This window comes from Micrococcus sp. H39-S4 (assembly GCF_027158145.1).
GTDB classification, from domain to species: domain Bacteria; phylum Actinomycetota; class Actinomycetes; order Actinomycetales; family Micrococcaceae; genus Micrococcus; species Micrococcus luteus.
This window is the reverse complement of sequence record NZ_JAPVLT010000001.1, coordinates 1-56,162: the sequence shown is the minus strand read 5'-3', so window position 1 is coordinate 56,162 and position 56,162 is coordinate 1. Positions and strand designations below refer to the sequence as shown.

At 70.6% G+C, this 56,162-nt stretch carries 54 protein-coding genes, 1 tRNA gene and 3 pseudogenes (1 of these 58 running past the window's edge); 16 read left to right on the top strand and 42 right to left on the bottom strand.

Annotation, left to right across the window (positions count from 1 at the left end):
• The 9 genes from O3T09_RS00290 to O3T09_RS00250 all read right to left on the bottom strand — a co-directional run.
• Nucleotides 1-1,351: the 5' portion of a M50 family metallopeptidase gene (locus tag O3T09_RS00290; protein ID WP_269295255.1), read on the bottom strand. 17 nt of this gene lie to the left of the window's left edge; only the first 1,351 of its 1,368 coding nucleotides appear in the window; it begins with the start codon at nt 1,349-1,351; its stop codon lies beyond the left edge, outside the window.
• The gene (gene dxr / locus O3T09_RS00285) at nt 1,348-2,583 is read right to left on the bottom strand and encodes a 1-deoxy-D-xylulose-5-phosphate reductoisomerase (protein ID WP_044658617.1); all 1,236 of its coding nucleotides are present in this window, start codon (nt 2,581-2,583) and stop codon (nt 1,348-1,350) included. Before dxr ends, O3T09_RS00290 begins: the two co-directional genes overlap by 4 nt.
• A gap of 139 nt (nt 2,584-2,722) precedes the next feature.
• Entirely contained in the window at nt 2,723-4,345 is a 1,623-nt protein-coding gene (locus O3T09_RS00280) for a solute symporter family protein (protein WP_049147680.1), read from the bottom strand.
• Complete coding sequence (locus O3T09_RS00275; protein ID WP_036314063.1) at nt 4,342-4,716, bottom strand: DUF485 domain-containing protein; 375 nt, start codon at nt 4,714-4,716, stop codon at nt 4,342-4,344. Before O3T09_RS00275 ends, O3T09_RS00280 begins: the two co-directional genes overlap by 4 nt.
• 185 nt (nt 4,717-4,901) lie before the next feature.
• Entirely contained in the window at nt 4,902-5,780 is an 879-nt protein-coding gene (locus O3T09_RS00270) for an HpcH/HpaI aldolase/citrate lyase family protein (protein ID WP_036314062.1), read from the bottom strand.
• Entirely contained in the window at nt 5,777-6,307 is a 531-nt protein-coding gene (locus O3T09_RS00265) for a MaoC family dehydratase (protein ID WP_036314061.1), read from the bottom strand. Before O3T09_RS00265 ends, O3T09_RS00270 begins: the two co-directional genes overlap by 4 nt.
• Before the next feature lies 1 nt (nt 6,308).
• On the bottom strand, nt 6,309-7,496 hold the full coding sequence (locus O3T09_RS00260; protein WP_036314059.1) for an acyl-CoA dehydrogenase family protein: 1,188 nt from the start codon (nt 7,494-7,496) through the stop codon (nt 6,309-6,311).
• 15 nt (nt 7,497-7,511) lie between these two features.
• A complete protein-coding gene (locus O3T09_RS00255; protein WP_269295254.1) occupies nt 7,512-9,653 on the bottom strand; it encodes an acetyl/propionyl/methylcrotonyl-CoA carboxylase subunit alpha in 2,142 nt (713 codons plus the stop codon).
• Between the two features lie 7 nt (nt 9,654-9,660).
• Nucleotides 9,661-11,277, bottom strand: coding sequence for a carboxyl transferase domain-containing protein (locus tag O3T09_RS00250; protein WP_098093290.1), 1,617 nt, complete (start codon nt 11,275-11,277; stop codon nt 9,661-9,663).
• A 113-nt stretch (nt 11,278-11,390) separates the two neighbouring features.
• Here O3T09_RS00250 and O3T09_RS00245 point away from each other — a divergent pair, with 113 nt between their 5' ends.
• The gene (locus tag O3T09_RS00245) at nt 11,391-12,038 is read left to right on the top strand and encodes a TetR/AcrR family transcriptional regulator (protein WP_144825494.1); all 648 of its coding nucleotides are present in this window, start codon (nt 11,391-11,393) and stop codon (nt 12,036-12,038) included.
• Nucleotides 12,039-12,142: 104 nt separating this feature from the next.
• A complete protein-coding gene (locus O3T09_RS00240; RefSeq protein WP_051995227.1) occupies nt 12,143-12,616 on the top strand; it encodes a GNAT family N-acetyltransferase in 474 nt (157 codons plus the stop codon).
• A gap of 98 nt (nt 12,617-12,714) precedes the next feature.
• Here the strand turns inward: O3T09_RS00240 and O3T09_RS00235 are convergent, their stop codons facing one another.
• The 9 genes from O3T09_RS00235 to rpsB all read right to left on the bottom strand — a co-directional run bounded on the left by O3T09_RS00235 (nt 12,715) and on the right by rpsB (nt 21,444).
• Nucleotides 12,715-14,142 (bottom strand): dihydrolipoamide acetyltransferase family protein, encoded by a 1,428-nt coding sequence (locus tag O3T09_RS00235; protein ID WP_230277834.1) that lies wholly within the window; start codon nt 14,140-14,142, stop codon nt 12,715-12,717.
• Nucleotides 14,139-15,194 carry an alpha-ketoacid dehydrogenase subunit beta gene (locus O3T09_RS00230; RefSeq protein WP_052520122.1) on the bottom strand — a complete coding sequence of 352 codons (1,056 nt, stop codon included), beginning with the start codon at nt 15,192-15,194 and terminating at the stop codon, nt 14,139-14,141. The genes O3T09_RS00235 and O3T09_RS00230 overlap by 4 nt, the downstream gene beginning before the upstream one ends.
• An 8-nt stretch (nt 15,195-15,202) precedes the next feature.
• Nucleotides 15,203-16,357, bottom strand: a complete 1,155-nt coding sequence (pdhA, locus tag O3T09_RS00225; protein WP_069941735.1) for a pyruvate dehydrogenase (acetyl-transferring) E1 component subunit alpha — start codon at nt 16,355-16,357, stop codon at nt 15,203-15,205.
• Nucleotides 16,358-16,512: 155 nt separating this feature from the next.
• The gene (locus tag O3T09_RS00220) at nt 16,513-17,112 is read right to left on the bottom strand and encodes a DivIVA domain-containing protein (RefSeq protein ID WP_049147668.1); all 600 of its coding nucleotides are present in this window, start codon (nt 17,110-17,112) and stop codon (nt 16,513-16,515) included.
• Nucleotides 17,113-17,161: 49 nt separating this feature from the next.
• Nucleotides 17,162-17,998 (bottom strand): phosphatidate cytidylyltransferase, encoded by an 837-nt coding sequence (locus tag O3T09_RS00215; RefSeq protein WP_049147666.1) that lies wholly within the window; start codon nt 17,996-17,998, stop codon nt 17,162-17,164.
• A gap of 25 nt (nt 17,999-18,023) precedes the next feature.
• Complete coding sequence (gene frr / locus O3T09_RS00210) at nt 18,024-18,581, bottom strand: ribosome recycling factor (protein ID WP_036314042.1); 558 nt, start codon at nt 18,579-18,581, stop codon at nt 18,024-18,026.
• Nucleotides 18,582-18,634: 53 nt separating this feature from the next.
• Complete coding sequence (gene pyrH, locus O3T09_RS00205) at nt 18,635-19,402, bottom strand: UMP kinase (RefSeq protein ID WP_002857706.1); 768 nt, start codon at nt 19,400-19,402, stop codon at nt 18,635-18,637.
• Between the two features lie 208 nt (nt 19,403-19,610).
• Complete coding sequence (gene tsf, locus O3T09_RS00200; RefSeq protein ID WP_078026174.1) at nt 19,611-20,447, bottom strand: translation elongation factor Ts; 837 nt, start codon at nt 20,445-20,447, stop codon at nt 19,611-19,613.
• A 103-nt stretch (nt 20,448-20,550) separates the two neighbouring features.
• On the bottom strand, nt 20,551-21,444 hold the full coding sequence (rpsB, locus tag O3T09_RS00195; RefSeq protein ID WP_036339469.1) for a 30S ribosomal protein S2: 894 nt from the start codon (nt 21,442-21,444) through the stop codon (nt 20,551-20,553).
• Nucleotides 21,445-21,848: 404 nt separating this feature from the next.
• Here rpsB and O3T09_RS00190 point away from each other — a divergent pair, with 404 nt between their 5' ends.
• On the top strand, nt 21,849-22,523 hold the full coding sequence (locus tag O3T09_RS00190) for a M23 family metallopeptidase (RefSeq protein ID WP_041105090.1): 675 nt from the start codon (nt 21,849-21,851) through the stop codon (nt 22,521-22,523).
• On the opposite strand, the gene O3T09_RS00185 is transcribed toward O3T09_RS00190, so the two are convergent.
• Entirely contained in the window at nt 22,459-23,655 is a 1,197-nt protein-coding gene (locus O3T09_RS00185; RefSeq protein ID WP_070708481.1) for a glycosyltransferase, read from the bottom strand. The two genes, O3T09_RS00190 and O3T09_RS00185, sit on opposite strands and share 65 nt — an antisense overlap.
• A 312-nt stretch (nt 23,656-23,967) precedes the next feature.
• Between O3T09_RS00185 and O3T09_RS00180 the strand changes: the two genes are divergently transcribed.
• Entirely contained in the window at nt 23,968-24,846 is an 879-nt protein-coding gene (locus tag O3T09_RS00180) for a C40 family peptidase (protein WP_041105089.1), read from the top strand.
• 61 nt (nt 24,847-24,907) lie between these two features.
• Here the strand turns inward: O3T09_RS00180 and O3T09_RS00175 are convergent.
• From O3T09_RS00175 to O3T09_RS00135, 9 genes are all read right to left on the bottom strand, one after another.
• Nucleotides 24,908-24,981: transfer RNA gene (locus O3T09_RS00175), tRNA-Ile, on the bottom strand.
• Nucleotides 24,982-25,026: 45 nt separating this feature from the next.
• Nucleotides 25,027-26,247, bottom strand: coding sequence for a glycosyltransferase (locus O3T09_RS00170; protein ID WP_020624489.1), 1,221 nt, complete (start codon nt 26,245-26,247; stop codon nt 25,027-25,029).
• Between the two features lie 126 nt (nt 26,248-26,373).
• Nucleotides 26,374-27,015, bottom strand: a complete 642-nt coding sequence (locus tag O3T09_RS00165; RefSeq protein WP_020624488.1) for a CDP-alcohol phosphatidyltransferase family protein — start codon at nt 27,013-27,015, stop codon at nt 26,374-26,376.
• 154 nt (nt 27,016-27,169) lie between these two features.
• A complete protein-coding gene (locus O3T09_RS00160; protein WP_078026177.1) occupies nt 27,170-28,093 on the bottom strand; it encodes a phage holin family protein in 924 nt (307 codons plus the stop codon).
• A 131-nt stretch (nt 28,094-28,224) separates the two neighbouring features.
• Nucleotides 28,225-29,058, bottom strand: a complete 834-nt coding sequence (locus O3T09_RS00155) for an aldo/keto reductase (protein ID WP_044659469.1) — start codon at nt 29,056-29,058, stop codon at nt 28,225-28,227.
• Nucleotides 29,059-29,138: 80 nt separating this feature from the next.
• Nucleotides 29,139-30,209, bottom strand: coding sequence for a nucleoside hydrolase (locus tag O3T09_RS00150; protein WP_144818278.1), 1,071 nt, complete (start codon nt 30,207-30,209; stop codon nt 29,139-29,141).
• Entirely contained in the window at nt 30,206-31,144 is a 939-nt protein-coding gene (locus O3T09_RS00145) for an SDR family oxidoreductase (RefSeq protein WP_144818276.1), read from the bottom strand. The genes O3T09_RS00150 and O3T09_RS00145 overlap by 4 nt, the downstream gene beginning before the upstream one ends.
• A gap of 99 nt (nt 31,145-31,243) precedes the next feature.
• Nucleotides 31,244-32,194 carry a glutaminase A gene (gene glsA, locus O3T09_RS00140; RefSeq protein ID WP_186319455.1) on the bottom strand — a complete coding sequence of 317 codons (951 nt, stop codon included), beginning with the start codon at nt 32,192-32,194 and terminating at the stop codon, nt 31,244-31,246.
• A 67-nt stretch (nt 32,195-32,261) separates the two neighbouring features.
• Complete coding sequence (locus O3T09_RS00135) at nt 32,262-32,420, bottom strand: AbgT family transporter (protein ID WP_260840401.1); 159 nt, start codon at nt 32,418-32,420, stop codon at nt 32,262-32,264.
• Between the two features lie 82 nt (nt 32,421-32,502).
• Between O3T09_RS00135 and O3T09_RS00130 the strand changes: the two genes are divergently transcribed.
• Nucleotides 32,503-33,264, top strand: a complete 762-nt coding sequence (locus O3T09_RS00130) for a DUF72 domain-containing protein (protein ID WP_080695855.1) — start codon at nt 32,503-32,505, stop codon at nt 33,262-33,264.
• A gap of 87 nt (nt 33,265-33,351) precedes the next feature.
• On the top strand, nt 33,352-34,197 hold the full coding sequence (locus O3T09_RS00125) for an alpha/beta fold hydrolase (protein WP_036314027.1): 846 nt from the start codon (nt 33,352-33,354) through the stop codon (nt 34,195-34,197).
• A 17-nt stretch (nt 34,198-34,214) separates the two neighbouring features.
• On the opposite strand, the gene O3T09_RS00120 is transcribed toward O3T09_RS00125, so the two are convergent.
• A complete protein-coding gene (locus O3T09_RS00120; RefSeq protein ID WP_161664781.1) occupies nt 34,215-34,379 on the bottom strand; it encodes a hypothetical protein in 165 nt (54 codons plus the stop codon).
• A 149-nt stretch (nt 34,380-34,528) separates the two neighbouring features.
• The gene (locus O3T09_RS00115; RefSeq protein WP_129867145.1) at nt 34,529-34,747 is read right to left on the bottom strand and encodes a hypothetical protein; all 219 of its coding nucleotides are present in this window, start codon (nt 34,745-34,747) and stop codon (nt 34,529-34,531) included.
• A 279-nt stretch (nt 34,748-35,026) separates the two neighbouring features.
• On the opposite strand from O3T09_RS00115, the gene O3T09_RS11870 reads away from it, so the two are divergent.
• Nucleotides 35,027-35,131, top strand: a complete 105-nt coding sequence (locus O3T09_RS11870; protein ID WP_371441086.1) for a hypothetical protein — start codon at nt 35,027-35,029, stop codon at nt 35,129-35,131.
• A 91-nt stretch (nt 35,132-35,222) separates the two neighbouring features.
• The gene (locus tag O3T09_RS00105) at nt 35,223-35,525 is read left to right on the top strand and encodes a putative quinol monooxygenase (protein ID WP_036314025.1); all 303 of its coding nucleotides are present in this window, start codon (nt 35,223-35,225) and stop codon (nt 35,523-35,525) included.
• A gap of 60 nt (nt 35,526-35,585) precedes the next feature.
• Here O3T09_RS00105 and O3T09_RS00100 read toward each other — a convergent pair whose 3' ends face one another.
• The gene (locus tag O3T09_RS00100) at nt 35,586-38,174 is read right to left on the bottom strand and encodes an excinuclease ABC subunit UvrA (protein WP_036314023.1); all 2,589 of its coding nucleotides are present in this window, start codon (nt 38,172-38,174) and stop codon (nt 35,586-35,588) included.
• A 122-nt stretch (nt 38,175-38,296) separates the two neighbouring features.
• Here O3T09_RS00100 and O3T09_RS00095 point away from each other — a divergent pair.
• Nucleotides 38,297-39,474 (top strand): annotated as a pseudogene (locus O3T09_RS00095) (IS3 family transposase).
• A gap of 499 nt (nt 39,475-39,973) precedes the next feature.
• Here O3T09_RS00095 and O3T09_RS11865 read toward each other — a convergent pair.
• Nucleotides 39,974-40,070: pseudogene (locus O3T09_RS11865) on the bottom strand (IS5/IS1182 family transposase); the annotation flags it as partial.
• Nucleotides 40,071-40,129: 59 nt separating this feature from the next.
• Here O3T09_RS11865 and O3T09_RS00085 point away from each other — a divergent pair.
• Nucleotides 40,130-40,912 (top strand): abortive infection family protein, encoded by a 783-nt coding sequence (locus tag O3T09_RS00085; RefSeq protein ID WP_036314019.1) that lies wholly within the window; start codon nt 40,130-40,132, stop codon nt 40,910-40,912.
• A gap of 57 nt (nt 40,913-40,969) precedes the next feature.
• Nucleotides 40,970-43,789 (top strand): DNA methyltransferase, encoded by a 2,820-nt coding sequence (locus O3T09_RS00080; protein ID WP_269295253.1) that lies wholly within the window; start codon nt 40,970-40,972, stop codon nt 43,787-43,789.
• A 60-nt stretch (nt 43,790-43,849) separates the two neighbouring features.
• Here O3T09_RS00080 and O3T09_RS00075 read toward each other — a convergent pair whose 3' ends face one another.
• From O3T09_RS00075 to O3T09_RS00050, 6 genes are all read right to left on the bottom strand, one after another.
• Nucleotides 43,850-44,953 carry an XRE family transcriptional regulator gene (locus O3T09_RS00075; RefSeq protein ID WP_051995340.1) on the bottom strand — a complete coding sequence of 368 codons (1,104 nt, stop codon included), beginning with the start codon at nt 44,951-44,953 and terminating at the stop codon, nt 43,850-43,852.
• Nucleotides 44,950-45,693, bottom strand: coding sequence for a hypothetical protein (locus tag O3T09_RS00070; protein ID WP_129867028.1), 744 nt, complete (start codon nt 45,691-45,693; stop codon nt 44,950-44,952). The genes O3T09_RS00075 and O3T09_RS00070 overlap by 4 nt, the downstream gene beginning before the upstream one ends.
• A 214-nt stretch (nt 45,694-45,907) precedes the next feature.
• A complete protein-coding gene (locus tag O3T09_RS00065; protein WP_020628419.1) occupies nt 45,908-46,195 on the bottom strand; it encodes a hypothetical protein in 288 nt (95 codons plus the stop codon).
• Nucleotides 46,196-46,249: 54 nt separating this feature from the next.
• On the bottom strand, nt 46,250-46,480 hold the full coding sequence (locus O3T09_RS00060) for a PIN domain-containing protein (RefSeq protein ID WP_222427465.1): 231 nt from the start codon (nt 46,478-46,480) through the stop codon (nt 46,250-46,252).
• Nucleotides 46,480-46,992, bottom strand: coding sequence for a helix-turn-helix domain-containing protein (locus O3T09_RS00055; RefSeq protein ID WP_036313340.1), 513 nt, complete (start codon nt 46,990-46,992; stop codon nt 46,480-46,482). The genes O3T09_RS00060 and O3T09_RS00055 overlap by 1 nt, the downstream gene beginning before the upstream one ends.
• A gap of 52 nt (nt 46,993-47,044) precedes the next feature.
• Entirely contained in the window at nt 47,045-47,623 is a 579-nt protein-coding gene (locus O3T09_RS00050) for a recombinase family protein (RefSeq protein WP_036313342.1), read from the bottom strand.
• Nucleotides 47,624-47,902: 279 nt separating this feature from the next.
• On the opposite strand from O3T09_RS00050, the gene O3T09_RS00045 reads away from it, so the two are divergent.
• Both O3T09_RS00045 and O3T09_RS00040 read left to right on the top strand, forming a co-directional pair.
• On the top strand, nt 47,903-49,369 hold the full coding sequence (locus O3T09_RS00045; RefSeq protein WP_269295252.1) for an MFS transporter: 1,467 nt from the start codon (nt 47,903-47,905) through the stop codon (nt 49,367-49,369).
• Nucleotides 49,370-49,386: 17 nt separating this feature from the next.
• Nucleotides 49,387-49,956, top strand: a complete 570-nt coding sequence (locus O3T09_RS00040; protein ID WP_083325249.1) for a TetR/AcrR family transcriptional regulator — start codon at nt 49,387-49,389, stop codon at nt 49,954-49,956.
• A gap of 205 nt (nt 49,957-50,161) precedes the next feature.
• Here O3T09_RS00040 and O3T09_RS00035 read toward each other — a convergent pair whose 3' ends face one another.
• Both O3T09_RS00035 and O3T09_RS00030 read right to left on the bottom strand, forming a co-directional pair.
• Complete coding sequence (locus O3T09_RS00035; protein WP_036317499.1) at nt 50,162-50,833, bottom strand: metal-dependent transcriptional regulator; 672 nt, start codon at nt 50,831-50,833, stop codon at nt 50,162-50,164.
• A 25-nt stretch (nt 50,834-50,858) separates the two neighbouring features.
• Nucleotides 50,859-52,133 (bottom strand): Nramp family divalent metal transporter, encoded by a 1,275-nt coding sequence (locus tag O3T09_RS00030; protein WP_080694935.1) that lies wholly within the window; start codon nt 52,131-52,133, stop codon nt 50,859-50,861.
• Nucleotides 52,134-52,323: 190 nt separating this feature from the next.
• On the opposite strand from O3T09_RS00030, the gene O3T09_RS00025 reads away from it, so the two are divergent.
• On the top strand, nt 52,324-52,920 hold the full coding sequence (locus O3T09_RS00025; protein WP_036317467.1) for a hypothetical protein: 597 nt from the start codon (nt 52,324-52,326) through the stop codon (nt 52,918-52,920).
• A 298-nt stretch (nt 52,921-53,218) separates the two neighbouring features.
• Here O3T09_RS00025 and O3T09_RS00020 read toward each other — a convergent pair whose 3' ends face one another.
• Nucleotides 53,219-54,094, bottom strand: coding sequence for an Abi family protein (locus tag O3T09_RS00020; protein ID WP_223247520.1), 876 nt, complete (start codon nt 54,092-54,094; stop codon nt 53,219-53,221).
• Between the two features lie 173 nt (nt 54,095-54,267).
• Between O3T09_RS00020 and O3T09_RS00015 the strand changes: the two genes are divergently transcribed.
• Together O3T09_RS00015 and O3T09_RS00010 are read left to right on the top strand one after the other, a co-directional pair.
• Nucleotides 54,268-55,275 (top strand): IS481 family transposase, encoded by a 1,008-nt coding sequence (locus O3T09_RS00015; protein WP_101966231.1) that lies wholly within the window; start codon nt 54,268-54,270, stop codon nt 55,273-55,275.
• Nucleotides 55,276-55,478: 203 nt separating this feature from the next.
• Entirely contained in the window at nt 55,479-55,799 is a 321-nt protein-coding gene (locus tag O3T09_RS00010) for a MerR family transcriptional regulator (RefSeq protein ID WP_081339293.1), read from the top strand.
• A gap of 51 nt (nt 55,800-55,850) precedes the next feature.
• On the opposite strand, the pseudogene O3T09_RS00005 reads toward O3T09_RS00010, so the two are convergent.
• Nucleotides 55,851-55,982: pseudogene (locus tag O3T09_RS00005) on the bottom strand (ArsR family transcriptional regulator); the annotation flags it as partial.
• Nucleotides 55,983-56,162: the final 180 nt, after the last annotated feature.

The window sequence follows — 56,162 nt, the reverse complement described above, 5'->3', positions numbered from 1 at the left end:
GCTCCACGATGTCCGCCACGATCAGGATGACGCCCATGAGCAGCATCGCCGCGCCCACCGCGTAGGTCAGCGGCAGCATGCGGGCCAGGTCGAACGGCCCCGGGTCCGGGCGGCCCGTGATCCGGGCCCAACCGCGGCGCACCGCCTCCCACAGGGCGCCGGCCACGTGGCCGCCGTCGAGCGGGAGCAGCGGGATGAGGTTGAACACCATGAGCGCCACGTTCACGCCCGCCAGCAGGGACAGCAGCAGGGCGGCCTTGTCCGTCAGCGTGGCCTCCTCGAGCGCCGCCGCCTCCCCGGCGATCCGGCCGACTCCCACCACGGACATCGGGCCGTCCGGGTCGCGCTCGGCCGGGGTCACCACGGCGACGGCGGTGTCCCACAGCCGCTGCGGCAGCACGAGGACGACGTCGACGACGCCCCGCACCTGCTGGGCCACGAGCGGGCCGGCGTCGAGCGGGGTGCCGCGGACCGTCTCGAGCTGCGCGCCCATGCCGATGAACCCGACCTCGTGGGTCGCCACGGTCCCGTCCGGGGCCCGCTCGGGCCGGCCCAGCGCGTCCGTCACGGGCCGTTCCGTCAGGCGCGGGGTCAGGGTGGCGCTCATCCGCTCGCCGTCGCGCTCCCACTCGATCCGGGTGGGCTGTCCGGCGCGGTCCCGGATCGCGGCGGAGAGGGCGTCCCAGTCGGAGACCGGCCGCCCGTCGAAGGCGAGCACGGTGTCGCCGGGGCGCAGTCCCGCCTCGTGGGCGGGCGCGGCGGGATCGCCCGGGCGGCAGTCCTCTGTCCCGCCGGAGGCGGCGCGGGCCTGCTGCTCCTGCATCGTGACCACGCACCGGTAGACCTCGGCGACGGTGGTGCTGGGCTGCGAGGTGCCCACCGTGGTGACCAGCAGGGCGGTGGCGCCCAGCGCGATGAGCAGGTTCATGAACGGCCCGCCGAGCATGATCACCACCCGCTTCCACACCGGCAGGGCGAGGAAGCGGCGGCGCTCGTCGCCGGGGCGGACCTCCTCGGCGGCCTGGGCCCGCGCGTCGTCGGCCATGCGGCCCAGCTGCTGGACGAAGCCCGTGGACGCCGCGCGGGGCGTCTGCCCGGGCCGCGGCGGGGGCAGCATCCCGATCATCGCGACGTAGCCGCCCAGCGGCACGGCCTTGAACCCGTACTCCGTCTCGCCGCGGCGCCACGAGACGAGCGTCGGGCCGAAGCCGATCATGTACTGCGTGACGCGCACGCCGAAGAGCTTGGCCGGGACGAGGTGGCCGATCTCGTGCAGGGCGATCGAGACCGCCAGGCCCAGCGCGACCGCGAGGACGCCCGCGACGTACCAGAGGATCTCCACGACGGTCACCAGCGGGCCCGCGCCGCACGGCGCGCCCAGGCCTCGGCGGCGAGCACGGCATCCACGGTGAGCCCCGTCGGCGCGGGGTCGTGGCCGGCCGCGGCGAGCACGTGCTCGGGGGCATAGTCGGCGACGACGGCGCGGACCGTGTCCACGATCCCGTCGAAGGGCAGGGCGCCGGCGTGGAAGGCGTCCACGGACTCCTCGTTGGCGGCGTTGAACACGGCCATGTGGGTGGGCGAGGCGGCCGCCGCCTCCTTCGCGGCCCGTACCGCGGGGAAGGCCTCCTCGTCGAGGGGCTCGAACGTCCAGGTGGCCGCCCGCGTCCAGTCGCAGGCCGGGGCCGCGCCCGGGAGACGGCGCGGCCAGCACAGCCCCAGGGCGATGGGCAGGCGCATGTCCGGCGGGGAGGCCTGGGCGAGCGTGGACCCGTCGACGAACTCGACCATCGAGTGGACCACGGACTGCGGGTGGACCACGACGTCGATCCGGTCCAGGGGCACGTCGAACAGCAGGTGGGCCTCGATCACCTCGAGGGCCTTGTTCACGAGGGAGGCGGAGTTGGTGGTGACGACGCGGCCCATGTCCCACGTGGGGTGGGCGAGGGCCTGGGCGGGCGTGACGGCGTGCAGGGCGGCGCGGTCCAGGCCGCGGAACGGCCCGCCCGAGGCCGTGAGCACGAGGCGGCGGACCTCGTCCGCCGTGCCCCCGCGCAGCGCCTGCGCGAGCGCGGAGTGCTCGGAGTCCACCGGCACGAGCTGGCCCGGCGCCGCGGCCGCCTTCACGAGGGCCCCGCCGACGATGAGCGACTCCTTGTTGGCCAGGGCCAGGCGGTGGCCGGCGTGCAGGGCGGCGAGGGTGGGCCGCAGGCCGATCGAGCCCGTGATCCCGTTGAGCACGGTGTCGGCGCCGGGCCACGCGGCGATCTGCTCGGCGGCGCACGGGCCGGTGAACAGCACGGGTCGGGGGGACGGGCGCCCGAGGCGGGCGGCGGCGTCGGCGAGGGCGGCGCGCAGCTCCTCCTCCCCCGCCGCGGCGGAGCCCACCGCCTCGACCTCGAAGCGCACGGCCTGCTCGGCCAGCAGGGTCGTGTTCGCCCCGCCCGCGAGCGCGACGGCCCGGAGCCGGGTGGGGTCCTGGGCGATCACGTCGAGGCCCTGGGTGCCGATCGAGCCCGTGGAGCCGATCAGGGCGACGGCGCGCGGGGCGCCGTCGTCGTCCGCCGGGGCGGGGGCGGGCAGCGTGTAGTCGGTGAGGGATCCGTGCGTCACCCCGCCATGATGTCAGTCGGGCCTGGACACGGACGGGGGGCCGGCCGGACGGACGCCGCACCCCGACGTCCCGCCCCGCCGGCCCCCGTGGGACCGGGTCAGCCGCGGATCAGTGCTGCACCGGCTTCTCGGCGCCGATGCCGGTGAGGGAGCGGACCTCCATCTCGGCCTGCTTGTCGGGGTCCTCGGCGCGCGACGAGGTCACCGAGCCGAGCCAGCCGAGGAAGAAGGCCAGCGGGATGGAGACGATGCCCGGGTTCTTCAGCGGGAACACCGCGAAGTCCGCGCCCGGGATCATCGAGGTCGGCGTCCCGGACATCACCGGGGACAGGACGATCAGGATGATCGCGGAGAGCAGTCCGCCGTACATCGACCACACCGCGCCGCGGGTGGTGAAGCGCCGCCAGAACAGGGAGTAGAGGATGGTCGGCAGGTTCGCCGAGGCCGCCACCGCGAAGGCGAGCGCCACGAGGAACGCCACGTTCTGGCCCTGGGCGGCGATGCCGCCGACGATCGCCAGAACGCCGATCACCACCACGGTGATCTTGCCGATCCGCACCTCCTCCTGCGGGGTGAGCGGGTGCTTGGCGATCACGGAGCCGTACACGTCGTGGGCGAAGGACGCCGCCGCCGTGATGGCCAGGCCCGCGACCACCGCGAGGATGGTGGCGAACGCGACCGCCGAGATCAGGCCCAGCAGGATGGAGCCGCCGAGCTCGAACGCCAGGAGCGGGGCCGCGGAGTTCTGCCCGCCGGGCGCGGCCAGGATGCGCTCGGGGCCGATCAGCGCGCCGGCGCCGTAGCCCAGCACGAGGGTGAACAGGTAGAACGCGCCGATGAGGACGATGGCCCACACCACGGACTTGCGCGCCTCCTTGGCGGTGGGCACCGTGTAGAACCGCATGAGCACGTGCGGCAGGCCGGCGGTGCCGAGCACGAGCGCGATGCCCAGGGACACGAAGTCGAGGCGGGTCAGCGCGCTGGCGCCGTACTGCAGGCCCGGCTCGAGGATCGCCTCGCCCTTCGGGTGCATCTCGACGGCGGCCCCCAGCATGGCGTTGAAGTCGAAGCCGAACAGGGCCAGTGACCACACGGTCATGATCCCCGCGCCGGCGATCAGCAGGATCGCCTTGATGATCTGCACGTAGGTGGTGCCCTTCATGCCGCCGATCAGCACGTAGACGATCATCAGCACGCCCACGATCACGATCACGAGGGCCTGGCCGGCCCGGTCGTTGATGTTCAGCAGCAGGGACACCAGGCCGCCGGCGCCGGCCATCTGGGCCAGGAGGTAGAAGAGGCAGACGGCCATGGTGCCGAAGGCGGCGGCGATGCGCACGGGACGCTGCTGCAGGCGGAAGGACAGCACGTCCGCCATGGTGAACTTGCCGGTGTTGCGCAGCAGCTCGGCCACCAGCAGCAGGGCCACGAGCCACGCCACGAGGAAGCCGATCGAGTAGAGGAAGCCGTCGTAGCCGTAGAGGGCGATCGCGCCCACGATGCCCAGGAACGAGGCCGCGGAGAGGTAGTCACCCGCGATGGCCGTGCCGTTCTGGGTGCCGGAGAAGCCGCGGCCGCCGGCGTAGTAGTCGGCCGAGGACGCGTTCGTCTTGGACGCGCGGATCACGATCACGAGGGTGACCACCACGAAGGCGACGAAGATGCCGATGTTCACGGCGGGGTTGCCGACCGTCTGCGGGGCGGCCTGGAGCAGGGGGGTGAGCGCGCTCATCGCGTGGCCTCCGGGTTCTCGTGGGCGCCGGCGGCCTCGCGCTCGAGGCGCTCACGCAGCGCGGTGGCGCGGGGGTCCAGGGTCCGGTTGGAGAAACGGACGTAGGCGAAGGTGATCAGGAACGTGGTGACGAACTGGAGCAGGCCGAGGATCAGGCCGAGGGTGATGTTGCCGCCGAGGCGGATCGCCATGAACTCGGGGAAGAACGCGCCGACGATCACGAACACCAGGTACCAGACGAAGAACGCCACGGTCATGGGGAAGGCGAAGGATCGGTGGGTGCGCCGGAGTTCGGTGAACTCCTCGGACTGCTGCGCGGCGCGGAACTGCGCGGCCGTGGGGACCGGCGCCGTGGGCTCGCTGGATGACATGGGCCCTCCGGGGTGCGTAGGACGAATCAGTGTGAGACAGATCACTGTGATGACAACCACACTCTGTCGGGCCCAGGGGTGCGTCGTCAAGCGCACCCCTGGGCCGTGCGCCCCTGTGACAGCCCCGGTGCGCAGCCGTGCGGACACGGCCGCGCCCCGACGGCACGGAGCCGCCCGGGAGCCGGTCAGGCGCCCGCGGGCCGGGCCGCGTCCGCGCGGCGCAGGACCGCGCGGGCCTGGGCGAGGACCACCTCGTCGACCATCGTCCCGTCCAGCTCGAAGGCCCCGTGTCGGCCCTCGGCCGCGGCGAGGACGCGCCGGGCGCGCTCGACGGCCTCCGGGGCGGGCGTGTAGGCGGAGCGCACGACGGGCACCTGGCGCGGGTGCAGGCACACGGTCGCGATGCAGCCCAGGGCGACGGCGTCCTCGGCCTCGGCGGCCAGCCCGGCCTCGTCGCCGAGGTCCAGGTGGACGGCGTCCCATGCGGCCGCGCCGTGGGCGGCCGCCGCCAGCAGCACCGTCGCGCGGGCGTGCTGGACCACGGAGCGGTAGGCGCCCTCGGGGGTGCGGGAGGAGCTGCCGCCCATCGACGCCACGAGGTCCTCGGCGCCCCACATCAGCGCACCCACGTGCGGGTGGGCGGCCAGTTCGGCGGCGGCGAGGATCCCGGCCGCGGTCTCGCACAGGGCGACGACGCGGGTCTGCGGTCCGAGGGCGGCGACGACCCCGTCCACCTGCGCGGCGGACTCGGCCTTGGCGAGCATGAGCGTGCGCCAGCCCGTCCCGGCGAGCATGGCCAGGTCGGCGTCGTGGTCCGCGGTGCCCGCGGGGTTCACGCGCACCACCACGCGGTCCTCGTCCAGCGGGCCGCCGTCGACCCCGCCCGTCGCCCGCCCCGCCCAGGCCGCCGCGACGGCGTCCCGCGCGGCGGGCCGGGCCTCCGGGATGACGGCGTCCTCGAGGTCGAGGATCACCGCGTCCGCGCGCTCGAGCGCCGTGGCGTACCGCTCGGGGCGGTCCGCCGGAGTGAACATGACGGCCGGCCCGAGGGTCAGCGCGCTCATGCCCGCTCCCCCGTGCCTGCGGCGTCGGCGGCCTTCGCCTTGGCCTCCGCGTGTGCCCGCGCGGTCCACATCAGGCACGTGCGCTGGGCGCGGACGACGACGTCGCCGTGCTGGTTCTCCCCCGTCATCGCGAACGTGACGACCCGCTGCCCCGGTCGCGAGGAGGACTCGCGGATCGCGGTGACCTCGGAGCGCCCGTAGAGCGTGTCCCCGTGGAAGACCGGCTTCGGGAACGCGATCTCCCCCAGGCCGAGCTGGGCCACGAGCGTGCCCTGCGTGGTCTGACCGACGGCGAGGCCCACCAGGGTGGACAGCGTCAGCATCGAGTTGACCAGCGGCCGGCCGAACGGCTGGGCCGCCGCGTACGCGTGGTCCAGGTGCAGGGCCTGCGGGTTCATGGTGAGGGTGGTGAACAGGACGTTGTCCGCCTCGGTGAGCGTGCGGCCGGGCCGGTGCAGGTAGACCTGGCCGACCGCCAGCTCGTCCGCGTAGCGGCCCCGCTGCTCGATCTCGACGCGCTCCGTCACGTCAGAGGCCCAGCTCGCGGGCGATCAGCATGAGCTGCACCTCGGTGGTGCCCTCGCCGATCTCGAGGATCTTGGAGTCGCGGTAGTGACGGGCCACGAGGGTCTCGTTCATGAAGCCGTAGCCGCCGAACACCTGGGTGGCGTCCCGGGCGTTGTCCATGGCGGCCTCGCCGGCGATCAGCTTGGCCATGGCGGCCTCGGTCTTGAACGGCTTGCCGGCCAGCATCTTCTGGGCGGCCTCGTAGTAGGCCAGGCGGGCGGCGTGCGCGCGGGCCTGCATGCGGGCGATCTTGAAGGACACGGCCTGGAACTGCCCGATCTTCTGGCCGAACGAGGTCCGCTGCGTGGCGTAGGCGACCGACTCGTCCACGCAGCCCTGGGCCGCTCCGGTGGCCAGGGCCGCGATGGCGATGCGGCCCTCGTCGAGGATCTCGAGGAAGTGGGCGAAGCCGCGGCCGCGGGCGCCCAGCAGGTTCTCCTCCGGCACGCGCGCGTCCGTGAAGTGCAGGGCGTGGGTGTCCGAGGAGTTCCAGCCGACCTTGTCGTAGGCCTTGGCCACGGAGAAGCCCTCGGTGCCGGCGGGCACGAGGATCGTGGAGATCTCCTTGGCGGGGCGGCCGTCGTGGCCGGTCCTGCCCTCCACGGTGCCGGTCACGGCGGTGACGGTGACGAGCGAGGTGATGTCCGTGCCGGAGTTGGTGATGAACTCCTTGGCGCCGTTGATGCGCCACTGGCCGTCCTCGAGCGCGGCGGTGGTCTGGGTGCCGCCGGCGTCGGAGCCCGCGCCCGGCTCGGTGAGGCCGAAGCCGGCCAGGTGCGTGCCGGCCACGAGGTCCGGCAGCCAGCGCTGCTTCTGCTCCTCGGTGCCGAACTTCAGCAGCGGCATGGCGCCCAGGGAGACGCCGGCCTCGAGGGTGATGGCCACGGACTGGTTGACGCGGCCGAGCTGCTCGAGGGCCAGGGCCAGGGCGAAGTAGTCGCCGCCCATGCCGCCGTACTCCTCGGGGAACGGCAGGCCGAACAGGCCCATCTCGCCCATCTGGGCCACGATCTCATACGGGAACTCGTGCTTGGCGTCCAGCTCGGCGGAGACCGGGGCCACGACCTCGTCGGCGAACTCGCGGACGGTGTCGGAGAGGACCTGGTAGTCCTCCTCGAGGGCGGGCAGGGTGCGGTGCTTGGTGCTCATGGTCCTCTCCTGTTCTCAGGCGTTCTCTTCGGGTGCTGCGTGCTCGGCGGGCTCGACGACGGCGATCAACGCCTGCGCGGCCACGGGGTCGCCCTCGGCGACGTGGACGGTCACGACGCCGGCGACGGCGGCCGTGACGGGGTGCTCCATCTTCATGGCCTCGACCACCGCCAGCTCCTGGCCCGCGGCCACGGTGTCCCCGGTGGCCACGGACACGGCGACGACGGTGCCCGGCATGGGCGTGCGGGCCTCGGGGGACGCTGCGCCGGCCGGGGCACGGCGCGCGGCCGCGGCCGCGCGGGCGGCCTCGACCACCTCGGCCCGGGTGAGGCGGCGGACCTGCCACGCGGCGCCGTCGCGGTGCAGCCACGCCGAGCGCGGGTCCCGCGGGTCACCGGCCAGGAGGTTGACGCCCGCCAGGGCTCCGGCGTCCTCGTCCACCTCGGCGTCGGCGGCGGGGGCGGTGAGGATGCGGTCCTCGTCCCCGACCCGCACGCGCATCCCGGGCTGCGGGGCGCCCGCGCCGCGCCAGCCGTCCGCCCGGGCCCACGCGGTGCCGGCCGCGCGCTGCTCGGCGGCGGCCGCGTCCTCGGACACGTCGGCCAGGGCCTCGGCCGCGAGGGCGGCGAGGTCCTCGGGCAGCGCGGGGGCGGTCCACGCCTCGAGGCCGTCGATCAGCTCGGTGGTGAGCCGGCCGGTCCGCACATCCGTGCGGGCGGCGAGCTCGCGCAGCCAGCCCAGGTTGGAGCGGACGCCGAACAGCACGGTGTCCGCGAGCGCGGCGTCGAGCCGCTCGAGGGCCTCGGCGCGGTCGGCGCCACGGGTGATGAGCTTGGCGATCATCGGGTCGTAGAAGCCGGTGATCTCGGGCTGTGCGCCGTCGACGTCCACGGGGTCCACGGCGCCGACGGCGGTGGCGGGCCGCGCCTGCGGCCCGGAGCCGAACGCGCGCTCCTCGGACGGCCGGGAGGGCAGCAGGAGCGTGTCGACGCGGACGCCCTCGCCGGCGGGCTCGCGCCAGCGCAGCACCGGCCCGGTGGAGGGCAGGAAGCCGTTCGCGGGGTCCTCCGCGTAGACGCGGGCCTCGACGGCGGCGCCGTCGAGGCTCACGTCCGCCTGGGCGAAGCCGAGCGGCTCCCCCGCCGCGATGCGCAGCTGCAGCTCCACGAAGTCCAGGCGTTGTCCGCGCACCCGGACGACCTCCTCGGAGACCGGGTGCTCCACCTGCAGGCGGGTGTTCATCTCCATGAAGTAGAACTCGTCCGGGTTCTCGTCCGAGACGAGGAACTCGACGGTGCCGGCGCCGCGGTAGCCCACGGACACGGCCGCGTCCACGGCGGCCCGGCCCAGGCGCTCGCGGAGCTCGGCCCCGTGCGCCAGCCCGGTCAGCAGGGGCGCGGGGGCCTCCTCGATCACCTTCTGGTGGCGGCGCTGCAGGGAGCACTCGCGCTCACCCAGGTGCACGGTGGCGCCGTGGGCGTCCGCGAACACCTGCACCTCGATGTGCCGGGGCGCGGTGATGAGCCGCTCGAGCAGCAGGGTGTCGTCGCCGAACGCCGAGCGCGCCGTGCGCCGGGCCGAGGCGAGGGCGCCGGGCAGCTCCTCGGCGGCGCGCACGGCCACCATGCCCTTGCCGCCGCCTCCCGCGGAGGGCTTGATCAGCAGCGGGAAGCCGACGTGCTCGGCCTCGGTCGTGATCTGCTCGTCGGTGAGCGTGGGGTCCTGGATGCCGGGGACCACCGGCACGTCGTACGCGGCCACGGTCTCCTTCGCCCGGATCTTGTCCGCCATCGCGTCGAGCGAGCCCACGGGAGGGCCCACGAACACGATGCCGGCCGCCTCCAGCGCGCGGGCGAAGTCGGCGTTCTCGGACAGGAAGCCGTAGCCGGGGTGCACGGCCTGGGCGCCGGTGCGGCGCGCGGCGTCGACGACGGCGTCGATGTCCAGGTAGGACTCGCGGGCCGGAGCCGGGCCGAGGCGGACCGCCGTGTCCGCCTCCCGGACGTGCCGCGCGTCGGCGTCGGCGTCGGAGTGCACGGCCACCGAGCGGATGCCGAGGCGGCGCAGGGTGCGGATGACGCGCACGGCGATCTCGCCGCGGTTGGCCACCAGCACGGTGTCGAACAGGGGCGTCCCCTGGGCGTGGTTCTCGGTCACGGGTGCCTCACATGCGGAACAGGCCGAACCGGGAGTCCGGCAGCGGGGAACGGGAGATGACGTCGAGGGCCAGGGAGAGCACCCGGCGGGTCTGGCCGGGGGTGATCACTCCGTCGTCCCAGAGGCGGGCGGTGGAGTACAGGGGGCTGCCCTGGTCCTCGTACTGCCGGCGGACCGGCGCCTGGAAGGCCTCGACCTCCTCGGGGGACATCGGCTCCTCCCCCGCGGCGGCCCGCTGGTCCTGCTTGATCTGCGTGAGCACGGAGGAGGCCTGCGGGCCGCCCATCACGGAGATGCGCGCGTTCGGCCACATCCACAGGAAGCGGGGTGAGTAGGCGCGGCCGCACATCGCGTAGTTGCCGGCGCCGAACGAGCCGCCGATCACCACGGTCAGCTTGGGCACGCGGGCGGTCGCGACGGCGGTGACCATCTTGGCGCCGTCGCGCGCGATGCCGCCGGCCTCCGCGTCCCGACCCACCATGAAGCCGGAGATGTTCTGCAGGAACAGCAGCGGGATGCCGCGCTGGTCGCACAGTTCGATGAAGTGCGCGCCCTTGCGGGCGGAGTCTCCGAACAGGATGCCGTTGTTGGCGAGGACGCCCACGGGGTGGCCGTCGATCCGCGCGAACGCGGTGACCAGGGTGGTGCCGTGGAGGGGCTTGAACTCGTGGACGGAGCCGCCGTCCACGAGGCGGTCGATCACCTCGCGCACGTCGTAGGGGGTGTTCACGTCCACGGGCACGACGCTGGTCAGTTCGGCCGGGTCCTTGGCGGGCTCCGCGGCGGGGGCGACCTCCCAGGCCGGCGCCTCGGCCGGGGGCAGGGTGGCCACGATGTCCCGGAGGATCTGCATGGCGTGCAGGTCGTCGTCCGCCAGGTGGTCCGCGACGCCGGAGCGCTCGGCGTGCAGCCGGCCGCCGCCGAGGTCCTCGGGCGAGACGTCCTCCCCGATCGCGGCCTTCACGAGCGGGGGGCCGCCGAGGAAGATGGTGCCCTGCTCGCGCACGATCACGGTCTCGTCCGACATGGCCGGCACGTACGCGCCGCCCGCCGTGGAGGAGCCGCACACCGCGGCCAGCTGCGGGATGCGCTGCGAGGAGAGCAGCGCCTGGTTCCGGAAGATGCGGCCGAAGTGCTCGCGGTCCGGGAAGACCTCGTCCTGGCGGGGCAGGAACGCGCCGCCGGAGTCCACGAGGTAGATGCACGGCAGGCGGTTCTCCAGGGCGATCTCCTGGGCCCGCAGGTGCTTCTTCACCGTCATGGGGTAGTAGGTGCCGCCCTTCACGGTGGCGTCGTTGCCCACCACCATCACGAGGCGGCCGTGGACCAGGCCGATGCCCGCCACGACGCCGGCGGCGGGGCTGTCCCCGCCGTACAGGCCGTGCGCGGCCAGCGCGCCGACCTCGAGGAAGGGCGAGCCCTCGTCGAGCAGCGCGTCGATGCGGTCCCGCACCAGCAGCTTGCCGCGGCCGGTGTGGCGCTCGCGCGAGCGCTCGGGCCCGCCGAGCGACGTGCGGGCGACGAGGTCGGCGAGCTCCTGCTCGAGCCGAGCGTGGCCGGCCGCGTTGCGCTCGGCCACGGTGGGCGCGGACTGCGCGGCCGGGGCCGGGGTGCTGGCGGTCATGAGACCCCCTTCAGTGAATGACGACTAACTGAACCGAGCCTCAGTGTAGTGACGATCGTCACGGACGTCGACCGGGCGCCCGGCGCGCCTCGTCTCGTCCTACAGTGGAACCCATGCCCGCCGTCGATCCCGCGTCCCCCGCCGCCCCGGCGACCCCGCCGACCGCCCGGGAGGCCGCCAAGGCCCGACGCCGGGTGGACCTGCTCGCGGCCGCGGCGCGACTGTTCGCGGCCCGGGGCTTCGACGCGGTCCGCCTCGAGGACATCGGCGCCGCCGTCGGGATCAGCGGCCCCGCCATCTACCGCCACTTCGCCGGCAAGGCCGCCGTGCTCACGGCGATCCTCGACACGGCCTCACAGGACCTGCTGGACGGCGGGCTGGCCGCCGAGGCGCAGCACGCGCCGGGGGCGGAGACCCTGCGGGCCCTCATCGGCTTCCAGGCGGACTTCGCCCTCGCCCAGCGCGACGTGATCCGTGTGCAGGACCGCGACATGTCCGCCCTGCCCGACGGCGCGCGCACGGCCATCACGCGCACCCAGCGCGCCTACATCGACGTGTGGGCGCGCCAGCTGCAGGTCGTCCACCCCCACGAGGACCAGGCCACCGCCGTGTTCCGCGCCCAGGCCGTGCTGGGCCTGCTCAACTCCACCCCCCGCTCGGTGCGGCGCACCGCGGCCGACCGCGCGGCTCGCCGCGCGACCCTCGTGGCCATGGCCTGGGCCGCGGCCACGGCCCCCGGGCCGCTGCCCGGCGGGGACTGAGCGGGCGGCACCGGCCCGGCGGGCCGGCGTCGTGCCCGGTGATACGGTGGCCGGTACCCGCGACGGCGGACGCCGTCGAACCCCGCCCCGAGAGGTCCACCGCCGTGCTTCTTCGTGACGTCCGACCCGAGGATCTGGACGAGTTCTTCCTCCACCAGCAGGACGAGCAGGCCAACCTGATGTCCGCCTTCGCCCCCCGCAACCCCCGGGACCGCGGTGTCTTCGACTACCACTGGGCCCACCTGCTCGGGGACGAGGACACCGTCGTGCGGACCATCGAGCACGAGGGCCGCGCCGTGGGTGCGCTCGTGTGCACCCAGCAGGACGGCGTGGGCGAGCTGTCCTTCTGGACCGCGCAGGACTACTGGGGCCTGGGCCTGACGACCGCGGCCGTGGACCGGTTCCTGGAGGAGCACACCGCCCGCCCGCTGCGGGCGCACGTCCCCGAGGACAATGTGGGCTCCGTGAAGGTGCTCTCCCGCCGCGGCTTCGAGACCGTCGGCGAGGAGAAGGTCTTCTCCAACGCCCGTGCCGAGGTCATCACCGAGCTCGTGATGGAGCTGCCCGCCGCCGACTGAGCGCGGCCCACGCCGTGCCGGCGGCCGCACCGGCCTGCCACGACGACGGCCCCGCCTCCCGGTGCCCGGGTGGCGGGGCCGCGGCGCGTCCGGGGCCGTCAGACCATGGTCAGGGTCAGACCCGGGCGGCGCAGGATCGCGCCGACGTCCGCGAGGAAGCGCGAGCCCTGCTCGCCGTCCACGAAGCGGTGGTCGAACGAGAGGGACAGCGTCATGACGTCCCGCAGGGCGATCTCGCCGCGGTGCTCCCACGGCATCCTCCGGACCTGGCCGATCGCGATGATCGCCCCCTCACCCGGGTTGATGATCGGGGTGCCCGCGTCCACGCCGAACACCCCGACGTTCGTGAGCGTGAAGGTGCCGCCGGCCAGATCCGCCGGGGACAGCCGCCCCTCGCGGGCGAGGCCCGTGAGATCGCGGATGGCGTCGGCCAGCTCCCTCAGGCTCATCGCCTGGGCGTCCTTGACGTTCGGCACCATCAGCCCGCGGGGGGTGGCGGCGGCGAAACCGAGGTTCACGAAGTTCTGCTGGACGATCGTCCCGGCGGCCTCGTCCCACCGGGCGTTGACGTCCGGGGTGCGCTCCATCGCCACGAGGCACGCCTTGGCGGCGAGCGTCATGGGCGTGAGCTTGACGTCCCGGAACTCGCGGGAGGCCTTGAGCTCGGCGAGCAGCTCCATGGTCTCGGTGACGTCCACCTGCAGGAACTCGGTCACGTGCGGGGCGGTGAACGCGGACTGCACCATGGCCGCCGCGGTCGCCTTGCGCACGCCCTTGACCGGCACGGCCTCCGTGCGCGGGCGGCCGCCCAGGGTGCGGACGCCCCCGGTCGAGCCCGACTCGGCGCCGGACTGCGGCGGCGCCGCCGCGGCCGCGGGCTGCCCGCCCCCGGCCAGGAACGCCTCGACGTCCGCGCGGGTGATGACCCCGCCCACACCCGTGCCGGTGACCTGCTCCAGATCCACGCCCGCGCGGCGCGCGTACAGGCGCACGGGCGGAGTGCACCGGGGTCGCTCGCCCGGGGCCGGCTCGTGGGCCGCGTCCGCGCGGTCCGGCTCGGCGGCCTCGGGCTGCGGGCGCCCGGCGCCGGCGGGGGCCGCCTCCGACGTGGACGGCGCCTGTCCGCGGGCGGGCTCGCCCGCCGGGGCGGCCGACGTCGCCGGGGCCGCGGAGCCGCGCCGCGCACGGCGGCCGGGCTTGCCGGTGTCCGGCGCGGCGCCGTAGCCGACGAGGGTGGGCACGCGGCCGTCACCCTCGGCGGGCCCGCCGACGTCGGACTCGGCGCCCTCGAGGGTGAAGGTCACCAGGGGCGCACCGACCTCGAGGGTCTCACCCTCGGCGCCGTGCAGGGCCGCGACGACGCCCGCGAACGGGCTCGAGACCTCGACCACGGCCTTGGCCGTCTCGACATCGGCGAGCACCTGGTTCACGGTCACCGCATCGCCCTCGGCCACGCGCCACGTCACGATCTCGGACTCGGTCAGGCCCTCGCCGAGGTCGGGCAGGCGGAAGGTCTTCTGGCTCATCGGGTCTCCTCCCCGGCGTTCTGGGCGGCGAGGAACTGCTCGGCGGTCTCGGGGGCGGCGAACGCGTCCACGGAGTCCAGCGAATTCGGCCGGCCCAGAGCACGGTCCAGGCCGTCGAGGATGCGGTCGAGGTCCGGCAGGTGCAGATGCTCGAGCTTGGACGGCGGGTAGGGCACGTCCATGCCGGTGACGCGCACCGGCGGGGCCTCGAGCCAGTGGAACGCGCGCTCGGCCACCGTGGCCACGAGCTCGGCGCCGAGGCCGCCGGTGCGGGACGCTTCGTGCGCCACGACGAGCCGGCCGGTGCGCCGCACCGAGGACTCGACGAGGCCGGTGTCCAGCGGAGACAGGCTGCGCAGGTCGACCACCTCGACCTCGACGCCCTCCTCGGCCGCCACCTCCGCGGCCTGCAGGGCGGTCTTCACGAGCGGGCCGTAGGCCACGAGCGTGGCGTCCCGGCCCTCGCGCAGGATGCGGGCGGGGCTCATCGGGGGGATCGCGACGTCCAGGTCCACGTCGCCCTTGTCGTGGTAGCGACGCTTGGGCTCGAGGTAGACCACCGGGTCCTCCGAGGCGATCGCGGCGCGGATGAGGTCGTACCCCTCCTGTGGGGAGGACGGGGAGACCACCCGCAGGCCCGCGGTGTGCAGGAAGTAGGCCTCGGGCGACTCGGAGTGGTGCTCCGGGGAGCCGATGCCGCCGCCGAAGGGGATGCGGATGGTCACCGGCATCGGCACGGCGCCGCGGGTGCGGGCGCGCAGCTTGGCCAGGTTCGCCACGATCTGGTCGAACGCCGGGTACACGAAGCCGTCGAACTGGATCTCGACGACGGGCCGGTAGCCGCGCATGGCCAGGCCGATGGCCGTGCCCACGATGCCGGACTCGGCCAGCGGGGTGTCGAGCACCCGGTCCTCGCCGAACTCGGCCTGCAGGCCGTCGGTGATGCGGAACACGCCGCCGAGGGCGCCGATGTCCTCGCCCATGAGCAGGACCTTGGGGTCGTCGGCCAGGGCACGGTGCAGGCCGCGGTTGATCGCCCGGCTGAAGGTCATGCGCTCGCTCACGCGCCCGCCTCCTCGTCGTCGAACTGCTGCAGGTAGAGGGCGTGCTCGCGGCGCTGCCGCTCGAGCTCCTGGTGGGGCTCGGCGTAGATCTCGTCGAAGAGCCTGTCCGCGCCGTCCTCCTCGAGCGCCTCGAGGGCGCGGCGGACCTCGGCCGCCAGCTCGTCGGCCTCGGCCTGGGCCTGTGCGAGCACGGCGTCCACGTCCACATCGAGGGTGCGCAGGTGCGCCTCCACGCGGGTCAGCGGGTCACGGGCCTTCCAGGCCTCGAGCTCGGCGTCGTCCCGGTAGCGGGTGGGGTCGTCCGCGGTGGTGTGCGGGCCCATGCGGTAGGTGACGGCCTCGATGAAGGTGGGACCGCCCCCGTCGGCCGCGCGCTCGACGGCGGCGCGGGTCGCGGCGAGCACGGCCAGGACGTCGTTGCCGTCCACGCGCATCGACGGGATGCCGAAGCCCCACGGGCGGTCCGCGATGCTGCGGCGGGTCTGCAGGCGCACGGGCTCGGAGATGGCCCAGTGGTTGTTCTGGCAGAAGAACACCACGGGCGACTGGTACGAGGCGCTGAAGACCATGGCTTCGTTGACGTCCCCCTGGCTCGTGGCGCCGTCGCCGAAGTAGACGATCGTGGCCACGTCCGCCTGGTCCCGCTGGACGCCCATCGCATAGCCGACGGCGTGCAGGGCCTGCGCGCCGATGATGATCTGCTGGGTGGCCACCCGCGCCTCGTTCGGGTCCCAGCTCGAGAACGTGGAGCCGCGCCACACCCGCAGCAGGTCCAGCGCGGGGACGCCGCGCAGCAGGGCCACGCCGTTCTCGCGGTAGGACGGGAAGACGAAGTCGTCCGGTCGCAGCGCGACGGCGGAGCCCACCTGGGCGGCCTCCTGGCCCAACAGCGGGGGCCACAGGGCCAGCTCGCCCTGACGCTGCAGGTGCGTGGCCTCGACGTCGAGGCGCCGGACCACGGCCATCTGACGGTACAGCGCGGCGAGGGCGTCGGCGTCGACGTCCTCGATCCACGGGTCGAGCTCCGGCTGTGGACGGCGGCGGCCCTCCGCGTCGAGCACCTGGAGCGCCACGGCCTCGGCCGGGCCCGCCGGGGGCGGAGAGCCGGCGGATCGGCCGCCGGTGGGACGGGTGTGGTCCACGAGGGTCACTGCACTGCCTTCCGATCGACGCCCACGGTGCGGGGCGAGGGAGCTGTACGCATGCGCGAACAGGGGTGGAGCGCGCGGCGTCTCGGTGGTGTGATTGTAATCACTTCAGTGTGATCTGCGCCACTCTCCCGGGGCCGCCGCGCGAGGGCCGGGTGTCAGGCGCGGCGCAGCAGCACGTCGACGGCGGCGTCAAGGTAGGCGTCGACCTGGCCCTCCTCGTAGCCGGCGGCACCCTCGGCCTCGCTGAACGCCGCGCGGCGCACGTCGTCCGCGGTCAGCCCGCCTTCGGCGTCGGGATCCGTCGAGTCCTCCGCACCGGCCAGGGTGACGCGCAGGCGGTCCACGAGCGCGTCCACCTGGTCCACGTCGTAGCTCACGGCGTCCGCGCGGGAGGGGCGGCGGAAGCGCTCCGCCGGGGCCCGGTCGGCACGGGCCACGAGCTCGGCCACGCGCTCCTCGAGGTCTGCGGCCCAGTCCTCGTCCCCGCGCTCGGCGACGAAGGCCTGACGCTCGGCGGCGGCCAGCTCCTCTTCGAGGCGGTCCAGCTCGTCGTCCACCTCGTCCGTGGCGTAGCCGCCGTTGACGGTCGCGAAGCGGGCCTGGCGCACCTCCTCCGCCGTCAGCGGGGCACCGCCGTCGCGTGCCTCACGGGCACGCGCCATGAAGGCGTCCACGTGGGTGGTCTCGTAGCCGATCTCGTCCTGCTCGACGAGCTCGAAGACCGGCTCGGCGTCCGGGGTGGTGCGGGGGGTCATGGGCGTCTCCTGCGGTGCGGGTCCCGGACGTGCCGGGTCGAGGGGTGGATCAGGTCAGGGGCAGCGCCAGCACGGTGTAGGCCACCGGCGAGGCGAACACGAGGGAGTCCAGGCGGTCCATCACGCCGCCGTGGCCGGGCAGGGCGGAGGACATGTCCTTGATGCCGAGCTCACGCTTGACCATGGACTCGGAGAAGTCCCCCGCGGTGGCGGCGGCGACGGTGGTCACGCCGAGGACGGCGCCGATCCACCACGGCTGGCCGACCAGCAGGGGGACGGCGACGACGCCCACCAGCACCGAGCCCGCCAGGGAGCCGGCCAGGCCCTCCCAGGACTTCTTGGGGCTGATGCGCGGGGCGATCGGGGTGCGGCCGAGGCGGTAGCCCACGATGTAGCCGAACGTGTCGTTGGAGACCACCATCAGCAGCAGGATCGCCACCATGCGGTGCCCCAGCGGCTCGTCCAGGAGCGCAGCGGCGAAGGAGAGCAGGAACGGCGCCCACAGCACGATGAACACGCCCGCGAGCATGAACTGGCCCGCCGGGCGCCGGCGCGTCAGCGCCGTCCACACGGCCACCAGCGCCAGGCATGCCACCAGGGCGATGAACAGCGCGGGCACCCCCCACCGCCACGCGGTGAGCGGCAGGGCCGCCGCGGCCACCCAGAGCGGGGGCCGCGGCACGTCCAGGCCGATGCCGCGTACCGCCGTCGCGATCTCGGACACCGCGCCGACCAGCAGGGCGACCACGAGCACGACCAGCAGCCAGTCGAGCCAGAAGAGGCCGACCAGGGCCGTCGCCAGCAGCCCCACCCCCACGAGGACGGCGGACTTGAGGTCGCGGCCGCCGCGCGGGGGTGCGGGCGAGGTGGGCACGGCGGAGGTCATGGGACGAGCGCGGACGGCGGGAGGCTCAGACCTCCAGCAGCTCCTGCTCCTTGTTCTTGGCCATCTCGTCGATGAGCTCGACGTGGCGCTTGGTGAGCGCGTCCAGCTCCTTCTCGCCGCGGGCGCCCTCGTCCTCGCCGACCTCGCCGTCCTTGACGGCCTTGTCCATGGCCTCCTTGGCCTTGCGGCGGGCATTGCGCACGGAGATCTTGTGCTCCTCCGCCTTGGACTTGACCAGCTTCACGTACTCCTTGCGGCGCTCCTCGGTCAGCTCCGGCATCACGATGCGGATGACCTTGCCGTCGTTGGACGGGTTCGCGCCGACCTCGGACTCGGACAGCGCCTTCTCGATGTTGCGCAGGGCCGACTGGTCGAACGGGGTGATGAGCAGCGTGCGGGCGTCCGTGGTGGTGAAGGACGCCAGCTGCTGCAGCGGGGTGAACGAGCCGTAGTAGTCGACCATCACCTTGGAGTAGAGGCCCGGGTTGGCGCGGCCCGTGCGCACGGAGGCGAAGTCCTCACGCGTGGCCTCGATGGTGCGGTCCATCTGCTCTTCGGCGGACTGCAGGGTCTCCTGGATCACGGTGTCTCCTCGGTGTGGTGGAACAGGTCTGCCGCCATCCTACGCGGCGCGCCTCAGACGGTGACGGTGGTGCCGATCGGCTCGCCGAGCAGGGCGCGGGTCACGTTGCCTGGGCCCTCCATGCCGAACACGCGCATGTCCAGGTCGTTGTCCTTGCACATGGTCATGGCGGTCAGGTCCATCACGCGGATGTTCCGCAGCAGCGCCTCGTCGTAGGTCAGGTGCGTGAGACGCTCGGCGGTGGGGTCCTTCTTGGGGTCCGCGGTGTAGACGCCGTCCACGCCGGACTTGGCCATCAGGACCTCGTCCGCCCCGACCTCGAGGGCACGCTGGGCCGCCACGGTGTCCGTGGAGAAGTAGGGCAGGCCGGTGCCTGCGCCGAAGATCACGACGCGGCCCTTCTGCATGTGGCGGATGGCGCGCAGCGGGATGTAGGACTCCGCCACCTGCTCCATGTGGATGGCGGACTGCACGCGCGTGGTGACCCCGGCCTGGATGAGGAAGTCCTGCAGGGCCAGGCAGTTCATCACGGTGCCGAGCATGCCCATGTAGTCGGCCCGACGGCGGTCCATCCCGTTCTCGGACAGCTCGGCGCCACGGAAGAAGTTGCCGCCGCCGACGACGATCGCGATCTCCACCTGGTCCGCCGCGGCGGCGATCTGCTCGGCGATGCCGCGGACGGTCTCCGGGTCCACGCCGATCTTGCCGCCGCCGAACACCTCGCCCGAGAGCTTGAGGAGCACGCGACGGCGGCCGGTGTCGTCCGAGGTCTGCGGGGCGTGGGCGGTGGTCGGGTCCTCGGGGGCGCGGTTCGTCTCCATGGGAAGCATCTCCTGGTCGGTGGGGGGTCGGGCCGGGGACGGCCGTCCCGGGGGCGGACACGCGGACGGGGTGGCCGCCCGGTCGGGGCGGCCACCCCGTCATGCGATGGTCGTCGGCGCCATCCGGCGCCGGAGTGGACCTCGGGTCGCTCCCGATCCTACGCCCCCGCGGGGCGTGGACCGGGAGCGGCCGGTCCGGGTGCGGCGGTCAGTTGCCGACGCGGAAGCGGGCGAACCCGGTGACGTTGGTGCCGGCGTCGGAGGCGACCTTGCCGACGGTCTGCTTCGGGTCCTTCGCGAACGGCTGGTCCACGAGCACGATCTCCTTGAAGAAGCCGGTCAGGCGGCCCTCCACGATCTTCGGCAGGGCCTGCTCCGGCTTGCCCTCGGCACGGGCGGTCTCATCGGCGATGCGACGCTCGTTCTCGACGGTCTCGGCCGGCACGTCCTCACGGGTGAGGTACGTGGGCGAGTAGGCCGCGACGTGCACGGCGATGTCGTGCGCGGCGGTCTTGGCCTCGGCGGAGTCGGCGTCCACGGCGAGGAGCACGCCCACCTGGGCCGGCAGGTCCTTGGAGGTCTTGTGCAGGTAGGCGTCCACGTAGGCGCCCTCCACGCGGGCCAGGCGGCGCACGGCCACCTTCTCGCCCAGCAGGGCGCCCTCCTCGGTCACGTAGTCGCCCAGGGTGCGGCCCTCGTGCTCGGAGGCCAGCAGGCCGTCGACGTCGGTGGCGCCGGAGGCGACGGCGGCGCGCAGCACCACGTCGCCCAGGGCGATGAACTTGTCGGCCTTGGCCACGAAGTCGGTCTCGCAGTTGAGCTCGATCATGACGCCGACGCCGTTCTCGACGGTCGCGGCCACGAGGCCCTCGGCGGCCGAGCGGCCCTCGCGCTTGGTGGCGCCCTTGAGGCCCTTCACGCGGATGATCTCGATGGCCTTCTCGGCGTCGCCGTCGGCCTCGTCCAGAGCCTTCTTCACGTCCATCATGCCGGCGCCGGTGCGCTCGCGCAGGGCCTTGATGTCAGCAGCGGTGTAGTTCGCCATGCTCGTTCGGTCCTTCCCGTGGTGTGGGTTGTGCGGGATGTTCGGGGTCTGATCCGGTCCGTCGGCCCCGCCGGGTGAGGCCGGGCCGACGGACCGGCCGGGATCACTCGCCCTGCGGGGCGGCCTCGGCGGCGGGGGCCTCGGCCCGCTCGGCCGGCGCCTCGGCAGCGGGGGCCTCGGCCTGCTCGGCCGGTGCCTCGGCGGCGGGGGCCTCGGCCTGCTCGGCCTGCTGGGCGTTGTGCTGCTCGAGCAGCTCGCGCTCCCACTCGGCCATCGGCTCGGCGGCCGCCTGGCCGGACTTGCCGCCCTGGCGGGCGATCAGGCCCTCGGCGACCGCGTCCGCGACCACGCGGGTCAGCAGGTTCACGGAGCGGATGGCGTCGTCGTTGCCCGGGATCGGGTAGGCGACCTCGTCCGGATCGCAGTTGGTGTCCAGGATGGCGACGACCGGGATGCCGAGCTTCTGGGCCTCGTCGACGGCCAGGTGCTCCTTCTTGGTGTCCACGACCCACACGGCGGAGGGGGTCTTGGCCATGTTGCGGATGCCGCCGAGGTTGGCCTGCAGCTTCTCGAGCTCACGGTTGAGCAGCAGCAGCTCCTTCTTGGTGAACTGCGAGCCGGCCACGTCCTCGAAGTCGATCTCCTCGAGCTCCTTCATGCGCTGCACGCGCTTGGAGACGGTGGAGAAGTTGGTCAGCATGCCGCCGAGCCAGCGGTGGTTCACGTAGGGCATGCCCACGCGACCGGCCTGCTCCGCGATGGCCTCCTGGGCCTGCTTCTTGGTGCCGACGAACAGGATGGTGCCGCCGTGGGCGACGGTCTCCTTGACGAACTCGTAGGCGCGGTCGATGTAGGACAGCGACTGCTGGAGGTCGATGATGTAGATGCCGTTGCGCTCGGTGAAGATGAAGCGCTTCATCTTGGGGTTCCAGCGGCGGGTCTGGTGGCCGAAGTGGACACCGGAGTCGAGGAGCTGGCGCATGGTCACGACGGGCATGACGTTCCCTTCTGTGGCAGCCGTGGCACCCCGCGCTTCACGCGCGGGCGGTCTGCCGGTCGATTTCTTGACGGTTGGCGGCCGGCCCGGTCGGGCGGCCCCTGGCACCACGACGGCGGGCTGCCGGGCCCCACGAGCACCCGCGCCGACGTCCTCTCCAGGAGGACGGCGGGGACGGGACCGAGCGTGGGGGCTGGGCCGCTGAAGCGACCCACCGCGATGCGCGGAGTCGGCGTCCGGGGCACAGCACAGGGCCGGCCACAGGACACCGCTGAGGTGAATCCTACCCCAGGTGGGCGCCCGCTCCCATCGCCGACTCCTGCACAGGGGCCGGTGCGGCGGGCGCTCTCCACGATGGGACTGCGGGCCTGCCACGCGGCCGCCCGGAACGCCAGGCTGACGCCATGACCCCTCGCACGCTCCTCCCCCGTCCGCTCCCGCGTCCGCGCATCGCGGGGTGCGTCGCGGCAGCCCTGCTCGCCTGGCTCGTCCTCGCCCTGGGGATGGGCGACCTCGGCCCCGTGTCCCGGGCCACGCCCGCACCGTCCACGCGTGACGCGCTGCTCCTCGTCGCGGCGTCCCCGGCAGGTCCGGGCGCGACGGCCGCGCCGGTCGCGTGGCACCCGCCCGTCGCCGGCGCCGCCCCGGATGACGTGCTCCGCGCGTTCGTCGCACCCGAGCGACCGTGGAGTCGGGGGCACCGGGGCGTGGACCTCGCCGTGCAGACCGGGGCTCCGATCCAGGCGCCGGCGGCGGGCCGGGTCGTGTTCGCCGGGGTCGTGGTCGACCGCCCCGTGCTGACCCTGGAGCACGAGGACGGGACCCGCAGCTCGCTCGAGCCGGTGGAGGCGGATGTCGCCGTGGGGGCCGTCGTCGCCGCGGGCGACCCGGTGGGGCGACTGGCCGGGGCGCCACCGCACTGCACGCGCGCGTGCGTGCACTGGGGCGTGCGGGAGCCCGACGGCTGGCGTGTGGGGGAGGCGGCCTTCGACCGCTACCTCGACCCGCTGGTGCTCATCGGGTGGAGCGGCCCGTCCGTGCTCTGGCCGCACGCCGCGCCACACCCAGCGCGGCCGTGAGGTCCAGGAGCCGGCGGGCGGACTCGTCCCAGCTGAACCGGGCCGCCTGGGCGACGCTCGCCCGGGAGGCCACGGCGAACTCGGCGGGATCCTCGAGCTCCCGCACGCGGGCGGCGAGCGCGGCCGCCCGGTCCCCCTCGAGCGGGACACCCCGGAAGGACGGGGTGCCCGCGCCGGCGATCTCGCGGAAGATCGGCAGGTCCGAGCACACCACCGGCGTGCCATGGGCCATCGCCTCGGCCACGGGCAGGCCGAAGCCCTCGGCGCGGGAGAGGGTGACGGCCGCGGTGGCCCGGCGGAGCAGGCGCACGTACTCGGCCTCGTCGGTGCCGTCGTGGAACACCACGTCTGCGCCGTCGGCCCCTGCGACGGCGCGACGCTCGGCCAACCGGTCCTCGAGCTGCCCGCGGCGCTCCGGGCTGATGCGGGAGAGCAGGTGCAGCGTGTAGCCCGGCAGCAGCGGCGCGGCGGCCACGAGGGACTCGACGTCCTTGTAGTCCATGAACGAGCCCATGTAGAGCAGCGTGCGCTCCGGGGTCTCGTCCGGGTCCCGCGGCTCCGGGACCGCCTGCGCCGCGTTCGCGACGACGTGGACCGGACGCCGGGTGAGGCGGTGCCGGGCGATGAGCTCCGCCGTCGTCCGGGAGACCGTGGCGACCGCGTCCGCGCGGTCGAGCAGGAGCCGCTGCGGGATCTTGGTCAGGTGATAGGCCCGCCAGAGCCAGCGGATCGGCTCGGACAGGTTCCGCGGCGGGGTGCGGTGCTCGTAGTAGATGAGGTCGTGGAGCGTGAGGATCAGGGCGTAGTCCCGCCCCCACGACCCCATGGTCTGCATGGGCGAGAAGACGACGTCCGGTCGCAGACGCGCGACCTGACGGGCCACGAACGGCTCGCGTGGGGAGGTGGGGCCGGAGACGAGGTGCCACGGCACGCCGTCCGGGAGCAGGGCCAGCTGTCGTTCGTCCGAGATCAGCATCGCGACCTCGACGTCAGCCCCCGCCGGGCCCGGTGCGGCGGCCCGGCGGGCGACCGCCTCGAGGAGGCTCGCGCCGTAGCGGGAGATGCCGTCGTGGAAGTCGGTGCGGGTGTAGCGGGCGTCCATCAGCAGGCGCAGGGGGCGGGAGGGGCTCACCCGGACCACGCTAGCGCCGCGCCGGAGCGGGGCGGGGACAGCCGCGCGCGGAGGGTGTCGAGCGGGGGGTGTCGAGCACCGAGCGGCCACCTGGACGACATCCGAATTTCTGATTGCGTTTCGATAACGATCGTGTATCTTGATCACGGATCGGTTACGACCGGTCCGCCACACCGGGGCTTCCTCCGCATCCGCGCGTACCCGGTCATCCGCACTGCTCGTCAACTCGCACCCGCGGTCCGGCCTCGTTCCGGGCACCGCCCCGAGGCACCACCCTCACGGGCCGCAGGTCCTGTCCGGGAAGAAGATCTGATGTCTGTGACCTCCCCGCACGCCGCCGCGCGTCGCGCCCCCCGCACCGCCGCCGCCTCCGTGGCGCTCGCCCTGGGCGCCGCCGCCCTGACCGGCGTCGGCACCGTGTCCGTCGCCGAGACCGCCCAGGCCGCCGAGACCACCTACACCGTCCGCTCCGGCGACGGCTGGTGGATCATCGCCCAGCGCACCGGCGTCTCCATGTCCACGCTGCAGTCGCTCAACGGCATGACCGCCGCGACCGTGCTGCACCCCGGCATGGTCCTCAAGACCTCCGGCACCGCCACCCCGGCCCCGGCCCCGGCGCCGTCCACCTCGGGCTCGACCTACACCGTGCTGGCCGGCGACGGCTGGTGGATCATCTCCTACCGCACGGGCGTGTCCGCCTCGGTCCTACAGTCCATCAACGGCATGACCTCCTCGACCATGCTCCACCCGGGAATGGTCCTGAAGACCACCTCGGTCTCCACCTCCAGCGCCCCTGCCCCTGCGCCGGCGCCCGCGTCCAAGCAGGCTGCCGTCGACTACGTGCGCTCCGCCGTCCGGAACCCGTCCTCCTATTACGTGTGGGGCGGCAACGGCCCCTCCGGCTTCGACTGCTCCGGCCTCACCCAGCAGGCCATGGCCCGGGCCGGCATCTCCATCCCGCGCCGCGCCGGCGACCAGTACCTCGCCGCGAAGTCCTACGTGCCGATCTCCCAGGCCCAGCCCGGCGACCTCGTGTTCTATGCGAACCAGTCCACCGGCCGCATCTACCACACGGCCATGTACATGGGCGGCGGCCAGCTCGCCCACGCCCTCAACGAGGACGCGGGCCTAGTGTTCACCTCCACGACGATCATGAAGTCCGACATGCTCGCGGTGGCCGCCCGCTACTGAGCACCGGCACGACGACGGCCCCCGGCCCGCGCCATACCGCGCGGCCGGGGGCCGTTTTCTGTAGGGCGTGCGGGACTTGAACCCGCGACCCAGGGATTATGAGTCCCCTGCTCTGACCGACTGAGCTAACGCCCCTCCCCCGCGGCATCGCGCGGGACCCGCCCATCCTACCGACGGGTCTCAGAGCATCGCGCGGACCTCGGCGGCCGTCGCGCCGCGGTAGAGGCGCTCGAAGATGTCCACCGTCTTCTGGGCGGAATGATGCAGGGCCTTCGCGTGGGACGCCTCGCCCATGGCGGCGCGGTCCGCGTCCGAGAGGTCGAGGATCCGGGCGATCCGATCGGCCAGGGCCACGTGGTCCCCGGGCGGGAAGAGGTGGCCGTTGACGCCCTCGTCCACGAGGTGGGGCAACGCGAGGGCGTCCGCGAGGACCACCGGGGTGGACGCGCTGAGCGCCTCGAGGGTCACGAGGGACTGCAGCTCCGCCGTGCCCGGCTGGCAGAACACGTCGGCGCGCAGGTAGGCCGCCCGCAGCTCCTCCTCGGAGACGTGGCCGCGCAGCAGGACGCGGTCGGCCACCCCCTCCTCGTCCACCGTGGCACGGATGCGGTCGCGCTGCTCGCCGTCGCCGACGATCTCGGCGTGCACGTCCAGGTCGGGGCGGGTGCGGGCCAGGTGCGCGATCGCACGGATCAGCACCTCCACGTTCTTCTCCACGGCCAGCCGCCCCACGAAGAGCACGACCGGATGGCCGGGATGGTCCACCCTCTCCCCCGGCTGCAGCTCGTAGGCGCTCGCGTCGATGCCGTTGGAGACCGGGAGAACGTTGTCCAGGCCAGCGTGCTCGGCCATGGCCTGCGCGGCGAGGGCCGTGGGGGTGGTGACCACCGCGCCCTTGCCCATGAGTCGACCCATGTCCTTCCACGACACCCGGGAGACGATGTCCAGGAACCACTGCGGGAACGGCAGGAACGGCTCGAGGTTCTCCGGCATGAAGTGGTTCGTGGAGACGATCCGGATGCGGCGCCGCTCGGCCTCGTTGATGGCGGCCTCGCCGATCATGTAGTGGCACTGGGCGTGCACGACGTCCGGCTGGACCTCGCGGTAGATGCGGCGGAAGGAGATCTTGGCATGCCGCGGGAGCACCACACGGTAGTACTCGTGCGTCGGCGCCGGCAGGGAGCGCAGCAGGTGCACGGTGGCCTCCGGCCGGTGCTCCACGGTGTCCGGGCCGGCGTCACTGCGCGGCATCACGACGTGGACCTCGTGGCCGCGCGCGTGCAGCGCCGTGGCGAGGCGGTGGCCGAAGGTGGCGGCCCCGTTGACGTGCGGCGGATAGGTGTCTGCGGCGATCAGCACCTTCAGGGGGCGGTCGGCGGCGATCCCGGGACGGTCGGACACGGCGGTCCCTCTCTGTGGTGGCGATGGCACGACGGCGCCCGGCCCGTGCCGTGAGGATCGGCCGCGGGCACGGCGCGCGTCCCACGGTAGCAACCGTCGGCGCCGGCACGAGGATGCGCGAGGGGGTCAGCCCCGGCGGGACGGGTGCTCGCGCGGGTCCTGACCGTCCGCCCGCAGGCCGCGGGCCTTGCCCACCGCGCGCACGAGGTAGTCCCCCGCGGCGAGGATGTGCAGCAGGCAACCGGCGCCGACCAGAGCCAGGGCCACGCCGCTCCACGGGCCGCCGTCGACCCCCGGCACACGGGCGAGCAGCAGCAGGGGCGTGCCCACCAGCAGCAGCGCGGTGCGCACCTTGCCCAGGACCGTGACCGGCAGGTCCGGGCTGCCGCCGAACAGCCACAGGCACACGGCGGCGAGCACGAGGTCCGGGATCGCGATGGCCAGGGCGAGCCAGAGCGGGGCGATACCGGTGGCCACGAACGTCACGGCCACCACCAGCAGGGAGAGGCGGTCCGCCACCGGGTCGAGCCACCGCCCGACCGTGGAGATCATGTCGAACCGGCGCGCCACGTAGCCGTCCACCCAGTCCGTGCCGGAGAGCACCGCCAGGATCACGAACGCGTCCAGGTGCCGGCCGTCGACGGTGAGCCACACGAACACCGGGACCAGGGCGAAGCGGGCCAGGGTGATGAGGTTCGGCACGGTCAGCCAGGTGTCGCGGACGCGGTACTCGTGGCCCTCGCGCAGGCCGACGTCGATCACACGCATGGGTCGCTCCTCCAGGGTCCGCGGGCGGACGCCCCCGCCGGGCGCCCCACACGCCCAGCCTACCGACGCCGTCGCCCCTCCCCGCAGACGACGAGGCCCCGATCCGTGGGGATCGGGGCCTCAGGGGCCGGGGAGGGCGGGCACCCCCCCCGGGTCAGCGGCGGCGCAGGCGGCCGGCGAGCGCCACGAACGCGGCGGAGGAGGCGCCGAGCAGCGCGAGCGGCTGCCAGTTGTCCTTCACGTAGTCCTCGGCCTCGGCGGTCCGCTCCCCCGCGCGGGCGGCACCGGTGAACGGCGCGGTCTGCTCGGTGGCGTGTGCGGTCTCGGGGGTGACGCCGCGACCCTTGCGCTGCGCGGCGAAGGCCGCGAGCTGGCCCTTCACGCTGGTCTTCTCGTCCAGGCCGGAGCGGATGTCGCCCAGGTGGCGGCGGCGCAGGTCGGCACGGCGACGGATCTCCGCCTCGCTGGCGTCGGCGCGGTCCGGATGGGGAGCGGCCTCGCCGTTCTTGCGGGCCTTCTTGTTCTCCTCCTTCTCCACCTTCTTCCGCTCGGCCTCGCGGGCGGCCTCGACACGCTTGGCCTCGGCGCGCTCCGCCTTGAGGCGGTCGTACTCGGCCGGATCGAAGGCGTTGCCCTCCTTGAGGTAGCCGAGGTCGTACTCGAGGTTGCGCACGATCTCCTGCGGCACGAGCGGCATGGCGCCCTTGACCATCATGAGGCCGACGCCGGCGAAGATCAGGCCGAGCACGAGGAACGCCAGCGCCACCATCAGCGCCGGGAACCAGAAGGTCGGGTCGGCGAAGGCGCCGATCAGGGTCACCACGAGGGCGACCACCATGAGTGCGAGGAAGAACAGGCCCACCACCGCGATGCCGGCGCCGATGCCGGCCTTCTTGCCCTTCGCGGCCACGTGCCTCTTGGCGAGCTCGAGCTCGTCCTTCATCTGCAGGGGCAACAGGCGCACGACGGCGCCGAGCAGGTCGGTCAGCGAGCTCGCGCGGGTCTGCGGGGTCACCGGGACGGCGGTCCGCGGCGCGCGGACCTTCGACGCATCGGCGGGGGGAGCCTGGTGGGACATGGTGCATGCCTTCCGTGGAGTGCCTGGACAGATGCGCCCGGGCGGCGCGGCGGTCGCCGGGCATTCTCGAGCAAAGCTATCACCGGCCCGCCCCCAGGGGGACGGGCCGGGTGCGCGCGATGGCGGCTGGATCAGAAGTCGATGACCGCCGGGTCGGGGCCGAGACGGCCGTCCTCGCGGTCGAGGGCGTCGATCCGGGCGACGTCGTCGTCGGTCAGCTCCACCCCCGCGGCCTCGAGGTTCGAGACGATGCGCTCGGGCGTCACGGACTTGGGGATGACCACGAAGCCGTGGGCGAGGTGCCACGCGATGACCACCTGGGCCGGCGTCGCGCCGCGGGCCTCGGCGATCTCCGTGACCACGGGGTCGGCGAGGAGGTCGCCGCCCTGACCGAGCGGGGACCAGGACTCGTGGACGATGCCGTGGCGGCCCTCGACCTCGCGCAGCTCGCGCTGCTGCCAGTACGGGTGGGTCTCGACCTGGTGGATCACGGGCACCACGCCGGTGGCCTCGATGATCTCCTCGAGCTGGGCGGCCGGGAAGTTGGAGACGCCGATCGAGCGCACCTTGCCCTGCTTCTGCGCCTCGATCAGGGCCTTCCAGGTGTCCAGGTACTTCCCCTGCGCCGGCTTGGCCCAGTGGATGAGGTAGAGGTCGACGTAGTCGGTGCCGAGCTTGTCGAGCGAGACGTCGAGGGCGGCGAGCGCCTCCTCGTAGCCCTGGTCCGAGTTCCACACCTTGGTGGTGAGGAACAGCTCCTCGCGGGCGACGCCGGACGCGGCGATGCCGCGGCCCACGCCCTCCTCGTTCCCGTAGATCGCGGCGGTGTCGATGTGGCGGTAGCCGGCGCGGATCGCCTGCTCGACGACGTCGGCCGCGACGTCGTCCTCGACCTGCCACACGCCGAGCCCGAGCTGCGGGATCTGCTGGCCGTCGTGGAAGGGGACGGTGGGAACGTCGGTCATGAGGGAGCTCCTGGAGGGTCGGGGTCGGGCGGATGCCTCGGGTGCAACCGCACGCGGACGGGGGGCATTCCCGACGGCGGTCACCGGGCCGGGGCGCCGCCGTCGGGCGTCCGCTCCCCCGCGACGACGGCGCCCACCGCGCGGGCGAAGGCCGCGAACACCTCAGCGGGGTCGTTGGCCGTGACGAGCCGGGCGTTGGGGCGCCGGCCCCAGATGTCCCGCGTGTCGTGGACGGTGGTGCCGCGCAGCAGCTCCGAGTCCGCCTCGACGTCGACGACGGTGGCCCGCGTGGCGATGCGGGCCTGGCCCGCGGCCACCTGGGCGGCGAAGAGGTCGTGCAGGTGCGCGATGTAGCCCTGGTCGTAGTCGTGGTGGAACTCGAAGTAGAAGCGCAGCGCGTCGGCGAGCACGTCCAGGACGGGGCTGCCGGTCGCGGCGTCCGGTCCGGCGACCCGCGGTCGGTCCGCGGACCAGCCGACGGGGTGGGCGCCGGCGTCGGCCAGGAGGCCGTCCAGCAGGGCGGGCGTGTACTCGATCCGCTCCGTGGTCTCGAGCGCGCAGACCACCGGCAGGCGATCCTCGGGCAGGCCCTCGACGGCCGCGAACACCTCCTTCGCGGCGTCCGGGTCCACCCAGGTGTTCCACTCGGCGGTGGGCGTGGTGTTGCCCGGATGATAGAAGGAGCCGCCCATGATCACGACGCCGCGGGCGAGGAACGGCAGGCGCGGCTCGGCGCGCAGAGCGAGGGCCAGGTTCGTCAGCGGCGCGGTGCAGAGGATCGTCGTCTCCCCGGGGTGGGCCCGCAGCTCGTCCAGCCACACCTCCACGGCGGGCCGGGGCGCGAGCCGCTCAGGGCGCCGATCGATCCGGGCATGGCCGAGACCGCCGTCGCCGTGGGTCTCCGGAGTGGTGGCCGCGGGCCGGCGCAGCGGGGTCTCGGCGCCGACGGCCACCTCGACGTCGGCCCGACCGGCCAGGTCCAGCACCGCGGCCGTGTTCAAGGCGCAGTCCCGGGCGGTCGCGTTGCCGCCCGTGGTGGTGACGGCCGCGAGCTCGGGGCCGACACCCAGGCGGTGGGCGCCCACGAGGTGGAGCAGGGCGCAGGCGTCGTCGATGCCGGTGTCGACGTCGGCGAGGAGGCGGGCGGTCACGGGGTGGGCGTGCCGCCGTTGGCGTTGAGGGTCTCGCCGTTGACGTAGCTGGACTCGCCCGAGGCAAGGAACACGTAGGCGGGCGCCATCTCCACGGGCTGGCCGGCGCGGCCGATGGGGGTGCTGTGGCCGAACTCGGGCAGCTTCTCCTCGGGCTCACCGTAGGACACGTGCTGCACCGTCCAGATGGGCCCGGGCGCCACCGCGTTGACACGGATGCCCTTCGGGCCGAGCTGCTCGGCCAGGCCCTTGGTGAAGTTGTTGATGGCGCCCTTGGTGGCCGCGTAGTCGAGGAGCCTCGGGTTGGGGTTGTAGGCCTGCACCGAGGTGGTGTTCACGATCGTGCTGCCCGGGCCCATGTGCTTCAGCGCGGCGCGGCTGAGCGTGAACATGGACATGATGTTGATCTGGAACGTCTCGTGGACCTGCTCGTCCGTGAGATCGGCCAGGTCATCGGAGATGAACTGCTTGCCCGCGTTGTTCACGAGGATGTCCAGGCCACCGAGGCGCTGCGCGGCCTCGTCCACGAGGGAGGCGCGGTAGTCGGCGTCCATCAGGTCGCCCGGCAACGCGACGGCGGTGCGCCCGGCCGCCTCGATCGCCGCCAGGACGCGGTCGGCGTCGGGCTGCTCCTGAGGCAGGTAGGCGATGGCGACGTCCGCGCCCTCACGGGCGTAGGCGATGGCGACCGCGGCACCGATGCCGGAGTCGCCGCCGGTGATCAGGGCCTTGCGGCCGGTCAGCCGGCCCGCGCCCCGGTACGAGTCCAGACCGATGTCCGGGACGGGATCCGTCTTCACGTCCAGGCCCGGCTCGGGCTGGCGCTGCTTGGTGATATGGAGCTTCGGGTGGCGGGTGCGCGGGTCGTCATGGGCCAGCTGGGAGTCCTGCACGGGGATCGCGGGGGCGTCGTCCTTCTTCTCTGGAGTGGTCATGGGCCGGATGCTACGCGGCGCGCGTCAGAGGGTGACAAGGGACGGGGCGCGGCGTCGTCGGCGTGGCCCTCGCGACGGCGGCGCGGCGGCGGCCAGGCGTCAGCGGGGCCCGCTGAGGCCGCGCAGGGCGCCACGGTGCTGGAGCACGTGCAGGTCCCAGCGCGCGCTGAGCCCCTCGAACAACCCGATGCCACGCCGGGAGTTACCTTGCTCATCCAGGCGCGGCGACCACGTGGCGAGGCCCAGGGCCCCGGGCACGGCGCCGAGCAGCGCGCCCGAGACGCCGGACTTCGCGGGCACGCCGACCTCGGCCACCCACTGGCCGCTGGCGTCGTACATGCCGCAGGTGAGCATCACGGACATCGCCTGCTGCGCCACCCACTCGTCCAGCACCCGCTCCCCCGTCACGGGGTTCGTGCCACCAGCGGCGAGGGTGGCGCCCATGACGGCCAGCTGGGGTGCGGTGACCAGGACCGAGCACTGCGCGAGGTACCCGGCCACGGCCTCGCGGGCCGAGATGGGCAGCCGGCCGGCGTCGGCGAGCAGGTGGGCCAGGCCCAGGTTGCGGTCGGCGCGGGTGCGCTCGGCGTCGAGGACGTCCTCGCAGACCTCCAGCTCGACGCCGGCCATCGCGCTGTAGCGGCGCAGTAGCAGGGCCGTCCGCTCATCCTCGTCCCCGGCGGGCAGGAGGGCGTGGACCAGGATGGCGCCGGCGTTGATCAGCGGGTTGTACGGCCGGCCGTCGTCGTGCAGGGACAGGTGGTTGAACGACTCACCGGAGGGCTCGACGCCCACGTCCTCCAGCACGTGGTCCAGGCCGATCTCCTGCAGCACCACCGCGTAGGTGAGGGCCTTGGAGACCGACTGCAGCGCGAAGGCGTGCTCGGTCTCCCCGGCGGCGGCCTGGTGACCGTCCACCGTGCACACCGCCACGGCGAGGCCGTCCACATGCTGGCCGGCGACGTCCTCGAGGTAGTCGGAGGGCTCACCGCGACGGTCGGACTCCACCTCGTCGAGCATCGCGCGCAGGTCGTCGTCGAATCGCGTCATGTCCATTCCTGGCACAGTAGTGGGCGGGCGCCCGGGTCGCGGGCGGGCGCCGGGCCGGTCACGGCGTTCACTGGACCGGGGCAATCGGGCCCAGCGGCAGGCCCAGCCACCTCCAGCCGATGACCATGCCGGTGCACGCGGGCAGGAAGGCGATCGAGGACGGGAGCATCGTGGCGATCAGGGAGCCGATGCCCATCTTCCGGTCGTACCTCTGAGCCACCGCGATGATCAGCGGGACGCTACGCGGGCGACGGAGGGTGAGGGCAAGACCCGGGGGCCCGGGCCAGGGCTATCGTCGGGGGATGGACGTGCGGATCGGGACCTCCGGCTGGACCTACAGGCACTGGCGCGGGACCTTCTACCCGCAGGGGCTGCGGATCGCCGATCAGCTCGACCACTACACGGAGCGCTTCCGGACGGTCGAGCTCAACGGCTCCCACTACCGCTGGCCGGCGGACAGCACCGTCGAGGCCTGGCGCGAGCGCCTGCCCGCCGGCTTCGAGATGGCCGTCAAGGCCTCCCGCTACCTGACCCACTACCGCAAGCTGAACGAGCCGCAGGACTGGGTGGAGCGCATCGTGCACACGCTGGACCTGCTCGGCGACCACGCCGGGCCGCTGCTGCTGCAGCTGCCGGCCCACCTGCACCGCGACGACGGCCGGCTCGCCGGGTTCCTCGGCCTGCTGCCCGAGCGGGTGCGCGTGGCGGTGGAGGTCCAGCACGAGTCCTGGCTGGATGAGGACGTGTTCGACCTCCTCGACCGGCACGGGGCGGGGTTCGTGGTCTCGGTGATCGCCGGGCGGGAGCCGGTGCTGCGCGCGACCGGGCGTCTCGCCTACGTGCGCTTCCACAACGCGGACCCGGACTGGCGCTACGGCGGATCGTTCTCCGATGCCGAGCTCGCACCCTGGGTGGGGCGGCTGCGGGAGCTGACGGGCGCGGACGACGGCGGCCCGGCCGGGGACGCGGCGGGCGCGCGCCCCGCCTACGTCTACTTCAACAACGACAACCACGGCCACGCCGCGTTCAACGCGCTGACGCTGCGCAGGATGGCGGAGACCGAAGCCTGACACGTGCCGAGCGCGTGCCTAGCGTGAGGAGGAAGCGGCGGCCGAGCGCCGCCGTCGTCCCCCGAGAGCACAGGAAGGCAGACGCACATGACCCTCATGCAGATCCCCACGGACCACGGCACGATCGGACTGAACGTGGAGGAGGCCGGCCACGGGCGTCCCGTGGTCCTCATCCACGGCTGGCCGCTGACCCTCGACTCGTGGAAGGACCAGGTCGCAGCCGTGTCCCCGCACTACCGCGTGATCACCTATGACCGGCGGGGCTTCGGCGTCTCGGAGAAGCCCACCGGCGGGTACGACTACGACACGATGACCGCCGACCTGCACGGTCTGCTCACCGAGCTCGACCTGCGTGACGTGACGCTCGTGGGCTTCTCGATGGGCGGTGGCGAGGTGGCGCGCTACATGTCCCGGTTCGGCGCGGACCGGATCCACTCGGTGGTGTTCGCCGGCGCGGTGCCCCCGTACCTGCTGAAGACCGACGACAACCCCGACGGCCCGCTGACCGAGAAGCAGGCCGCCGAGATGCGCGCGGGCCTCGAGAAGGACCGCGAGTCGTTCTTCGACGACTTCACGACGACGTTCTTCTCCACCCCCAAGCTGGCCGGTCTGACCAGCAGCCTCAAGGTCACCGAGGAGCAGCGCCAGGAGGCCATCCGGATGGCGCTGCAGTCCGACCAGACGGCGGCGCTGGCCTGCATGGACGCGTTCGGGGCCACCGACTTCCGCCGCGACCTGCCGGCGGTGACCGTGCCGGCCCTGGTCCTGCACGGCGACGCCGACCAGATCGTGCCGTTCAAGGGCTCCGGCAAGCGGACGCACAAGGCGATCGACGGCAGCCGCGTCGAACTGGTCAAGGACGCCCCGCACGGATTCAGCATCAGCCACTCCGAGGAGTTCAACCGGATCCTGCTGGAGTTCCTGGCGGAGTGAGGGCGCGGGCGGGCGCATCAGAGTGCGGGACGCGAGACGGCGCTCGCGGGGGTGGTGCATGCCGCCCGGTCGGCAGAACCGCCCGTCAGCACGTGGAGGATGAAGCCGCTGAGCGCGGCTGCCCCCAGATGCAGGCCCACGGCCCGGAACGGGTCGATTCCGGACGGCAGGTGGGTGAGCACACTGAGTCAGATGATCCCGAAGACCGTCATCGACGCAGCTCCCTCCACAGCGACGCGCACCTACCGAAGCCGGGCAGATCCCAGGCCTGCCCCGCCACGAACGGCCATGCTACGGAAGGGACTGATGCACGTGTCGGTGACAGCCGTCGTCACGCCGCGTGAGCGGGCGTGGGGTCCATGATCGACTCGTCCCGGGTGGCCCATCGCCCTCGGTCGATCACGCTCTTCTGGAGGAGGGCGAAGAAGGACTCCATGGCCGCGTTGTCCCCGGCTGGGCCGACCTGGCCCATCGTGCCGATCAGCCCATGACGGGTGAGCGCGTCCTGAAGAAGGCCAGATCGGAACTGCGAGCCCTGGTCCGCGTCCACCAAGCACCTGGCCACCACGGCTGCACCGCCGCGCGTGTGACGGCCTTGTCCGCGCAGGGGTAGAGCTCCTCCTCACCCGTGAAGTGCTCCCTGATGTCGGTCAGCCAGGGCCTGTTCGGCGCTTCTGGAGTGGGCTGGCGCACAGACCGATGTGCTGTCGATCCCTGACGGTGAGATCCAGGCGCGTGAGAACGATCTGGATGCAGCAGGCACGTTCCCCGGTGACGGGTTGGTCGCGGACGCCTCTGTCGCGGGCCGTGGACGCTGATCGAGGCCGGTGTGGTCGAAGGTCGCACCTTGACGTCCTTCCCGAGCATCCGCACGGACCTGCGTGACGCCGGTGCGGACGTCGTCGGCCAGGACGTCGTGGTGGACGGAACCTGATCACCAGCCGCTCACCCGATGACCTGACTGTGTTCTGCGATACGATCGTGGCGTAATCTGCGAGCAATTCGACCCAGGAAGAGGTGATGGCATGAGCGTGACGAAGGGACTGCTTGTCAGGCTGGAGGCCCTGCCCGGCAAGGAGGACGAGGTCCAGGAATTCCTCGGCATCGGGCGAGGGCTCGTGGAGGAGGAGCCGGCCACCGTCGCGTGGTTCGCGATCCGCCTCGGCCCGTCGTCCTTCGGGATCTTCGACGTGTTCCCCGATGACGCCGGCCGCGACGCGCACCTGTCCGGCGCAGTTGCGAAGGCTCTCGGCGAGCAGACCGGCAAGCTGTTCAGCGAGCCGACGATCGAGAAGTTGGACGTCCTGGCCTCTAAGCTCCCCGCCTGAGACCACGACCCCGTCGAGCGTGCCGCTGTGCGATTCTCATATCGCACAGCGGCACGCTCGTCACGACGGGGTCACGTTGGTGGCTGCCTGCAGTGCGGCGGCGAGGTAGCCCGCGGAAGCACCGACGCCCTGATCCGCAACGTGGGCGGGCGTACCAGCTGCAACCACGGTCCCACCGGCGTCGCCCGCGCCGGGTCCAAGATCGATCACGTGATCGGCCACCGCGACAACGCGCATGTCCAGCTCCGCCGCGACGACCGTGTTGCCCGCATCGACCAGCGTCTGCAGGTGCGCGACGAGACGATCCGTGTCGGCGCAGTGGAGCCCGGACGTCGGCTCGTCCAAGACGTACAGCGTGTCTCCGCGCTGCGCGCGCTGCAACTCGGTTGCGAGCTTGACACGCTGCGCCTCACCCCCGGAGAGCTCGGTTGCCGGTTGACCCAGCCGGAGGTACTCGAGTCCCACGTCCGACAAGGCTGCCAGCGATCGAGTGATCTCCTCATCCCCCACGAAGAACAGGTTCGCCTCCTCGACGCTCATCGACAACACGTCGGCGATCGTGCGCCCCCGCCACGTGACCTCGAGCGTTGATGCCTTGTATCGCGTGCCGTGGCAGTCGGGGCATTCGGTGTACACGGAAGGCAGGAAGAGGAGCTCGACCATCACCGATCCCTCGCCCTCGCAGGTCGGGCAGCGCCCGCCGGCGACATTGAAGGAGAATCGGCCAGGCTTGTACCCACGGGAACGAGCTTCCGGGGTGTCTGCGAATCGACGACGCACGTGATCGAACAGCCCGGTATAGGTGGCGACGTTCGACCGCGGGGTCCGGCCGATGGGCCGCTGGTCGATGACGACCAGCCGCTGTACACCGGTGACGGGCCCGGCGACGCGCCCCTCGAGATGTTCCGGCGCATCCGCGAGGAGTGACTCGTCGCTGACCGGCTCGTCATCGGCCCGGGCAGCCAGGCCAAGGCGATCGCCGAGCAGCGACGGAAGGGCCTGGCTGACCAGACTCGACTTGCCGGACCCGGACACGCCCGTCACCGCGGTGAAGACACCCAGAGGGATATCGACGGTGAGGTCGTGCAGGTTGTTCCGCGTCACGTTCTCCAGGCGCAGCCAACTGCGTGCCTCACGGGGTGTGCGAAGAGGGAGACCGCGGCCGCCGAAGAGGTATCCGCGTGTCACGGACTCCGTGACACCGGCGAGACCGTCGGGCGGGCCGCTGTAGAGCACGCGGCCGCCGTGTTCACCGGCACCGGGGCCAATGTCGACCAGCCAGTCCGCGTGCCGCATCACAGCCACGGAGTGTTCGACGATGAACAGGCTGTTCCCTCGCCCCTTAAGTCCATCCAAAATCTCGAGGAGCGCCGCCACGTCCTGCGGATGCAGCCCCGCCGATGGTTCGTCGAGGACGTAGACGACCCCGAAGAGATCAGAGCTGAGCTGCGTCGCGAGCCGGAGTCGCTGCAGCTCGCCGCCCGACAGCGTTGGCGTCGTCCGACTCAATGACAAGTAGCCCAGTCCCAGATCGACCAGTGGACGAAGCCGTTGCAGCACCCCTGACGCGAGCTGGACCGCGGCAGCACGCTTCTCTGGTGTTCGGCTTGCGGTGGGTCGCACATCGGAAGAGGCGGCCTCGTGGTCCTCCTCGCGTGCGACGACTCCCGAGAGGATCGTGGCAAGTTCCCGGAGCGGCAGTTGGGAGAATTCGGCGATGTCGAATCCTTCGAACGTGACAGACAGCGCCTCGGGCTTCAGCCGTTTGCCATTGCAGGTCGGGCAGATCGCAGCGGTGAGGAACTGCGCGACGCGCCGTTTCATCGAGGCGCTCTTCGTGTTCGCGAACGTGTCCAGGATGTACCGGCGAGCCCCGACGAATGTGCCCGAGTAGCTCGGCTCCACGCCTGCTTCGATCGCAGCTTTGGACTCGGAGAGCGTGAGCCGGGAGTGGACCGGTACGAAGGGGGTCTCATCGGTATACAGGATCCAGTCCCGGTCCTTCTTCGGAAGGTCCCGCCACGGCACATCGACGTCGTAACCGAGAGCGACCAGCACGTCGCGCAGCTGATGGCCGTGCCACGCGGTCGGCCAGGAAGCGATGGCGCGTTCGCGGATGGTGAGCGAGGGGTCAGGGACCATCTGCTGCTCGTTCACCTCATACACGCGGCCGATGCCGTGGCATTCCGAGCAGGCCCCTTGGACCGTGTTCGCGGAGAAGTCCTCCGCATACAGCATCGGCTGTCCCTCCGGGTAGTCCCCGGCCCTGGAGTACAGCATTCGTACCAAGCTCGACAATGTGGTGATGCTGCCCACGGTCGATCGGGCGTTCCCGGAACCCCGCTGCTGCTGCAGGGCGACCGCCGGCGGCATCCCCGTGATCGAGTCGACATCGGGCACTCCCGCCTGATCGATCAGGCGGCGGGCGTACGGTGCGACCGATTCCAGATAGCGTCGCTGAGACTCGGCGTACAGCGTCCCGAACGCCAGCGAGGACTTTCCCGAGCCGGACACACCGGTGAAGACGACCGTTGCATCGCGCGGCACCGTGAGGTCGACATCCTGCAGATTGTTTTCGCGGGCGCCGAGAACGCGAACGTCAGGCTGCACGGAGAGCTTCGGCGGCACGAACGAAGAGGATTCAACCATGGTCGCATGTTAGCCACGCACGGAACAGTCGGACGATCTGCGTCCGGAGGAGAGGGGTCTGCCGTGAGTTTGGTTGACATCTGATCTGTGGTCCCGGGAGGGACTGCTGGAAGGATGACCCCATGCCCGCTGCATACCCCCGAGAGTTCCGCCAGGACGTGGTCGCGATCGCCCGTAAGGGTCAGATGCCGATCGCGCAGGTCGCGAAGGACTTCGGCATCGCCGAGTCCTGCCTACGGCGCTGGCTGGCCCAGGATGATGTCGAGGCCGGGATCCGGCCCGGCATCACCAAGGCTGAGAACGAGGAGCTGAAGGCTCTCAAGCGCCGCAACCGCGAGTTGGAGATGGAGAACGAGGTCCTACGGCGTGCGGCCGCGTATCTGTCCCAGGCGAACCTGAAATTGGGTCAGTCCCCAAAATGACCTATCCCGTCGTGAAGGACCTGGCCCGCGACGGGATTCCCGTGAAACTCTCCTGCCGGGTCCTCGGGTTCTCCCGTCAGGCCTACTACCAGTGGCTGGCCGAACCTGTCAGCGAGCGGGAATGGTCCGACGCGCATGCCGCCAACGCCGTCCTCGATGCCCATGCCGATGACCCGGAGTTCGGATACCGGTTCCTGGCTGATGAGCTCCGCGGCCGTGGCCTGGCCGTGTCGGACCATCAGGTGTTGAAGGCCTGTCGGCTCGTGAAGGTCCGCTGCTGCCACTCGATCCGTCGCGGCTCGGGCAAGCGTCCTGGCCCTGCCGTTCATGATGATCTGGTTCGTCGTGAGTTCCGCGCTGAGAAGCCGAACCAGCTGTGGCTCACGGACATCTCAGAGCATTGGGCCGGGGATTCCAAGCTCTATCTCTGCGCGGTCAAGGACGTGTTCTCGAACCGGATCGTGGGCTACTCGATCAATCGGCGGATGAGCTCGCAGCTGGCCGTGGACGCCCTGCAGATGGCTCTGGCCCGGCGTGGAGGCAAGGCCGAGGTGCAGGGTTGCCGGGTGCATTCGGACCGAGGATCGCAATTTCGAGCCAGGCGGTTCGTGGAGACGCTCCGGGTCAACGGCCTGGTCGGGTCGATGGGCAGGGTCGGTGCTGCTGGGGACAACGCGGCAATGGAATCCTTCTTCGCGCTGTTGCAGAAGAACGTGCTGAACCGGCGTCGCTGGCAGTCCTTCGACCAGCTCCGGCTCGCGATCGTGAGCTGGATCGAGCGGACCTATCACCGCCGTCGTAGGCAGGCCCGTCTCAGGAAGCTCACCCCTGTCGAGTTCGAGATGGTTCAATCAGTCCAGGCGGCTGCCGCCGCCTGATAACTCGTGTCAAGCAAACTCATGGCAGACCCCGGGCACCGATGGGACCTGTCAGGTCAGTACCGCGTCACGGTCAGCGTTGTGGTGGTGCACAAGGCGACCCTCTTCAGGGGGGGCGCCTTAGGATGCCGCCAAGGTCCCCAACATGAGCCCAGTTGCTGGTCGTTAGGGGTACCTCGTGTCCCGCGCGGCCGACGCTACCGGCGTTTCAGGCGTCGGCGGCTGCCTAACTTCCCAGACCGACCCAGCTGAGCACGATGGTGGCCAGGAGGGTGAGCACAGCCACTAGGGCGTGTCTGACAATCGTTTGGATTACGCGAGCACCGCCCGCGTCCGCTGCGGCGATCAGCATCTGAAGCACCCGATCCCAGGTGCCTTCTTCGGCCATGCGTCGATACCAGGTCCACACTTCTCTGCCGCGGCCAGAAGACCTTGGGCAGATCGCGCTAGGCGATCCCGCACCGGTACCGGTAGATGATGGCCTCGATCATCATCCGCGCATCCGAGAAGGGCCTGCCGGGCCGGCCCGTGTGAGTAGGCAGCATCGGGGCGATCAGCTCCCACTGGGCATCGGAGAGCATCTGGAAACGGGACATGCCTTCCAAGGTGCCAGTGGGCCCCTAGACTGTTTGTCAGACACGCCCTAGGAGCGTATATGGCCTCTACCTCTCCAACGCTTTTGCCGTTCCGGATCGATTCTCTAGCCACCTCGCTCTTCGCCAAGGAGACAGGCTTCAGCGGCCCCCATCTCCATGACTTCTTCGCTCGTTACACCGACATGCTGGGCCCCTATCGGTGGAACGGGAGCCCCTCCCGATGGCAGATCTTCCAGACCGGGTTGCATTCTCTTCCGCTGCCTCAACAACGCGCCGTGCTACTGGAGTTGTGTTCCTACGACGGCGAGTTCAAAAACGGCCGCCCCCCTGAAGGGGAGCTCACCCGGCTACGGGGCATGCTCCTCTCCGCCGGCACCCCCGGCGCGCACGCAGCACAGGAGTCCCTGCAGAAGCTCGAGGACTGGGAGGCCGTCAACAGGTCCTGGCAGGCCGCGCTGACCAAAGTCCAGGACGACCCCGACGGAGCTATCACCGCGACCCGCACCACCATCGAGAGCGTGTGCAAGCACATCTGCGATGAACGCGGAGTGAAGTACGAAGACGGGTGGGATCTCGCTCGGCTCTACAAGGCCACCTCAAGTGCGATGCAGGTGGCACCGGATCAGCACAGCGAACAGATCATCAAGCAGATCCTCAGTGGGGCGGCAACGCTTGTTGGAGGACTGGCCGCGATGAGGAATGCCCTCAGCGACGCCCACGGTCGAGGCAAGCGCTCTGTGGGGCCGGCACCTCGCCATGCCAAGCTCGCGGTCAACGCGGGGTTCGCCATCGCCGGCTTCCTCATCGACACCCACGTAGAGAAACCGCCCGTTTCCAGCTGACCCTCTCGGCCCCGATTCTTAGGTTTAGAACGGCAGGGCCCCGTGTACGTTGTGCCTGTGGAGCAACTTGCAGATCGCGGCGTCATCCGCGCAGCCCTGGACGACTTCGGACATGCCTGGGGTCAACGCATCGCCCGCTGGCGCGCCGATGGACAAACCCACACGGAGAAGTCCTTCGCCCAGCAGTTCTGGTCCGACCTGCTGCGCACCTTCGAGGTGATCCCCGAGCGCATCGACCTGTTCGAGCGCGGGGCCGCGCGCGCCTCCACCGGTGGGGCCGGCTACATCGACTTCTTCTGGTCCGGTGTCGCCCTGGGCGAGGCCAAGTCCCTGGGCTCTGACCTCGACGTCGCCCACGACCAGGCCCTGGACTACCTGGCTGGCGGATCCATCGGTCAGCACGAGTGGCCCAAGTACGTGCTGGTCACCGACTTCGCCCGCATCCGTGTCGAACGTCTGGGCGAGGCCGGCTGGGTGTCCGAGTTCGCGGTGCAGGACGCCGCCGATCACGTGGACGAGCTGATGTTTTTGGCCGGCCGGGACACCGTGACCAAGACCGAGGAACAAGAGGCCTCCATCGCGGCCGCGCAGCTGATGGCCTCCATGTTCACCGCCCTCGTCGGGGACGAGGTGGACGTACCCGTGGGCGAGGAGGCCCCCGAGGACGCCGAAGAGGAGGAGTTCGCCACCCAGCAGGCCTCGATCCTGCTCACCCGGCTGCTGTTCCTGCTCTACGGAGACGACGCCGGCCTGTGGGAGGCCGACCTGTTCCAGCGTTGGGTGGAGTGGGACACCACCGCCGACAACCTCGGCCCCCAGCTCGACGCGCTCTTCCGCGTGCTCAACACCCCAGAGAACCGGCGCCGCGGCGTGCCGGACTCTCTGGCCCGCTTCCCCTACGTCAACGGCGGCATCTTCGACGGCACCTCCACGGCCGGCTTCCTCACCAACGACTTCCGGGACGCGCTCGTGGCCGCCTGCCGGTTCCGGTGGACCCAGATCTCCCCGGCCGTATTCGGCTCCATGTTCCAACTGGTCAAGTCCAAGCAGGCCCGCCGCGGGGACGGAGAGCACTACACCTCCGAGGAGAACATCCTCAAGACCATCGGCCCGCTCTTCCTGGACGAGTACCGCGCCCGAGCGGACCGACTCATCCAGAACAAGACCACCACCCGGCGTGAGGTGATCGGCCTGATCGAGGAGATGGCCGCCAACATCTACGTCGACCCGGCCTGCGGGGCCGGCAACTTCTTGAACCTGGCCTACGCCAAGCTGCGCGAGATCGAGACGGACCTGCTGGCCGACCAGCGCCGCCGCACCGGATCTCAGGACCTCTCCCTAGACGTGAGCTTGGATCAGCGGATCCACATCGACCGGTTCTACGGAATCGAGATCAACTGGTGGCCGGCCAAGATCGCCGAGACCGCCATGTTCCTCGTGGACCACCAGGCCAACCGGCAGCTGGCCGCCGCGCTCGGCCAGGCCCCGGTGCGTCTGCCGATCAAGATCACCGCAACGATCTACCAGCACGACGCGCTGACCCTCGACTGGTCTCAGGCACTGCCGAAACCGGCCGGGCGCACGTTCGTGTTCGGCAACCCCCCGTTCCTGGGTGACCACACCCGCACGGCTGCCCAGCTGGCGCTGATGCAGGCGGCCTGGGGTGAAGGCAAGCAGCTCTCGCGCTTGGACTTCGTGACCTCCTGGCACGCGCTTACCCTGCGTCTCCTGGCCGAGCGGGATGGGGAGTGGGCGTTCGTGACCACGAACTCCATCGTCCAGGGCGACCAGCCCGCCCGCCTGTTCGCCCCGATCTTCGCCGCCGGCTGGCGCATCAAGTTCGCCCACCGCACCTTCGCGTGGGACTCCCAGGCCCCCGGCAAGGCCGCGGTGCACTGCGTGATCATCGGCTTCACCCGCGACCCCGGCACCAAGGCGCGCCTGTTCAAGTACGAGCATGCACGAGGCGAGGCCCGCGAGGTGCCCGGGGTGAAGACCATCAACGCCTACCTCGTGGACGGACCCAACGTCCTCGTGGACAAGCGAAGCACCCCCCTCGCCCCCGACCTTCCGGAGGTCACCTACGGATCCAAGCCTGCCGATGCCGGCAACCTCGTGGTCACCGCAGAGCAGTACCAGGCCGTGATGGCCGATCCGGTCATGGCCCCCTACGTGCGCCCTTACGTCGGCGCGGTCGAGTTGATCCGCGGCCAGCAGCGCTGGTGCCTCTGGCTGGCCGACATGGACCCGGATGCGCCCTCCCACTCCCCCGAGCTCAAGCGCCGCCTCGAGGGTGTCGCCGCCGAACGGGCCAAGTCCAAGGCCGCCTCCACCCGGGACTGGGCACGTTTCCCCCACCTGTTCCGTCAGCGGGGCCTCGTCTCCGACGTGCCGTTCGTCGGTATCCCCGAGGTCAGCAGCGAAGCACGCGCCTACCTGCCCGTGGCTCACTTCGAACCCGACGTCATCATCTCCAACAAGGTCTACGGCGCCCTGGACCCCGATGGCATCGTGTTCGCTGTGGCCTCCTCCTCGATGTTCATCACCTGGATGAAGACCGTCGGAGGACGCATGAAGTCCGACCTGTCCTTCTCCAGCACAATCACCTGGAACGGCTTCCCCCTGCCCGCCCTGACCGACAAGGACCGCGCCGCCCTGGCCCGCGCCGCCGAGAAGGTCCTCGAAGCCCGAGCCCTACATCCCAGGCGGTCCCTTGCCCAGCACTACGCCCCGCTGGGCATGGACCCGGCCCTGGTCAAGGCCCACGACGGGCTGGACGCGGTGATGGACAAGATCATGGGAGCACCCCGCCGGTGCCGCACCGAGCTGGAGCGTCAGGAGCTACTCTTCGCCCGTTATGCCCAGCTGACTTCGTAGCAGCGCGCCATATGGAGAAGGCGTAGAAGCACCGGCACTGGTGGCAGAGATCGGACCGTGTCAGATGACGAACCGCAGCTTCGGTCGGACGGTCGAGGCGGCATCCATGACCGCTTCGGCCACCTCGGGAGCGATACGGCCAGCGGCCATGATGCCCTCGAAGTCGTATCCGCCATCGGTGATCAACTGACGAGCAATCCCGAGCACCTGTGGCGATTCCGCCGGGCCAAGGGGCCCGGGCTCCGGATGCCCCCAGGCGGATAGTTGCTGATTGGCGCGCCTGTACGAGGCCTCGGAGAGCCGTCCCAGTGAGTGGGCACGGTAAACCAGGGCACGCAGACTGACCCCCCAGTGGCGCTTGAGCTCATGGAACGCCGGCCAGTTAATGCGCCGGGGCAGGTCTTCAATGATCTCGTCTCGAGGCATGAGGAACTCAGCGGCGAACTGGTGGGCCTGCTGCTCCACTAGCTTCGACCCCGGTTCGGTGTCGGGGTGCAGAACCAGGTGGCCCAACTCATGGGCCGCGTCGAACCGGCTACGCGCTTTGTCATCCTTGGTTGGGGAGAGAAAAACCAGTGGCCGTGCTCCGGAGTACGTCGAGAACGCGTCTACAGCCGCGTCCGTCTCCACCGGCAGGCGCAACGCGATGATCCCGTGGGCTTCCAGCGTCTGGACCACTGAGGGCAGAGGACCTGGCGCGATGCCCCAGGTCGAACGAGTAAGCCGAGCCGCCTCAACGATGGCCTCATCGGTCAGCTCCTCGGGCAGCTCCAGCTCGGGCAGCGACACCGGGGGAAGATCGACGTAGGCACCGATCAGATCAACCAGCTCCAGGCACAACTCGCCGTAGGCCAGCGCCTGCTCCCTGGAGGTAGCGGACGTAGAGCGCAACGAGCGGAAGTGCGCCCCGGACGCAGGCAAGAGCGCAAGAGGTCGTCCGGCGCCGAAGAATTCTCGAGGCAAGCCCAGCTGCAAGCAAAGTCGGGCCAGGACACTTTGAGTCGGCTTCGAGAGGTTCTTCTCAAACTGCGCGATGGCGGTCGGGGTGACTCCTACTTCTCGGGCGAGGGTGGCCTTGGTCTTTCGGCGCAGCCTCCTGGCCACGGTGAGCCGAGTGCCATCGAAGTCCGTGCCCGCAGCCGAGAGAGGTGAAATGCGGGTCACGCCTGACCTTCCTGGGGCCGCTGCTTCAGAGCCATCGAGAGGGCTGCCGCGGGCCTCTCGTCGAAGTTCGGGCCACGATCAGGCATGGGCGTCTGCGTGACCTGCGCGTCACGGTCGGCATCCCACCAGAGCCTCTCGTGGGCGATGAAGGGCCTCTCACCGAGCACGGGAACGGCCAGCCAGCCCGCGGTCAGTGGAGTCTTGGCTTCCCCGCCCCACAGGAGCATGAAGTTCTGTACAGTTCCGGGCGACCCTGGGTGCGCGAAGAGCGACGCAGCTCCGGCGGCAGGGGTCCGATACTGCAGAACCTCGGAGTTCTCTGCGGCGATTGCCGCCCTGACCTGGCTATCTTGATGAGCCCAGTCGACGCCCCCACCCCAGTTCGGATTGCGCCCTTGCCCGTAGGGAACCTTCATCGTTACGAAGCGTGCGCCCGCGAACTCGAAGGTGAGGACGCCTCCTGGGGTCGCCACGTGGAGCCCCGAGATACGCCAATGCGCATCGGAATGTTCGCGCACATCATGGTGAGCTCGACGAGGCGCCCTCTCCTTCAGGTTCTCGTAGCACTGAAAACCGAAGGACCTAGGGGTGTCACCGAGCTCGTCGGGCTCGTAACGGTCAAGGTTGGTCGTATAGACCTCCTGCACCAGCCCCCGCAAGGCATCGGTCAGGCCGCTCTCGGCGCACTCGTTGACGACAGTATGCAACGCCCTCTGGGCTGCTTCTTCGGCTCGATCCACTCACACAGTAAAGCACAGATGCTCGATCACGGCTACAACTCAAGTCGGGGTGCATAAAAACTTGCCAAGACTGAAGTAGCGCTGTCCAAGCTAAACCTCGACGCTAGGACGGTGGCGTCCGGCCAGCCAACGGGGGCATCAGTCGGATGACATAGCCCCCTTCTGCGTCCGCGTGCGACGACATGCCCGTGCAGCTTCCTTCCGCCCGCCCGTTCTACAGCCGCCAGGTCTGGCCGCGGGCTGCCTCGGCGAACATTCCCGCCCCGCACCGCTCCAGGCTCGCCAGGACGGCGGCCACCGTGAGAGGCGGATTACGGGTGGCCGCCGCCTGCACCTGAACAGAGCGCATCACCTGGGCCGGGTCCAGGTCGAGCTGGTTCATGAAGAACTCGTCCGGATCCTGGGCCTGCAGGTTGAACCGGCCGAGCACCTCGGCAGGGAAGTCCTTGAGGTTGGCCGTCACGATCAGATCCGCCCGCCCCTGGACCGCGGCGGCCACCACATGCCGATCATCCGGGTCGGGAAGATCGATGGCCCCAACGAGCTGCTCCCACCCTTACACGCACGCGTCGTCGAAGGCCTGGTTCATCACCGCGGCCCGGCGTCGGGCCGCCCCGGTCTCCCGCATGTCCGGGTGGATGGTCTCCAACGCACGGATGGTCTCCTCGAGGATCCGCTCACTCCACAAGGGCCGGTAGAGGCCGGCCTCGGCCATGTAGAGCAGGGTGTCCGCCTGCGCGATGGGCACCAGCACGCATGCATCGAGCACGGCACTGAAGCGGGCCACTACCGGGCCTGCCGCCCCAGGTCGCGGCGGGCCTGACGCAGAGCCTGCCGGTACCGATCCGCGTCCTCGTCGTAGAGACCCGCCTCGGAGGCCGAACCGGTCAGGTCTTCCAGGGCGGCGCGGCGGTCCCGACGCTTGGCCTCTTGGTACTGCACCACATCCTGCAGGCGCACCCGCCGGTGGCGGCCACCGGAGGTCAGCTCATGGGCAAGCTCGCCGCCCTCGAGCAGCTTCACGAGCGTGGGGCGGCTGATGCCCAAGAAGTTCGCCGCCTCCTGGGTGGTGAGCATCTGATCCACCGGGGCCACGGTGATGGCCTTGCCCACCTGCATGGCCTCGACCACCTCCCGCAGGACGTTGAACGCCTCTAAGGGAAGGGGAACAGTCTGCCCGTCCGGACCGAGCAACGCGGCCGGCTGCGTCAGGGCCCCCAGGAACCTGCTCAGATCGAGCATCTCCTCCAGGTCTGCAGGCGGCAGCACCGTGCGCGTGGCGTTGGGCTTGGTCTCCATGCACGCAGTATGAGACTTCAAACGAAAAAATCGCAACCCCGTGCGGTCGGGCTCACCCCTCAGCTCCAGCACCACGAGACAACGACGTGTAGAGCGTCTGCCGGCTGACCCCGAACGTGCGCGCCACCTCGGCCTTCGGGATGCCCATGTCGATCATCACGCGTGCCTGCTCCACGTCCGCGCCCGAGAGCTTCGGGGCCTGCACGTACTTGCCGCGGGCCTTGGCCAGGGCGATGCCCTCGGCCTGACGTTCCTTGATCCGTCGGCGCTCGAACTCAGCGAACGCCGCCAGGATCCCCAGCATGAGCCCGTCCACCGGGGAGGTGCCGGACTTGTCCACGGTGATCCGCTCGGACACGAATTGCACCGCACATCCCTTGTCCGTGAGCTCGTCCACGATCGCGTACAAGTCCCGGGTGTCCCGGCCCAGGCGATCCATGGAGGCGACCTTCACCAGGTCCCCCTCCCGCACGTACCCGATCAGCTCGGCCAGGCCCGCGCGCTTCGCACGTGAGCTGCCGGAGATCTTGTCTTCGAAGATCCGGTCGCACTCCCCCACCGCCTCGAGCTGACGATCCAGGTTCTGCTCGGCCGAGCTCACCCGCACATAGGCCACCGTCTGTCCAACCACGTCTAAGACCCTCCGTCAGATGTGTCCAACGGGTCCGAACTGAACCCACTCTGACGTGATGATCTCGTAGGGCCGGGGGGTGTGTAAAGGGGTATACCCGGCTTGACGCCGGGATGGGGCAATGGCCACCCCGCTGGATCGTGGGGCATCCCACTGTCGGAGCGCTGACGTTTACTTAACTAACCTGTTAGTATAGTTTCGTTGATGCGACTACAGGCAGAGGACAGGGGTACAACAGTGAACGACGTTGGATCATCGCCGCGGCGGTGGTGGCTGCTCATGACCGTGGGTGCCGGCCTGCTACTCATCACCCTCGACAATTCGATCCTCTACACCGCCTTGCCTACGTTGACCGCAGACCTCGGCGCGTCCGGATCCTCGACACTGTGGATCATCAACGCCTACCCCTTGGTCATGGCTGGCCTCCTCTTGGGAGCAGGCACACTGGGCGATCGCATCGGCCACCGCCGAATGTTCGTCGTCGGCCTGTGGATCTTCGGTGCCGCATCACTGGCAGCGGCATTCTCGCCCACCCCTGCCTTCCTGATCGGCGCCAGGGCACTCCTCGCTGTGGGGGCCGCAGCGATGATGCCCGCCACGCTTGCTCTGATCCGCCTCGCGTTCAACGATCCTCGTGAGCGCAACATTGCCATCGCCATCTGGGGGAGCCTGTCGATCGCGGGGGCAGCGCTCGGACCCATTCTCGGCGGCGCCCTTCTCGAACGGTTCTGGTGGGGATCTGTTTTCCTCATCAATGTCCCCGTTGTTGTCATCGCACTTGTGGCGACCGCAATCATCGCGCCGCACAACCATCCCGATCCGTCGAAGAAGTGGGATCTCGTCTCATCCCTCTATGCGATGGTCGGGCTGGTGGGCACCGTGCTCGTCATCAAGGAACTGGCCCATATTCCACAGAACTGGGTTCTGATCGCAGGGGCGCTGGCGTCAGCAGTCATCGGGTTCGTCCTCTTCGTGCGACGCCAGGGCCGATTGGAAGAACCACTCATCGAGTTCTCCATCTTCCGCAACCGCGCCTTCGCTGGCGGCTCTCTGGCAGCCTTCTTCGCGATGTTCACCATCGCTGGCGCCCAGCTCGCGACCACACAGCGCTTCCAGCTCGTCGAGGGCTTCACCCCCCTGCAAGCAGGCCTGCTAGTCGCAGCCAGCGCGCTTGGCGCCCTGCCCTCAGGTGTCCTAGGGGCCGCGATCCTGCACATCGTGGGCCTGCGGATCATTATCTCCGGCAGCCTCGCCATCGCCGCCCTAGGACTAGCTCTCGCCGTGCTGGCCTCTGCGAACGGATCACTACCCCTGCTGGTCGTCAGCTTCATCGTGACCGGCTTCGGCCTGGGCGGCACCTTCGCCGTCGCTTCCGCCGCCATTATGGGCAACGCGCCTCCGCGAAAGGCCGGCATGGCGGCCTCGATCGAAGAAGTCTCCTATGAGATGGGCTCCCTCTCGGCTGTAGCACTCCTCGGGAGCCTCCTGACCTTCGTCTACGCCACAGTCGTCCGACTCCCGGATGGCACTCCCGCCGCAGCGGGGGAGAGCATTGCCGATGCCCTCGGGATCGCCGACGGAGATCTCGACGTGATCGCAGCCGCCACCTCCGCCTACGACACGGCCTATTTGGTCACGATGATCGTCCTCGCTGTCATGCTGGCTAGTGGAGCCGCTCTGACCAATCGGCTGCTCCGCGCTTACGGGCGCGGCAGCGAGGCAATGGAGTACGCCGAAAACCACTGAACCAATCGGAGGGGCGCATGATGGTGCGTGAGAGCAAGAAGACCATGATCCTCGACGCCGCGATCCAAGTGATCGAGGAAGACGGGATCACAGCAGTCACGTTTGACTCTGTCGCGGCCGCTGCAGGGATCACCAGGGCCGGGATCATCTACCACTTCCCGTCACGAGACGACTTGATCGCTGCGATCCACCAGAGACTCGCTGATCGCTGGGAGCGGCAGTTAGAGATCGCCTGTGGAAAGCCGACCGCTGAGGCAACGCCGATGGAGCGCCTGACCGCCTACATACTCACTTGTTCGACAGCCGCCTCCCACGCCGAGTTCCAGATGATTCTCGACAGCCAGCACACCCAGCACAAGGCGATCTGGGAAGACCTCATCGACCGATGGACCGGACGTAGCGAACGAGACGAAGCTGAGCGCGACCAGATGACCTCGCTCGCCCTGCTCGCTGCTGACGGGCTCTGGGTCAACGACCTGATCGGAAGCAGGCCCATCTCACAGGACCACCGGAGTGAAACCGCAAAGCAGATCATCGCGCTACTCCAGAATGACGTCCATGAATCCGAGGCCAAGCCCAACGGGTAAGCGAGCCAGCGCGCGGTTGGAGAAGGCCGGATCGACGAATCCGTCGAGCGCGATGATGGGCAACCCTGTCAAGCAAGATCGCACCCTGGCACCTCTGTCCAGCAGCACCCAACTGGCTCTGACACATGCGCCTAGTGGGTATACCCCCTTGGACAGCCTGCTTCTCGACGGGGCGGCACCGCTGCGCAATGAAGGTGGGGACGATTCATCCTCGAGTCGAGCTCGGCACCAGCCAGATGGCAGCCGCATCCGTCTCGATGAGTTCCACGGGCCCGACTGCGACCACGCGCAGTCGGAAGTGGCCGGCCTCGGCCACCTCGACGACACTGTCGGGAACGATTCCGGCCTGCTGGAAGCGGATCAGACGCTGCGGGTCGGCGTCGGAGATGCGTAGGACCCGGTAGAACCCCGGCTCGGCTGCATCCAGGCGGACCGCGTGGGCCGGCCGCTCCCGCTGCCCTACGGGAGTGGGGATGGGGTCGCCGTGGGGATCGTGCGTGGGGTGGCCCAGCATCTGATCGATCCGCTCGATCAGCTCGTCGGAGGCGGCGTGCTCGAGTCGTTCGGCTTCCGCGTGGACCTCGTCCCAGGAGTAGCCTAGGCTCGCGGCGAGGAAGCTTTCCAGCAGCCGGTGCCGGCGGACCATCGCGATCGCGTGCTCGCATCCCTTCCCGGTGAGGGTCACGGGCTTGTAGGGCTGGTACTCGACCAGGCCCTGGGCTGCCAGGCGCTTGACCGTCTCGGTGACGTTGGGCGCGGTGGTGCCCATGCGTGCGGCCAGGCTCTTCGTGCTCAGCGGCGCGTCTCCCCACTCCGTGGCGGACCAGATCGCCTTGAGGTAGTCCTGGGCCACCGGAGTGATCTCGTCGAGGCTCATGGCCTGCACGATAGCGGGACCTCCTTCACCCCTGCCCGGTCAACGTCAGCCACAGCAGCACGGCGTTCAGGGCCACGATCAGAGCCACGACCACCCATGCCACCGTCTGCAGGGGCGTGGAGTTCGCGTGTCGGCCCATCACGGCCCGGGCACCGGTCAGTCGGACCAGGGGGATCATGGCAAAGGGGATGCCGATACTGAGCAGCACCTGGGAGAGGACGAGCGCCCAGGTGGGGTCCACCCCGGAGGCGATGACCAGCAGCGCGGGGATCAGCGTGAGCACCCGCCGCAGCATCTGAGGGATGCGCCAGCGCAGCAGCCCGCCCATGATCTCCGACCCCGCATAGGAGCCCACCGCGGTGGAGGCCAGCCCGGAGGCCAACAGGCCGACGCCGAAGAGCACGCCCACCGCCGGCCCCAGTGCGGTCGTGATCGCCGCGTGGGCGCCTTCGATGCTGTCCGTCCCGGAGACCCCGGAGAGATTGGCCGCCGCCAGCAGCAGCATCGCGATGTTCACCGACCCTGCCACCAGAAGCGACAGCCCCACATCCCACCGGGTGGCCCGCAGCAGCCTGCCAAGGGTGCCCGGATGAGCGTGGGCCCCCTGATGGCGGTCACGCGCCAGAGCTGAGTGCACATAGATCGCGTGGGGCATCACCGTGGCCCCCAACATGCCGGCCGCCAGGAGCACCGTCTGGGTTCCCTCGAACCGGGGGACCATGCCCGCCACGGCCTCACCCCAGGAGATGGGCCCGTAGAACAGTCCCGAGACGAACCCGAGGGTGATCACGGCCAGCAGGCCCACGACGACGAACTCGAAGGGCTGCTGCCCGCGCCGGGACTGCACACCCAACAGGATCATCGAGACCACCCCGACGATCACCCCGCCGGCCAGCAGGGGGATACCGAAGAGGATGTGCAGGGCAATGGCCCCTCCGATCACCTCGGCCAGATCCGTGGCGGCGGCCACGATCTCCGCCTGCACCCAGTACGCCAAACGCCGCCCGCGCGGCAACCGGTGCCCCAGCAGCTCCGGAAGCGAGCGGCCGGTGACGAGCCCGAGCTTCGCCGAGAGGTACTGCACGAGCATGGCCATCAGGTTCGCTGCGACCAGCACCCAGACCAGCAGGTACCCGTACTGGGCCCCCGCCGTCAGGTTCGCAGCCACATTGCCGGGGTCCACATAGGCCACCGCCGCCACGAAGGCCGGCCCCAGCAGCCGCATTCCCCGACGACCGGGGCGATCCACCCTCTCCACGGCGACCTTGCCATCCGCCGGCCGATCCACACCGGCGGTCATCCGAGGCTCCAATGGCGATGCATGCATGAGATTTAACATACCTGAACTCTGAGGAGACAGGTGGTCTGACCACACCCCGGCACCCCGGCAGTCTCAGATGCACCGACGGCCGTAGCCGAACACTCCTGCTTTCACGAACCTAATCGTGTGCACCTGAATTCTTTTGTGTGCCCTAACTGGAGTACCCCTCATGGAAATCTCCCGCCGTTCAGTAGCCACCGGCCTCGCCTGGGCCGTGCCGGCCGTGGCCGCATCGACGGCCGCGCCCGCCATGGCCGCCTCCTCCTGCGCGGGGTACACCGCAGGCAAGCCCCTCCCAGCCTCGGCGTTCACCCTGACCTACCTGCGCATCACCAACGAGACGCTCGGCAGGCTGTCCAACAAGCAGGTGGCCCTCGATTTCGACTTCCGCCTCAGCGACGAGGCCGCGGCCTGCGGGGTGCGCACCGGATCCGTCTCCTCCACCAGCAACGGCGGCACCTCCCGGATCGCCTTGAACAACGGGAAGACCTACAACGCGACCAACGGCCTCGCCGTCCCGGCCAACGGATCCGTAGGACGCACCGACGGTACCTGCCGGCTCGGCCTGGACCGCACTGAGGCCTGCGGCACCACGGGGCAGTCCCCCTACAGCGTCGCCGGGTCCACGGGCGCCAGCTCGACCGCCGTCACGGCCATCTCCCTCTACCGGTCCATCACGGTCTCCGGCTACGGCACCACCGTCGTCTACCTCAACGCCACGGGTGTGGGCACCAACCTGTCCGTGAGCGCCGCACCGCTGATCTGACCCCCGCACGACGGACCGCCATGCCGCCTCTGAAGGATCAGGACCTCGCCCTCACACCAGGACAACGCCCCCACCATCCCCTGAGGGACAGGGGGTCGCTTCTGGCATACCCAGCTTGACAGCCGAACAGTTCATCACTGCCCTCATCCTTCACGAAATCCGAGACAGCCTCTCAGGGCGCCGGGTCGGCCTGTCCCGTAACCGGATGGGCCCGCTCCCGGGCCGCCGGAGGAGATTCGGAAGCGATGCACGCCACCGACTGCGACCCGCTACCAAGGCCTCAGCTCGCGTCCGAAGTTCACCCCCGCCACAGGTCAAGCGTGTGCCAGTCTTCCGGAACACCCATCGATTGGACTGAGAGGGCATGCGATGTGGGGAAGGTGCGGAACAGCTCGGCCAGGCGCGGCGCCCAGGACCGCTCCGCCTCGATGGGCCGCAGCATGTAGGCGATGATCGCCAAGGCGTTGTAGGTGCCGAAGTCCCCTTTGGGGGCGGCGGGTTCCCGCAGATGGTCGAGGAGGGGCACCATGCCTGCCGCCGGCCGGGACGGGGCGTTCTGGAGCTTGCGGTTGAAGAGCCGAGCATGATGCGCGGCCACGTTGCGCACGTAGTTCAAGCTGGCCAGCCAACTGCCCATCATCTTCTTCTGGGGGATCCCAAAGGCCGTGGCGACTTCCTCGGCATCCTTCTGAAGCATGCCCTGGTAGAGGTTCGACAGGTGTCCCAGCTCCAGCAGCTCGGTCAACGCCCAGACCGGCATGTGGTCGTCGTACTTCTGCCGGAAGTGGGCGACGAACTGTTCGTCCGAGCCGTCCCGGCGTTGCTTGACCCGCTCCAGCCACAACACCTGCTTGCTGGGGCGTGGGTCACGACTGTCAGTGTTCGCCCGCGTGAACGAGTCGTCGAAGCAGGTGGGGTTCTCGTGCGCGAACGGTGAGGTCCGCCCCAACACGTAGCCGATGCGCATACGCACTGCTACCTCGATGCGCTCCACACCCTCCATGACCAGCATGCGCAGTTGCCGATCGAAGTCGATGATCTCCTCGGCATGATGCAGGGCTGTGCCCGGTTGGTACCTATTCAGCACCCGGATCTTGGTGTGCCCTTGGTCATCGACCTGCTTCTCGGACTCCAGGAACGGGTACAGGTAGCCGGTTACTCGGTAGTAGCCCACGGACTCGAGCAGTCGGAGAGCCCGCGTCAGGTCATCGACCTCCAGACCGCGCTGGACTAGCTGTTGTGGGTCATGAGGTTCTTGCCACGGGGTACGGGCTGAGATGAGACGAGCGGGTCCCTGCCGCAGGATGGAAGTTCCTCAACAACCCACCTGCCAGAAGAGACCCGCTCATGACTCACGCTAACGCACCCCTGACCCCGACCGGCCGTCTCAGGATGGTCCACCGCCACCTGCACGACGGGATCCCGCAGGCACACGTGGCAGCCGAGTTCCGGGTGAGCCGGCCCACGGTGGCCACCTGGGTCGCCCGCTACCGCGCCGAGGGCGAGGCAGGACTGCAGGACCGCTCGAGCCGGCCCCACCACTGCCCCGCCCAGCTCGACATCGCGATCCTGGCCGAAATCGAGGCCCTGCGCCGGGACCAGAAGTGGTCCGCCCGCCGCATCCATCACCACCTCGTCTCCGAAGGCCACCAGCTGTGCCTCCGAACGGTGGGGAGGTGGCTGCACCGGCTGGGCATCTCCCGGTTGCCAGACCTCGCGCCCACGGGTGAGGACCTGCGCCAACGACCACAGAAGATCACCGCCCGCGGCCCGGGGCACATGGTGCACCTGGACGTGAAGAAAATCGGGCGCATCCCTGACGGGGGAGGCTGGCGTGCTCACGGCCGGGACTGCGAGAACGCGCGAGCGGCCAAGCGCGGGCCTGGCCGCCGGGTCGGCTACACCTACCTGCACTCGGCGGTGGACGGGTTCACCCGGCTGGCCTACACCGAAGCCTTGCCCGATGAGCGGGCAGCTACGACCGTGAGCTTCTTCTGCCGGGCGAGGGCGTTCTTCGCCGCGCACGGCATCACCGTGGACCGGGTGATCACGGACAACGGGGCCAATTATCGGGCCGCGGAGTTCACCATGAAGGTCGTCTCGCTTGGGGGCCGGCATCACAGGATCCGGCCCTACACCCCGCGCCACAACGGGAAGGTGGAGAGGTACAACCGGCTGATGGTCGATGAGGTCATCTACGCCCGCCCCTACACCTCAGAGCAAGCTCGGCGTGAGGCCCTGGCGGTGTGGGTGAACCACTACAACTACCATCGGCCTCATACCTCCTGCGGAGACGCTCCTCCGGCCTCACTGGCACCGACCCGAGTCAACAACGTCATGCCCTCCTACAACTAGCCGCTCTACCTGCGCCTCGAGAGGCAACCACTTCTTCGTGTACTCCACGCGTCTCTCCCACACAAAGAAAATCAGCCCGCGCCTTGCGGCAACGGGCTGATCATGATGCTTGAGACTCTAGCACGGGCAAGAGCCTAGGTCCTAGATGTGCTACCCGGGCACGTGTTGCGTTCGAGCGCACGCGAAGCCCTAGCGTCGCGGACATGAACCCAGAGCTGGAGCAAGCCCTGCGCCTGGCTACGGACCCTCCCGGTGGCGTCTCGCTGGAAGCATTGGAAGATCTCGTTCGGGATGATCCGACGACCTGGTGGGACATCTCGGAGGCCGCCACTCACCTCAACGTCACCGCCCACACGCTGCGCTACTACGGACGCATCGGCATGGTGAGCGTCCCCCGAGACGATGCCGGGCACCGCCGCTATGACTCGCCGGCCATCCGCCGCCTGGTCTTCATCACCCGCATGCGCACGGCAGGAATGCCCATCGCCGATCTCCAGCACTACCTGGCCCTAGGGCGTGTCTGATAATGCTTCGAGGGTTTGGCTAAGGCCCTGGATCCATTCTCAGACACGCCCTAGGTCGCGGGCGAGTACCGCCGGGTAGCTCGGGCCCTCGAGGAGTGTCATGAGGATGCGGGAGCGGGTCGGGTCGGCCATCGCCCGGCCCAGCCGGTTCATCACGTCCAGCCGCGAAGCAATAGTCAGCATGCGCTGACCATACAGAACCTGCTGACCTCTCGTGTGTGGCTCCCGCTGCTGATATCTGCATAGGTGTATGGTCGTGGCATGAGTGTGACGCCGTTGGATTCGTGTCAGGTCACCGCCGTCCATCCGGAGAAGGTGGCGCTGACCCGGGAGAGGATCCCCGACGAGCGCGAGGCCGGCAGG

What these genes read in the sequence shown, in the direction of transcription:
- O3T09_RS00245 (WP_144825494.1), top strand. Translation starts at nt 11,391, where the DNA reads ATGCCCGCCGTCGATCCCGCGTCCCCCGCCGCCCCGGCGACCCCGCCG.
- O3T09_RS00100 (WP_036314023.1), bottom strand. Translation starts at nt 38,174, where the DNA reads ATGGTTGAATCCTCTTCGTTCGTGCCGCCGAAGCTCTCCGTGCAGCCT.
- O3T09_RS00085 (WP_036314019.1), top strand. Translation starts at nt 40,130, where the DNA reads ATGGCCTCTACCTCTCCAACGCTTTTGCCGTTCCGGATCGATTCTCTA.
- pyrH (WP_002857706.1), bottom strand. Translation starts at nt 19,402, where the DNA reads ATGGAGACGAACCGCGCCCCCGAGGACCCGACCACCGCCCACGCCCCG.
- O3T09_RS00030 (WP_080694935.1), bottom strand. Translation starts at nt 52,133, where the DNA reads ATGACCGCCGGTGTGGATCGGCCGGCGGATGGCAAGGTCGCCGTGGAG.
- O3T09_RS00215 (WP_049147666.1), bottom strand. Translation starts at nt 17,998, where the DNA reads ATGACCTCCGCCGTGCCCACCTCGCCCGCACCCCCGCGCGGCGGCCGC.
- rpsB (WP_036339469.1), bottom strand. Translation starts at nt 21,444, where the DNA reads ATGCCCGTCGTGACCATGCGCCAGCTCCTCGACTCCGGTGTCCACTTC.
- glsA (WP_186319455.1), bottom strand. Translation starts at nt 32,194, where the DNA reads ATGACGCGATTCGACGACGACCTGCGCGCGATGCTCGACGAGGTGGAG.
- O3T09_RS00275 (WP_036314063.1), bottom strand. Translation starts at nt 4,716, where the DNA reads ATGTCATCCAGCGAGCCCACGGCGCCGGTCCCCACGGCCGCGCAGTTC.
- O3T09_RS00250 (WP_098093290.1), bottom strand. Translation starts at nt 11,277, where the DNA reads ATGACCGCCAGCACCCCGGCCCCGGCCGCGCAGTCCGCGCCCACCGTG.
- O3T09_RS00155 (WP_044659469.1), bottom strand. Translation starts at nt 29,058, where the DNA reads ATGACCGACGTTCCCACCGTCCCCTTCCACGACGGCCAGCAGATCCCG.
- O3T09_RS00045 (WP_269295252.1), top strand. Translation starts at nt 47,903, where the DNA reads ATGACCGTGGGTGCCGGCCTGCTACTCATCACCCTCGACAATTCGATC.
- O3T09_RS00165 (WP_020624488.1), bottom strand. Translation starts at nt 27,015, where the DNA reads ATGCGTGTGATCGACGTCGGCCTGCGCGAGGGCCACGAGTACCGCGTC.
- O3T09_RS00160 (WP_078026177.1), bottom strand. Translation starts at nt 28,093, where the DNA reads ATGTCCCACCAGGCTCCCCCCGCCGATGCGTCGAAGGTCCGCGCGCCG.
- O3T09_RS00105 (WP_036314025.1), top strand. Translation starts at nt 35,223, where the DNA reads ATGAGCGTGACGAAGGGACTGCTTGTCAGGCTGGAGGCCCTGCCCGGC.
- O3T09_RS00055 (WP_036313340.1), bottom strand. Translation starts at nt 46,992, where the DNA reads ATGGAGACCAAGCCCAACGCCACGCGCACGGTGCTGCCGCCTGCAGAC.
- O3T09_RS00015 (WP_101966231.1), top strand. Translation starts at nt 54,268, where the DNA reads ATGACTCACGCTAACGCACCCCTGACCCCGACCGGCCGTCTCAGGATG.
- O3T09_RS00220 (WP_049147668.1), bottom strand. Translation starts at nt 17,112, where the DNA reads ATGACCCCCCGCACCACCCCGGACGCCGAGCCGGTCTTCGAGCTCGTC.
- O3T09_RS00260 (WP_036314059.1), bottom strand. Translation starts at nt 7,496, where the DNA reads ATGAGCACCAAGCACCGCACCCTGCCCGCCCTCGAGGAGGACTACCAG.
- O3T09_RS00280 (WP_049147680.1), bottom strand. Translation starts at nt 4,345, where the DNA reads ATGAGCGCGCTCACCCCCCTGCTCCAGGCCGCCCCGCAGACGGTCGGC.
- O3T09_RS00025 (WP_036317467.1), top strand. Translation starts at nt 52,324, where the DNA reads ATGGAAATCTCCCGCCGTTCAGTAGCCACCGGCCTCGCCTGGGCCGTG.
- O3T09_RS00125 (WP_036314027.1), top strand. Translation starts at nt 33,352, where the DNA reads ATGACCCTCATGCAGATCCCCACGGACCACGGCACGATCGGACTGAAC.
- O3T09_RS00040 (WP_083325249.1), top strand. Translation starts at nt 49,387, where the DNA reads ATGATGGTGCGTGAGAGCAAGAAGACCATGATCCTCGACGCCGCGATC.
- O3T09_RS00230 (WP_052520122.1), bottom strand. Translation starts at nt 15,194, where the DNA reads ATGACCTTCAGCCGGGCGATCAACCGCGGCCTGCACCGTGCCCTGGCC.
- O3T09_RS00180 (WP_041105089.1), top strand. Translation starts at nt 23,968, where the DNA reads ATGTCTGTGACCTCCCCGCACGCCGCCGCGCGTCGCGCCCCCCGCACC.
- O3T09_RS00035 (WP_036317499.1), bottom strand. Translation starts at nt 50,833, where the DNA reads ATGAGCCTCGACGAGATCACTCCGGTGGCCCAGGACTACCTCAAGGCG.
- O3T09_RS00235 (WP_230277834.1), bottom strand. Translation starts at nt 14,142, where the DNA reads ATGAGCCAGAAGACCTTCCGCCTGCCCGACCTCGGCGAGGGCCTGACC.
- O3T09_RS00190 (WP_041105090.1), top strand. Translation starts at nt 21,849, where the DNA reads ATGACCCCTCGCACGCTCCTCCCCCGTCCGCTCCCGCGTCCGCGCATC.
- O3T09_RS00010 (WP_081339293.1), top strand. Translation starts at nt 55,479, where the DNA reads ATGAACCCAGAGCTGGAGCAAGCCCTGCGCCTGGCTACGGACCCTCCC.
- O3T09_RS00145 (WP_144818276.1), bottom strand. Translation starts at nt 31,144, where the DNA reads ATGACCACTCCAGAGAAGAAGGACGACGCCCCCGCGATCCCCGTGCAG.
- O3T09_RS00270 (WP_036314062.1), bottom strand. Translation starts at nt 5,780, where the DNA reads ATGAGCGCGCTGACCCTCGGGCCGGCCGTCATGTTCACTCCGGCGGAC.
- tsf (WP_078026174.1), bottom strand. Translation starts at nt 20,447, where the DNA reads ATGGCGAACTACACCGCTGCTGACATCAAGGCCCTGCGCGAGCGCACC.